Source organism: Streptomyces sp. NRRL F-5122, from assembly GCF_001507435.1.
Taxonomy (GTDB): domain Bacteria; phylum Actinomycetota; class Actinomycetes; order Streptomycetales; family Streptomycetaceae; genus Streptomyces; species Streptomyces lannensis.
In genome coordinates this window covers 57672-114483 of the sequence record NZ_LMWH01000243.1, presented here as the reverse complement: position 1 = coordinate 114483, position 56812 = coordinate 57672, and the positions used below count along the sequence as shown (strand labels likewise).

The window sequence follows — 56812 nt, the reverse complement described above, 5'->3', positions numbered from 1 at the left end:
CCGCGCTTTAGCCTTCGTAGCTCAGGGGATAGAGCACCGCTCTCCTAAAGCGGGTGTCGCAGGTTCGAATCCTGCCGGGGGCACAGAGAAAGGGCCAGCTCAGGAGGGTTTCCTCCCAGGCTGGCCCTTCATCGCGTTCGGGGTCGTGCCACACGCGTGCCACTACGGCTGTGTGGAGGCCGGATCCTCTAGTCCGAGACGGCCTCTCCCCCACCCTCACGGATCATCGCTCCGAGCCGATCAGCGATGGCCCGATCACGGTCGCTGGTCATGTGCTGGTAGATCAGCGCGGCGCGCGAGCTGCTGTGGCCCATGCGGGTCATCAGCTCACGGGTGCTGGCACCGGCAGTCGAGGCCAGCGTGTTGCCGGTGTGGCGGAGATCGTGAAAGTGGAGTTCCGACGTGACCCCCGCGGCCTTCCTGGCCGACACCCAGTCGTCACGGAAGTTGCTCCGCCGGAGCTGGCCGCCCTGCGGACCGACGAAGACATGCCCGTCGCGGCCAGACGCGGCGAACTGATCCAGGTGGCGTGTCACGTCGTCGAGCAGCTCGGCGGGGAACGAGACGGCACGAACGCCGGCGGCGGACTTCGGCGCTTTGTCGAAGAGACGGCCGTCCTGCAACTCGGTTTGAGACCGACGGACGCTGACGGTCAGCCTCTCCAAGTCGACGTCCCGACGGCGGAGGGCGGCCAGTTCGCCGAACCGCAGAGTGGTGAACGCGGCCAGGAGGACGAGCAGCCGGTAGCGCGGCGCGATGGAGTCGGCGACGGCGAAGACCTCGACAGCCGACAGGACCGGCCGCTCGGGCACGTCGTAGCGATCGGCGCCCTTGATACGGCACGGGTTGCGCCGGATCAGTTCGTCGTCCACGGCCGTGTTCATCAGGGCCCGCAGCAGTTGATACGCCTTGACCACCGTCGGCTCGCCGATGCCGGCCGCGAGGAGTTTCCCCCGCCAGCTACGCACACGAGCCGTCGTCACGTCCGCCATGGTCCCGGCACCGAAGGTGGGCAGGATGTGCAGCCGCATCACGGACTCAGACCGCTCACGGGTGCGATCGGCGAGCTTCCGGTCCCGCAGCCATGCCGTGGCGTACTCCGCGAAGTTGACCGCCCCGGCGTCCGGGTCCGACCACTGGCCGCGCGTGATGTCGGCCTCGATCTGGGCAAGGGCGACTTGGGCGTCGCTCTTGGTCGGATAAGTCTTCTCGGCCGGACGAAGTAGCCCCGTCTCGGGATCGCGGTAGCGGACCTGCCAGCGACCGGACTTGAGCTGTCGGACCGATCCGAAGCTTCTGCGCTGCCCCTTCTTGTTGGCCATCAGGCAACCCTCCGCAGCGAGCCTCGCCGGTGGCTGATCGGCTGCACTGTGTTGGCGTCGATGAACGCGCTCAGCTCACGCTCCGGGATGCGGACATGACGGCCGACCTTGACGAACGTGATGCGTCGCTCGGCGATCAGACGACGCGGGAAGCGTTCCGTGGTGCCGAGAAGTTCGGCCACCTGCGCCACAGTGAGGTAGCGGTCAGCCATGGGTGGGTTCTCCTTCCGTTCCGGGGGCGGGTTCGAGGGATGCGGCGAGCCAGGCTTCGGCGTCGGAGAGGCCGGTTCTGGCGAAGACCCAGTGCGCGAGTACGTACGTGGTCTCGGGGGCGGGTTCGTTCGGTGCTGCCTGTGCTCGTCGCCATTCGGCGCGGGCGTCGCGGAGCGCGCCGAGGGTGGTGGAGTAGCGGCGGGACTTGGTGGAGAAGTGGCCGCGGAAGCCGAGCATGTGGGCCCAGGCACGCAGGCGGAGGTGTTCGAGGTCCTTGCGTGCGCCGAGAGCCCAGGCGGTTCGGATCAGGCGGCGGGCATGCTCGCTGATGTCGAGCTGGGCAAGTTCGGCGACGAACTTCAGCGGGCGGTCGAGAGCTCCCGTGGCTGTCTCCGCGCCCTTGGTGGCGTACTTGGCGATGTAGGCGGCGACCGCGCGTTCGGTGAGCTCCTGGCCGTCGTTGAAGTCGGCCGAGCGGATGGTGCGGACGTCGAGTTGGCGGCCGAAGACGAACTTGTGGGCGCGTCCGTCGATGGTCGGGCCGTCGACGCGGACCTTGGCCGCGGCAGCGCCGATGGCGTCGGTCAGCAGCTCGGCGGTGGCCCAGGCCGGGGGCGGAGTCTCGCCGCCGCCGGGGCCGTCGATGCGTATGACCGCGTGGAAGTGGACCGCACCGCGCTTCTGGTACTCGGCGACCTTGGCGAAGGAGACGCGTGCATGGTCGCGGAGCTCCCGCTGTAACAGGCCGGCGCGCTTGCCGACCTCCCGGCGCAGGTAAGTCGAGAAGCGTCGCCAGAGCGGACCGGCGTGAGCGTTCCAGAGGACGGCGGCTTCGTAGTCGTAGGTGTCCGGGTTGAGCGGGGTGCCGAGGGCTTCGTCGTCCTGGTCGTGGTGGGTGCCGCAGCGGCAGGGGCGGCCGTCGGTGCAGCGGTTGTGGACGGGGCCGAAGCCGGGGGCGGTGAAGGTGGCGAAGACCCGGGGGTGGGTGGCGACGTGTTCCGGGGTGCCTTTGCCGCCGCGCAGTCCGGCGGTGATCAGTTGGAAGGTGTCGCGGCGGTAGACCTCGGAGCAGGCCGGGCAGCGGGTCGTGCGGCGGTTGTTGCAGCGGACGAGGAGTTGGCCGGCCGGGAGGTCGCCCGAGTTGAGCTGATGGAGGACTCGGCCGATCTCGCCGGTGGCGGTGTCGACGTCGTACTCGGTGCGGTGGCCGTCGAGGCGGATCGGGTGGGTGCAGCCGCCGAGGCTCGAGAGCTGACGGAGGATAGCGGGCAGGGTGCCGCCTGCGGCGAGGTTGCTGAGTTCCGGGAGTGGGGGCGGGGTGACGCTGGTGAAGATGGCGGTTCTCCTTCTGACGGGCACTTCGGGAGGAGTGGGCCGCCGGGGCGGCGGGTACGTGGCGGTGTCGCGCCGCCCCGGAGGTCTGGCCGCAGGTCAGCGGCGGTGGTGGTCGCGGAGCAGGGAGCGCAGGACCACGGCGGCGACGGCGACCGAGATGGCCGTGACGGCGACGGCGGCCAGGAGCGCGGTGAGGACGACTCCGCCGACGAGCACGGCCGCGACGGTCTTCTGGTCGATGGAGACCGATGGGAGCGAGCGCCGGGCCGGGGCGGGTGTCGGGTCTGTCGGGGTGTGGGTGTGTGCGGGCGGCGGGGTGGGGTTGTCCGGGTATTTGGCCAGGAACACGGCGAACTCCTTATCTACTCGTCTAGTCATGTGAGCCGTTTACGACGTCCACCCCGGATCGCGTGCCGGACTCGATGGCGGGGGCGAGGACGGTGCGCGAGAGCCAGAAGCCGAAGAGGGTGATCAGGACGACGATCCAGATGCGGACGCCGAGGAACTTGACCGCCGCCCAGGCGAAGAAGCCGAGGACGACGACGAGCGGAAGGCTGACGGTCACGGGGTACGGGGTCCTTTCAGCGGACGGGGCAGCGGTGGGTGCGGGCGGCCAGCTCGGCGGCGGCGCGGCTGTCGTAGTCGGCGGAGAAGTTGCAGCGCGGGGCGGTGCAGGCGGCGGTGTGCTTCTCGCGGCCGCGGTGGTCGTAGGCCGTGCCGACCTGCACGGGCCCGATGCGGGTGACGTTGCGGAAGCGGCGGTTGGCGGTCATCAGAGCTCCATTTAGAGGTGGGCGGCGATGGCTTCAGCCATGGGCGCCGGGACGCCGAGGCGGGCGCGCAGGGTGGTGACGTCCATGGGGGTGCCGGTTCGGGTGTGGTGTTCGGCGGCGACCTTGCGGGCGTGGTCGATGAGGGCGGCCGGGACCGGGACGGCCGGGCGGTCAGGCGGGGCCTCGATGGCGGGTTGGGCGGGCGACTCGGGTTCGGGGGCGGTTTCGGGCTCGTCCTCCTGGTCCTCGACGACCTTGACGTCGACGGCTGCCTTGGGTGCGGAGTGGGCGAGGAGCGTTCCGCCGAGGAAGGCGACGGCAGGCCAGCCCGCGACGAGGATGCGCAGCCAGGCCGGGACGTCGCCGAGGTCGAGCAGGCCGGCCGTGGCGACGTTCGCGCCGAGAGACGCGGCGAGCGCGATGACGAACCAGCACCAGGCCGCACCCTTGGCCGAGCCGGAGCGCAGTCGACGCCAGGCGGCGACGAGCAGCAGGTCGACGGAGACGGGATAGGCCCAGGCCTTCCAGCCGTCCTGTCCGGCCGCCACAGCGACGTCGTGGATGTGCGCGAAAGACAACGCGGCGGCGATGAGCGCCTGGACGAGTACCGCGTCAACCCGGGCCAGTTGGGCGCGCATGAGGGCGTCTCCTTCCGGGATCAGGCATGGGAGGGGTAGGGACGTGGCGCGAGACGGTCACGCCGGACGGGATGGAGGGAGGCTCAGTCAGTGAGGAGGTTCGGCTGGACTGCGGGCCCTGGCCGCTCGACGGAGGGCAGCGGGTCGGGCACGTAGGGCCGGAACGGCTTCAGCGCGGGGAGGTCCGGTACGAGGTGGGCCGTCTCCCGGCAGACGTCGGCAGTGTCGCCGAGGGAGAGATACGGGGTGCGGATGCGGGACCAGCCGCCGGACGTGTCACCCGCGACCGCCAGGCCGGGACGTTCAGCGGGGATGGCGCAGGCGGCGAGGACCGCTTCCGGCGCGATGTCGCCGAGGGCCATCTTCGCGGAGGCCTCATCGTTCACGCGGTGGCAGACCCGGCCGGTGAGCTGAGCCCGGAGCATGGTCGCGCCCTTGCCGAGTTCGGCACCGAAGCGCTGCCCGCACACCTCGAGGTAGATGCCGGCCGCGCGGCCGAGCTGGGCGAGGCGGATGAGCTGGGTGACCATCTCATCGCGCCGTTCCTCGTCCTTGCGGGTGGCGGTCAGGAAGAGTTCCGCCACCTCGTCAACGAACAGGACGACGGGCACAGGCCGTTCGCTCTCGGGCAGGCCCCAGATGTCGGAGGTGATCTCCTCGTCAGGGGTGCCGGGGGCAATGCCCTGCCGGGCTTTGATCAGGTCGTACCGGTCCTCCATCTCCTTGACCAGAACAGGCAACAGCTCTGCCGCTTCATCCGGATCGGTGGCCAGCGCTGAGAGGCGCAAGGCGAACGGGGACAGCTCGACCCCGCGCTTGCAGTCGACGCCGACGAGGGCGACGTCCTGCGGCGCAAGGCCCGAGACGAGATGACGCAGGTACATGGACTTGCCCGACAGCGTCGCGCCGAGGGTGAGTTGGTGGGGAACGGCCCGGTAGTCGCGGACGAAGGGCATGGCGTCCTCCCGCAACGCGACCGGCACCTTGAGGAAGCCGCCGTCGATCTTGCGCGGCATCCGCACCTTGCGCAGGACGTCGAAGCCGACCAGCCGCAGTTCGACGACACCGGGCTTGACGGTGGAGACGTACACGGCGTGGACGCCCCAGGCGTGCCGCAGCCGTTCGGCCGAGGCGGTGACGTCGGCGGGTTCCTGCCCCGGAGCGAGGCGGAGACGAAGCCGTAAGCCCGTCGAGGTGGGCCGGATGATGCCCCGCCGAGGAGGGGTGGGCCGCACCTCCCGCCGAGTGGTGGCCTTGACGGCGAGGATGCGCAGCCGGGACGGCGCGACGGTCAGGCCGCAGGCTTCCATGACCGAGGCGTACGAGCTGAGCAGTCGGACGGTGGATATCGGCCCGCCGACGGCGGACCAGTAGAGGCCGGGGTGGTTGGCCCGGGCGTAGGCGGCCCCACCGCCGAGCGCGGCGACAGGACCACCCACCTCCAGAAGCGTCGCGAGATCGGACATCAGGCCGAGGCCCCCATCACGGCCGGGAAGGCGGCCGGGGTGACAGCGGCGGCCCGGAAGGCGATGCCGTGACGCTGCTGGCCGTTGAACACGGACTCCCACGGCCGGGCAACGAGCCCCGGCAGCGCGACCGGCGCACCGAGGTTCAGCCCCTCGGAGACACCGCCCTCGGGGACGGTGACCTTGATGAGCGAGGACTCTCCGTCTTCGATGTAGACGACGCCGATGGTCATCAGCGCCTCACCGCTGACAGCGTCCTTGGCGATCTCACCGGTCTGGCGGTCACGGACCTTCGGCTCGGGAGCCTCGGTGAGGAGGATCGTCGCGGCGGAGGTCTCAACACGGATGGTGCGCACAGGCACGTTCCTATCTACTCGTCTATACAAGATGCGATCTGCGAACCCGATTCCTCGGGCTCACGACGATCACCTTGCCACACCACTTGCCCACTCGTCTATACGAGTAAGCGTGTTGGGGTGTACGAGTTCGAGAAGCGTGCCGGCCACTGTCAGACCCATCCGTCAGAATCCCGCCATGCTGATAGCGACAAACGCCAACGGCCTCGTGGTGAAGCGCCCCTCGAAGCCGGCCATCGGGACGATGCTCGCCAACTTGCAACGCGGCATGGAGCACATGGTGCTTGAGCGGCAGGAAGAGGACCTCGAGGGGGACTGGTACATCCAGGTCCTGTTCCGCGCCAACAACACCTACCAGCTGGAGTACCGGGACGGCGTCCCTGCCGAGCACTACCAGACGCAGACCGTCTCGCAGGAGAAGGTGCGGGAGGCGCTCATCGGCTGGGCGACCGGCAAGCCGGACTGGCGCGAGGGCTTCATGTGGAGCAACGTCGGCGACATGTTCACGCCGGAGGCCTAGCACCCCACCGACACCGGTCATGCGATCACGTCGCCGGGAGCTGGTACGCCAGGACGTACGCGTCAGCCGCCATGACCGTGTCGCAGACCTCGACGGGCCGCTTCTCCGTGTCGAAGGCGGTTCGGATCAGGTGAATGACCGGCACGCCGGCCGCCAGCCTCAGCGTGCGCACCTCGTCCGGCGAGGGCATCCGGGCCCGGATCTCCTCCTCGAAGTGGTCGAGGCGGTGGCCCAGCTCTTCGAGGCGGGCGTAGATGCCGCCGGGGCCGGGGTTGGGTTCGGCGATTTGCGTGCCGCGGGCGATGTCGAGCGGTAGGTAGGAGGTGGCGAACTCAACCGGCCGACCGTCAAGGAGGTAGCGGCGCCGACGTGCGAGGACCCGCCGCACGGACCCGAGCCGCGTGGAGATGTCATGGCTCGCCTTCTCCTCCTTGACCTCGAGGCTGTCGACCTGGGGGTGACTGCCGGCCGCGTCGGCTTCGACGATGAACGCGGACTTCCCCTGCTCGCGATGACGCCGGGCGAACCGGTCCGAGGCGAGACGCCGCACAGGCGGACGCGGCCGGACGAAGACGCCCCTGCCGTGCTCGGCGTGGACCAGGCCCTCCCCCTGGAGGATCGAGAAGGAGTTGCGGACCGTCATGCGAGAGACCCCGTAGTGGTCGACGAGCTCCGCTTCCGAAGGCAGCTTCTCGCCCTCCCGGAATCGCCCACGGTCGATGGCGTCACGCAGCTGGTCGGCGATCTGTCGGAAGACCGCACGATCACTCGTGGGATCGAGATCACCGAGCAGGCCCGAAGAAAGAGGGCTCACGTGTGTACTCCTTTAGGTATCTAGACGAGTGGGCGAGTGCTTGTTGCTACGGTGGAGAGCCTAGCCATCCGAGAGGGCCGAGGAACGTGAGCACAGAACGCCCGCACTCCGTGAGCGTGGCCGGGGTCGTCGTCGACGCCCAGGGCCGGGCCCTCCTGATCCAGCGCCGGGACAACGGTCACTGGGAACCGCCGGGCGGCATCCTCGAACGCGAGGAGACCGTCCCCGAAGCCCTTCAGCGCGAAGTCCTCGAAGAGACCGGCATCAAGATCGCGCTTCCCGCGACCCTCACCGGCGTCTACAAGAACATGACGGGCCTGATCGTCTCGCTGGTCTTCCGCTGTGAGGCGGCCGACGGCACGCCGACCACCGGCGACGAGACCCGCGCACTGCGCTGGGTGACCCGCGAAGAAGTCTCCGAACTTGCCGACGAGGCGTACGCGATCCGCGTCATAGACGCACTCGACGCGGCGTCCCCGCCGGCCATCCGCGCCCACGACGGCGTGAAACTCGTCTAGTCCGAACCCGCTGCACATGGCGGCCTACCAGCATGAAGGAACTTGTATGCACGAGTATACGAGTACTGCCCGGGTCTGGGGACTGTCTTGCCCAGGTTTCCCGGAAGAGGTCAGCCGGGCCCGCCGATGGACGCGCGACGTCCTGCGCGGCTCCCCTTTTGCCGAGGACGTCGAGCTGATCGTGAGCGAGCTCAGCGCGAACGCAATCCTCCACACGGCGAGCGGCCATGAGTCCGGCAGCTTCCACCTGGCCGTCGCCGTCTCGGCGCAGGTGGTCGCCGTATCGGTGACGGACGCCGGAGGCATGGGCACGGCCCCGAAGATCGAGCACCAGGACCAGGACGCCGAGCACGGCCGCGGACTCGGCATGGTCAGCGCGATCGCTCACCGGGTCGTCGTCCACAGCAGCGAGGCCGGCCACACCATCACGGCGGAGCTCTTCACCGACGCACGCCGAGGAGGGCACCCGTGCTGACGACGACCAGGCCCGGCTTCTGGTGCGAATGCTGGACGCAACGACTGGACGGGCGACGCCCGCCGGCCCTCTTCGGATCCTTCGACGCGTACTCGGCGGTCGAGGCGAACAACTGGGTGGCGACGATCCTGCGCACCATCTCACCAACACTCGACACAGCCGCTTCTCAGGAAGCGTGGACACGCCTCCAGGATGACCGCATCGACACGAGACGAGCCTTGTTGCGCCGGGAGCCCTGGACGGTGTCCATCACGCACGTCAGCACGCGCATCACATGGACAGTCCGTCCAGCACTCTTCCTGCCCCTCTCACACCGGCAGGGGCTCGACCTCCCAGCCTGTGCGCACGACTTCAAGCCCGCCGGCAACGGATGAACCTGCTTCAGAGAGTCAGTCCGGCACCCGCCCGATGGTGAACCCTTCACCATCCTGGAACTCGATCAGAACCCCGCGGTCCACGAGGTAGACCCAGCACTCAGGGCAGCATTCGAGTACCGCGTCGGCATGCGTCGCCAGCAGGCCAGCCTCCGAAGCGAGCGAGGGCACCGCGAGATTGCCCCAGAACACGACCGCCAACTCGTCCGGGCTTGCGAGACCGGAGAGAAGCCTCCGAAGCTCCCCACCGTCGAACGCCGGGGAGCGCTGTACCTCGGCACCCTGCCAGTCCAGCCGATACGACCCCACAGAACCGAACCGGTTCAAGCTCAGTGCTGCAAACGTCCTGTCCTCGTCGTACGACAGCACCACCGCCGCATCTCCAACGGATTGCAGCAGCACCGCGATCACGTCCGCTTGCGTCCCGTAGCCAGCCTCGGCACCCATGACACTCCCCACATCCACGACTGCCGACGACACACCAACCGCCGCCGACACAGCAGCGGCCCACGAGGCGAGTCATGCAAGATCAGGACCATCCAACCGACTGAGTTACAACTTTCTCTACTGGTTCAAGCACCCGTCGTCGCTTCGCTCCTCCGGGCGGGCGCGGGCGGCCGGCGGCGCCCGCGCTCATGTCTCCGCCCCGCTCGGCACCGCCGGCCGCCCGCTCCCGCCCAAGAGGCAGGCACACGGGCAGGAAGTCAGAACACGTCGTGGCTTCACCGGGCAGGTCCCCAGACTGCTCGACGCGCCGCAGGCTTACGGGGCCATGATCACTCGCCCCAAAGCAGCTCCAGCCCAAAGCAGCTCCGCCGACCTCAGTCGTTCATGGACAGCTCTCGGCGCATCAAGTCTCGGTAATCGTAGTGGCGCACCTGAAACTCCATGGCCTCGTCCATGGTCATGCCCTCCTTGGCGACATAGACCTCAGCGGCGACCGTCTGCGCCTTGTGCGCCTCATCCTTCAGGAAGGCCACCAGCTCACTCGCCGTGGCTTCCGGGTGCAACTCGAACCAGGTCGCGGCCAACTGGTGGCAGTACGTGTGCATCATGGCTTGGTTGTGCGCCATGAAATCTTGGGTGGCATTACGGCGAGTCATGAGCCAAGCATGTCGGGTTGGAACCAACCGTGTGGCTCTTTTGCCACGATGCGCCCGCCGGGCCGTCCTGGGGCCGTCGGACGGTGCTCAACGACGGCCCACGTTGACAACCACCGACGGCTAAGTCGCAGGTCGCAGCGTTGATCGATTGCACGGCCGCAGGTCAGGGACCCGTCCCTTCAACTCGGTCATTGAGACTCCACCGACCGCTTACGCCGGCCAATCCAGGCCTGATGAGCAGGCACTGACACTATGACGCAATCCGAATCAGGCGATCATCCGCCGACAAGCGAAGTACAACCTTCTCCTCCAAGAACTTCGGGGCATCGTTGTCGATCGCAATGATCTGCAACTTATCTCGGTAGCGTTCCGCCATTTCGGCAAGTAGACGAAATGCGTTATCTTCCCTTCGCGCATCCCACCCCTCACGACCGGTATTACTACTAATTCCATCAAGAACTAGGAGTCCCGCCATAGGGAGGCCTCGATCAATACAAACGGTATGAACGGCCAAAGAATAGGCGATATTTACGAGCACTTGCATCCCTTGACTGGAGATTTCGTCGAAGGAACGCCCGCCGACAATAGGAAGAAAGTTTCGCTTGTCGATCTTCACCCCAAGGCCGGCTCCGCCGATCTGAGGTGGCTCCAACTGAGCTAGGTATTCCTCGAATCGCTCTTCAAGAGCATCCAAATTGTCCTCAGCAACAGATGAGTTGTCGCGACCCGCTAGATCGGCAGTGATTGAATCTTTCAGATCTTGCAGACTTCGCGCATCATCCATGATGCTAGAACGACGAGCGAGAATCTCCAGGTATTCTTGAATGCGCGCCTGCTCCTCGACGTTTCGGGCACGCCGAGCGCTACGCTCACTAAGTTCGTCACCACGGCTACTGACGAACGCGCGTGTTCTGAAATCTAGCTCAGCTACCGCCGCCTCCAGCTCCGCTTGCCGCTGCGCCAGAGCCTGCTCAATGGCAGCAAGTTCTGCCTGACGAAATCCCTGCACCTCAGAAATTTCAGAAATTTGCGCCTGAACTCGTCCTTGCTCCTTGATCAGAGCGGCCCGCCGATCACTCTGGTCAGTCAAGGGCTGGGTACACAAGCGACAGTGATCGTGATCCTGCTCATGCGCTGATGGCAAGTCTTGTCCGCAGCGTGGACACACGATGAAATCAAAGTCCAACAGGTTATCTTCGGCCACGATGGCACGAGATAGCTTGACTACCTGTGAGTGAAGCTGGATCCTCAACTGCTCAAGGTCGCCTAGCTGTCGCTCGACGGCATCTTTTTCTTCCGTCAAGGTGCCACACGAGTCTTCAAGCCGAATTACGGTATCGCGCAAGCTCTCCGTACCCAAGCTTGTGTGGAGACCATTCGCAGTGTCGTAAGCCTCAGACTCCAGCTCAGCAGCTTCTTCCCTCAGCGTGGTCAGCCGCGCTTCCAACTCCCTGCGATCGCCGAGCATCGTTCCACGCATCAGCCTGTCAAATGCCGCGCTTTGTTGAGAAAGGAAGTTGATTCGACTCTCAACGTCCTTAAGCTCAGCTTGCAGCCGCGCCATTTCGGTGTCGTAGAGACCGAAGGCAATCTCGAAAACGTACCGGCGCTTGATGTTCCTGAAAGGGTCTCGATGACCGAATACCATGTTGTCGATCTCAGCACCCGGGACCATCGAGTAGTTCAACCAGTCGTTGATAGTAACCGGTACGTACTCACTGGATTCGGGGCGCGATCGTGACGTTGGAACATCAACGACGGGCAACCCGATCTGTTCAAGGAGCCATTGCGAGTAGGTCTTATCGGCCGTTCCATCGTTCTTTACGGCGGGAAGTCTATATGCGCTATTCGCGCCGACAATATCCACCTTCGCTGTCGGCGTGGTTACACGAGGTCGAGAAATGAGCCACTCGGCTGCGCCAGTATGGACCTGACCGGTAATAGCACTCACGTAGTTGACTTCAGGAGGCATGCTCTTCGGCAAGGCTCCCAGAAACCCGCGCATGAGTCGCAGCAGAGTTGATTTTCCTGTTGCGATCTCGCCCTGCACAATGCTGAGATCAGGATTGAAATTTACTTCTCTGCCTCCACCGACCAGCCTCACATAGTCGATCTGAAGCAAGTGGTTTTGCTTAGCCATTAAATACTTTCCCCCCAAGACGACCCGGTAATATCCGGAAACAGGGAATAGATGAGTTTCTTCAGCCTCTCGCCTGTGAGGTCGAAGTGACGTCTCAAGAGCAATGAGCGTTCTTGATACTCACTCCAAGACTCATCTTCTAGAAGTCGCTCGACTAAAGCTGCCCCTTGGGGAGTACTCCTGTAGCCGTGTCCACGCGAATTAACGGATACTACCTCGATCAGGCCCCGGCCGATGAGGCTCCCCAGCAGGGAATAATAGGCGGGATCCCAAGGGCCATACCGATAGCGGACCATCCGTTCATCGATCGGGACTTCCTCCTCGGTAGCCGTAGCAATAGTCTCTGGGTTAACACCCTTGCTCTGCAACGCTACGGCAAGTCGCTCAGGGTATCGCAGAAAAAAGTCCAGCTTAGCTAGCTTTGTGCGTCCTTCGAGATGTGCCTGCGTTCCCTTCTGCCGGCTGAACGTGTCGATCAGCAAGAGGAGTCGAGCGGCCCCCTCAGCGGAAGGACGGTACTTCTCTCTTTCCGCTGCAACGCGACGAGCGCGACGAGCCTCCAGGCCTACGGCACTCATGACGCTCTCCATGAGTATTCACACTCGTCTGATAGGCAGCAAAGGTATCCGAGTTGGCCGTGCCGGTCGGTAAAAAGATTGTCGACGTCAAGCTGCTTTAGCATCATTCGATCAAGCTTGAGATCGATGAACACCTGCTGTCCGGGTGTCGTGTGGTTAGCATGCCGCATCGCAACGGTTCTGCCGTGATCGAGTAGCTCCTCAGCAAGAGCGGCCAAAGATTCTTCGGCAGTGATCGAGGAAGCAAGAAGTTCGAGCCTTCGAGAATCTGCAGTTGACTGAAGAGCCGCTGCCTCGATCTGCACTTCCTGGCTCGCGCAAGCAAGCATGAGCTTTCTGCGCAGATTAGAAATCGGCTTTCCGGAGGTCAGAAGTGCGCTTAGGTGAGCATGACCAAGTACAGGGTCGTCAGGCAGTATATCGATCAGCTCAGCTTTGGTGAGGGTCTGACGTTCCAATGGGCTGGGCTCGTTCGCGGGAGCCAACCCCACAGCCCTCATGAATTCCTGCGCCTCGCGCGTAACAAGTGTGCCTTCTTGCGCATCCTCGGCTCTCTGCAAAATTGTCTCCAGAGCGCTTAGAACATGAACGACTCTGGTATTAGGCAAGGCCCTGGCCAATGCCGCAAGTACCATATTATCAATGTCTTGCTCATTGACTCGGTTGGGCAAGATTACCAGAGCGTCGAGGAATGCGGATATCTCGGCGTCGGAAATATCCTTCTTCTGATCCTTAGCTACCGCTTTAGCGAGCGCGACTACTTTCCTTTTATAATTACCCGATATGGAACTGGGACGGGCAAAGAATCCTGCTGTGGGCTCTTTAAGTGAGGCTGCACCTTCGAGCCAAAGCGAGTAACTATCTCGTACTTCCGATCCTTCGGAACGCCCATTGAAAGCGATCCGCGAGCGGATGAGCGAGTCGACGCCGCCACCGTCTTTGCAGACCTCATTGAATGTCCAGCTGGCTCTGCCGGGAATTCGAGTCTTGACCTGTCGGAACTCAAGCCTCTGCTCCCAGACTAGAACCAAGTCGTCAACGTGTTCGCAGACAACGGCTATAGGTCCATCCTGCTGCAAACATGAGATCCAGAGCAAGGCGGCAACTTTAGCTTGGTAACGGTATTTGCCGAAGGTGACGCTCCCACTCATATCGGGTGACACCGTCGAGCCGAGCGCTACGAGAGCTGGTTCGCTATTCTCAGCACTAAGAGCTTTCCGCGACGGGCTCTCGGCAGGATTGATCACGCGCCCCCTATTACCGTGTGCACTAGCCATGCAACGCAGAGGCACACCGTACGGCGGGCAACGTTCAGTGCGCCAGACATAGTCCAAAAGCGGCGAGGAGCTACGAGAGATGTTCCGTAAGCAGGGCCCGCCGGCCATCCGGGGATGACGCCCTCCCTGCGGCCGTCATCAGCCGGGAAGACATCGGCCCCTACCCGTAGCCGAGCGGCATGAAGACCACACGGGCGTTGAGGTCCGCCACGGTGGTGGGCGGCACTTGGCCGCCGGGTGCGTACTCGTCCACGGGCTCTTCCTCCTCGGGTGACGAGCAGCATGCGGCCCTATCCGAAGCCCGGGGATCAGCTGCGCGCGGTCGCCGGGGCGTCGCCGGGGGCCGGCGTGCTTTCGGCCGAGGTCTCGGCAACGGCGGCGCGGCGCTTACTCCGCTTGTCGTGGGCCACGGTCCCGGCGATGGTGGCGGCGGTGATGACGCTGCCGATGATGACGCCCCGCCCGGTGTAGAAACACTTCAACGCGAGGGGTCCGCCCCGTTTGCTGGCTTCCTTGGCCAGTTCCGCGTAATCCCACGCCATGGTTCTCCTCCGGCCCTCATGTTCGCTCGCTCGGGAACAGGTAGATGATCGCAGGGCAGCGCTATGAAGGTGCGCGGTTCGCGACTTCCGCCGCCAACGGGTACTGGGGGCTCCCCCGCCGCCGATGGTGCATCCGTACCGGGAGGCCGCCCGGGCCGCTCCCTGGCCGGTGATCTGGTCATGTCGGGCCTGAGAGTGCACTGCGGTAGTTCTCAACCACTCCGCGGCGAACGACATGACGAACGCGTCACCTCGGTCGGGCTCCGACCCGTGCACGTGCCGGCCGCCGTGGCTTGCTCTAGTCGACGGGATTGGCAGCATGGTGATGTCGGGGGGGGTACAGCGAGACACACGCGCGCCTGGTAGGTCGGCGCGCCCGCCGTCGTGGCTGACTGTCGTCGGCTGAGGGTCGTGCCACAACCGTGCCAGATGCAGGGGTCAGCTGCGGTCAACGCCGGTGTTTCGCAGTCCAGTAGCCGCCGCTGCGTCGGCTGGCGAAGCCGCAGCTCAGCCCGCAGATCACCCAGCCTCTCTCCTAAAGCGGGTGTCGCAGGTTCGAATCCTGCCGGGGGCACGCTTGACCTGCGGTTTTGCCGCGAAGTAGTTCGGCGTTCCCACTTCCCGGAGAAATGGGAACGCCGTGGGAACGAAATCTGACTGACCGTCAGGCCTGCTGCAGAGACGGGCGCGATGCCAGAAGTCAGCGCGAGCGCCGTGCACAAGCTGGAGTACCGCATGGTTCGCTGGCCAGGGTGATGTCGGGGCACGTTGCCAGTGTGGCGACGGTGACTGGCAAGTCGGCCGTAGTGGGCCGGGCCCCCGGGGGTCAGTGACGGCGGGGCCTTGGCACGCATTTCGCTCAGCAGTGCCGCAGAGCCGGAGGTCCCCCGACCACGACGATCCCGATCTGGCGGCAGACCCCACCCCCGACGCCGCCGGGCTGGGAGTGCTGCTGGAGGCCGGACGCGCGGCCAGTCCCGACACTGGGATAAGCCGCTGAACAGCCGCGACGTCCACATCGCCGTGTCTGTTTTCGCAGGTGGTACCCCGGCCCAGGGCGCGATGGATGCGCACGTCCACGATCGCGTCCGGGAGTCGCGGGCACCTTCTTCGAGCCACACCCCACCCCCAACCCGGGGGCACTTATTCAACCGGTCCAGGAGCGATCCGGCGTCGAAGGGGGCTGAGGGAAAGCGGGATACCAGTCGCTGGGCGCCCGGTTGCTGCTCGTGATCAGCGAGCATCCCTGCCGTTCGGACACGAGTAGGCCCTCAGGACTCCGATGGCTCAATTGCGTAGCAAATCGTTCGGGATGAGGACTCATCTCGAAGATGCAGGAGGAGTTTTCGTGTCCTCGTAGTGAGCACTCCCGCGGACACGCGAGCACCAACGGTGGCTCACTCGCTCACCGCGGCAGCCTTACAGGCCCCTGCATTGACATGATCTTGGCCAGCACAGACGGCAGTCGCATGGTGAAACCGGCTGGCTCACAATCGACTTGCCGTGCCGTCTGCCCGTGCTGCAACGATCACCCGCCGATCTATGAGGACCTGATACGCGATTGGGGTGACGTCGTCGCCGAAGCTCAACGCGCCGCGGAACACACGCACCACCAGGCAGCGCAATTGCTGCCCGGACGGGACGCGGGTCAGCAAGCCCGTCATTGGGACGGCGGCACCGGAGCCGCTGCGGCTGGTCAGCCGGAGTGGCGCGGGTCGCCGCCGTAGCAGTGAGCCCCGGCGCGGGTACGTCCGCATGTCCCCGTCCTCGCCCAAGGACCAACGCGGCCCAGGCGGGCCGACGGCACATCGAACCAGGAAGACCGGAAAACCGCAGATGGATTACTCTCCTCATGCCGTCGACACCTCACGGCGCCCTGGTGTGCCCCGGGTGCGACCCCTACGCCCCGGACATCGCCCCGCCCGCCGCCGACGGCCACAGCGGCTCGGCCCCGGCGACGACGAGCGTCGGACCGGCCACAACGGTCCACCGGGACCCTGCGGGCTCCGTCCGTGGCACGACAGACTTCCGGACGGCGAGGCGGAGTCCAGCACTGCCATGGCCGTGGCCGCACGTCGCCGCCGACGCCGAGCCCCTGCCGCCCGCGCGGACGGGGCGGCGCCGTCGTCGGCTGGCCCGCTGGAGGAAGAACAAGCGCCGGGCGGTGGTCGCGAGCGACGACCGGAAGCCCGGCCTTGGTCCTTCGCGCACGCCGTCGACGCCGTCCATCTCACCCTCCCCCAGCCCGTCCCCCAAGGCCGGCGTCCCGAAGGAGTCCGGGACGCCGCGCGTTCCCCTTCCCGACCGACCCTCACGCTGCCCGGCGGCGGTGTGTGTGCATGACGGTGCCCCGGTACTCGTCCGGGTGACGAGCACGGGCACCGTCATACGCGGCGGGCGTCAGCCCTGGGAGGCCCTGCGGCGCCGCAGCGCCAGGTAACCGCCCGCGGCCACGAGCGCCGCCGCAGCGCCCGTCAACAGGCCTACCGGCGCGCTGCTGCCGGTCTCGGCCAGATCGCCGCTGCCGCCCTGCGCGGACGGGGATGCGGCGGCCGACGCGGCGGCACCGCCCTCGCCGGACGAAGCACTCGGCGAGGCCGACGCACCTGCCGAGTCCGAAGACGAGGGCGACACGGAGGCGGACGGCGTCGTACCGCCACCACCGCCCTCGGAGCCCTTGCAGTCGGTCCAGAACACCTTGTGCTTGGCGGCGCCCTTCTCGCCGTCGAAGTTCCAGAACAGCTTGTAGTGCCCGTCGGGCAGCGACACGTCCGCCGTCCGGCCGTGACCCTGGCCATCCAGGGTGATGGCGCCGGCCTTGACGGTCTCGCCCTTGGTGTCGGCGGTCGGAGCCCAGGCCTCGATGTACCAGTCGACCTGCTGGACCGCGTCGAAGCCGAAGGCGTCGAGGTAGAACGTGCAGACGTGGGGCTCGTTGCGGCGCAGCTCCTCGCCTGTCTTGGCGTCGTGGATCTTCACTGTGCCGTTGTCACCGGGAGCGGTGGCGTGCGCGGCCGGCGCAAACAGCAGCACGGCCGAAGCGCCGGCGGTCAGCGCGCCGGCGCGGATGAGGGTACGCATGGGGTAGGCCCATCTTCGGGATACGAATGGGAAGATGTGGAGGGGGCGGCTCAGCATCCGGTCCGGCCTGACGATGGGTCAAGCACGAACAGGTAACGGACGGACCTATCGCCGACGCGGGAGCCATCCTCGGGACCCGGCGGGCGTCCCACCGCGTGTGGAGGGGCCATCTCGGCGCCTCTGACCCAACTGGGCATGCTGGCGGCTATGCCCGTCTAGCCGGCATCGCCGTCTTTCACCAGGACGATGATGTCTCCGGTGGGCGTTCCTGTGACCGGGTATCCCCGGGAGGTCATCAAAGCTGAGAGGGCAGCCTGCACGGCAAACCGCATGCCGTCCCGGGAACCGCCGCCAGGCTTGTCAGCAGCCAGCGCACTGAATCCGTCAGACGTCGCCCACGCGACCAGTACCCCGCAGGGGTGTCACTGACCTGGAGACCGGGCATCTGACAATCCCCTCCGCCAACCACCTCAAATCCCGCCTGGTTCAGAGCATGCAGGACCTGCGCGACAAGCTCATCCACCTCAGACGACTCATTCCTCGCCTGCCCGCTGCCGGGCCCTTCATGCTCACGCGTGCGGCGGACTTTGTGGACGATCTGTAACGCTCGCAAGATCAGCACCACACAGATGATGTGTTGCCCTCATGGCGGCGGGCCGTCACCCGTGCTACTTGAAACCCGCTTGCGCTGAAGGAAGTGACCCCCGGACGTGGGTCGGGCCGCCTGCCCTCCAGGGGGAGGTACGCGGGCGGCATCGTGCAGGGGTGGAGCCGTTTGCCCCCGGTTGCGCGCGACGGACTTGCCTTCCGGCCGCGTAGAGCAGACGACGGATTCACCCACGGAGGGGAATGCACAGTGACAGCGCGTGCACTCAAGGGGGCACTGAGGGGTGCCAGGGGTACAGCGATCGCGGCGGCGGCGATGGCCGTGCTGACCGCGTCGCAGGCGCCGAGGGCGGTCTCGGCCGAGGCCGCGGAGCCCGCGCGGAGGGCGGCACCCGCCGAGCAGGGCCTCGGCGTGTCCGGCGACACCCCCTACCGCACCGGTCTTCCCCCGCTGCGGACGCGGAAGAAGGGCTCGGCACAGGGGGTGACGGGCGGCGACGCCCTGCCCGCGAGCGTGTTCGCCGCGTACCGGCGTGCCGAGGAGGAGCTGGCGCGCAGCGCGCCACGCTGCCGGCTGCGCTGGCAGCTGCTGGCCGCGATCGGACAGGTGGAGTCCGGGCAGGCACGGGGCGGCCGGGTGACCCGGGACGGGACGACCGTGACGCCCATCCTCGGCCCGCGGCTGACCGGCGGCGCCTTCGCCGTCGTGGCAGACACCGATGGCGGTGCGTACGACGGGGACGCGGTGTACGACCGCGCGGTAGGCCCGATGCAGTTCATCCCGTCCACCTGGGCCCGCTGGGGAGCAGACGGCAACGGCGACGGACTGAGGGACCCGAACAACGTCTACGATGCGGCGCTCGCCGCCGCCCGCTACCTGTGCGCGGGCGGCCGGGACCTGTCGAACCCCGCCGACCTGGACCGGGCGATCCTGGGCTACAACCACTCCGACGCCTATCTGCGCACCGTCAAGGCGTGGTACGCGTACTACCTGACCGGACACCGCGTGGTGCCGGACGCATCCGACGGTTCCCGGTCGGACCGGCCGAAGCCCGCCCGCCCGAAGAGGCCGAAGCCGTCGGACGACCGGGAGCCGGGCCCTGGTCCTTCGCACACGCCGTCGCCCCCGCCCACCTCGCCCTCCCCCAGCCCGTCCCCCAAGGCCGGCGTCCCGAAGGAGTCCAGGCCGCCACTGGTTCCCGTCCCCGAACCGACCCTCACGTTGCCCGACTTCGGTGTGCTGCCGGACGCGGGACCGCTGACCACCGGCAACGGCGGGAACACGATGGACGTCTCCCCCTCCACAAATGCCACTACCCGGCGGTAATGTCGCCACCCGCCGGAAGCACAGGACCGGCGGGTGAGTGCGAAGGGGCCCTCATGGCGACGGACATGCCTGCGGACACAGCGGCCGACGACGAGCGTTGGCAGCGCATGTGGAGCCATCGCGAGCAGCTGCTCAAGGTGGCCCGGCGGCGATCCATGAGCCGGGAGGACGCCGAGGACGCCGTTCACGAGGCGATGCTGCGGGCCGCGGAGCGCCCGGACCTCGACGACGAGCGGCTCGGCGCCTGGCTGACGACGGTGACGATGCGGCTGTGCGTCGACCGGCACCGGCAGGTCAACCGCGAGGCCGAGGTGGGCAGCCGCCGCACACTCGTCGCGCCGGGCCCGGTATCCGTCGAGGAGGCGGTGTGCGACCGGGCCGAGGCGAAGTGGCTCGCCGTGCGCAGCGGTGAGCTGCCCGCCCGGCAGGCGGAGGCGCTGCGGCTGAAGTCGGAGGACCTGGACGTCGGCCAGGTCGCCGTGCGCATGGGGCTGAGCTACCGGACCGTCGAGTCCCTGCTGGCCCGCGCCCGGCGAACGCTGCGCGCCTCGCTGGCCGGGACGCTCGGGCTCGTGCTGTTCCTGCTGGGACGTGGCCGCCCGCGCGCGGGCGGCAAGGCGCACACGGTGGCCGTGGCCTCGACGGCGGCGACGCTGGTGGTGACGGGCTTCGCGCTGCCGTACGCGCTGGACGGCGGCGGGAAGGGCCCGGCGCCCCGGCCGGCGGTGTCCACCGGTGCCGGGGCGATCCGGCCGGACAGCACGGCCCGGGCGTGGGTCCGGGGGACACCCGAAGCCGCACGCAAGCCGACGGGCCGAGCGCACCAGCCGGCCGCGTCCACTGCCGGCGGGGCGTCGGCGAAGATGTCCGTGCCACCCCCGCCGGCCGTCCTGCCCGCCTCGCTTCCGAGCCTGTCGGCTCCCGCGGTACCGCGGGTTCCGGACCTGCCGGTTGTGTCGGCCGTCCCCGCGCCGCCGTCGGTCCCGCCGGTCCCGGCCCCTGACGCCGTACCGTCCGCCCCGCTCTCCGTACCCACCCCGAGTACGCCTCGCGTGAAGCTGCCGTAGGGCCCGCGAACCCGTCCGAAAAAAATCCGGGTCCGCCGCGACGGACGCCCCGCCCCTCCCCGTAGAGCAGTCGTCGGAGCTACTCACGGGCGAGGGCACGGGCGAAGGGCGGGACCGGATGGGTGTCGAGATCTGTGTGGAAGGGCTGACCAAGTCCTTCGGTCACCAGGTCATCTGGCAGGACGTGTCACTGACGCTGCCCGCCGGGGAGGTCTCGGTCATGCTCGGCCCCTCCGGGACGGGCAAGTCGGTGTTCCTCAAGACGCTCGTCGGCCTGCTCAAGCCGGACCGCGGCTCGGTCACGGTGGCCGGGCGGGACATCACCAAGCTGCGTGAGCACGATCTGTACGAGGTGCGGAAGTTGTTCGGCGTGCTGTTCCAGGACGGCGCGCTGTTCGGCTCGATGAACCTGTACGACAACATCGCCTTCCCCCTGCGCGAGCACACCCGCAAGTCGGAGAGCGAGATCCGGCGGATCGTGCTCGAGAAGATGGACATGGTCGGGCTGCTCGGCGCCGAGGCCAAGCTGCCCGGCGAGATCTCCGGTGGTATGCGCAAACGCGCCGGGCTCGCCCGGGCGCTGGTCCTGGACCCGGAGATCATCCTCTTCGACGAGCCGGACTCCGGCCTCGACCCGGTGCGTGTGGCCTACCTCAACCAGCTCATCGTCGACCTCAACGCGCAGATCGACGCGACCTTCCTCATCGTCACCCACGACATCGCCTCCGCCCGCCAGGTCCCCGACAACATCGGGCTGCTGTTCCGGCGCGAGCTGGTGATGTTCGGGCCTCGTGAACAGCTGCTGACCAGCGACGAGCCGGTCGTCCGCCAGTTCCTGAACGGCCGGATGCAGGGGCCGATCGGCATGGCGGAGGAGAAGGACGCGGCCCAGGTCGAACAGGAACTCGCCCAGATCCGGGAACCCACCAGGACTCCCGGCAGCAGGCCCCTGACCCCCCGCCTGCTGCCGGGCCCCGGCATCACCCGACCGCCCCGCTGGGAGGCGATCGCGACACGGGAGGCCGAGCTTCAGCGGAAGGAGGTGACCGGCGCATGAGCCTGTCCCCCACCGGTGCACTACGGCACTCTGGCAACCTGTTCGCGATGGCCCTGGACGTCGTCCGGACCCTGCCCCGACGGCCTTTCCAGGTAAGGGAGTTCATCCAGCAGGCGTGGTTCGTCGCGAGTGTCACGATCCTGCCCACCGCCCTCGTGTCCATCCCCTTCGGCGCGGTCATCGCGCTCCAGATCGGCAGCCTGACCCGGCAGCTCGGCGCCCAGTCCTTCTCCGGGGCCGCGTCCGTGCTCGCGGTGCTGCGCGAGGCCTCGCCGATCGTCACGGCCCTGCTGATCGCGGGCGCGGGAGGCACGGCGATCTGCGCGGACCTCGGGGCGCGCAAGATCCGGGACGAGATCGACGCGATGCAGGTGCTCGGCATCGACCCGATCCACCGGCTGGTGGTGCCGCGCGTGCTGGCCTCGATGGTGGTGGCCGTGCTGCTCAACGGTCTGGTGTCGGTCGTCGGCGTCGCGGGCGGCTACTTCTTCAACGTCATCCTGCAGAACGGCACGCCCGGCGCCTACCTGGCCTCCTTCACCACCCTCGCCCAGCTGGACGACCTGTGGGCGGCCGAGCTGAAGGCGCTGGTGTTCGGGGCGATCGCCGCGATCGTCGCCTCCTACAAGGGGCTGACCGCGCAGGGCGGGCCGAAGGGCGTGGGCGACGCGGTCAACCAGTCGGTTGTGATCACCTTCATGTTGCTGTTCGTGACCAACTTCGTGATGACCGCGGTGTACTTCCAGGTCGTCCCGCAGAGGGGTTAGCCAATGCGACTTCTCAGCCGTCCACTGGGCGCTCTTGAAGAGCTCGGATCCCAGCTCTCCTTCTACGGGCGCTCACTGGCCTGGACGGGCCGCACCGTGCGCCGCTACAAGAAGGAGATCCTGCGGCTGCTCGCCGAGGTGAGCTTCGGCCGAGGCGCCCTCGCCGTCGTCGGCGGCACGGTCGGCGTGATCGCCTTCCTCTCCTTCTTCACCGGTACCGAGGTCGGCCTCCAGGGCTACGCGGCCCTCAACCAGCTCGGCACCTCCAACTTCGTCGCGTTCCTGTCGGCGTACTTCAACACCCGGGAGATCGCCCCGCTGGTGGCCGGACTCGCCCTGTCCGCGACAGTCGGCGCCGGGTTCACCGCGCAGCTCGGTGCGATGCGGATCAGCGAGGAGACCGACGCGCTGGAAGTGATGGGCGTCCCGTCGCTGCCGTTCCTGGTGACGACGCGGATGATCGCCGGCTTCGTCGCGGTGATCCCGCTGTACGTGATCGGGCTTTTGTCCTCGTACCTCGCCGCCCGGACCATCACGACCGGTTACTACGGGCAGTCGACGGGCACGTACGACCACTACTTCCACCAGTACCTGCCACCGGTCGACGTCTTCTGGTCCTTCGGCAAGGTGATCGTCTTCGCCGTCCTGATCATCCTGGTGCACTGCTACTACGGCTACCACGCGAGCGGCGGCCCGGCGGGCGTCGGCGTCGCGGTCGGCCGTGCGGTGCGGACCTCGATCGTCGCCATCAACGTCCTGGACTTCTTCCTGAGCCTCGCGATCTGGGGCGCCACCACAACCGTACGAATCGCGGGGTGAGGCCGATGAGAGCACTGAGGCTCAGGTTGTACGGCGTCGCGTTCATCGCCGTGCTCGCGCTGCTGCTGTCGCTCGCCGTGGCCGTCTACGAGCAGGCGTTCACGCCGGTCGTGCGCATCACGCTGCAGGCCGACACGCTCGGCAACCAGCTCGAGCCGCGCGCCGACGTCAAGCTGCGCGGGCTGCTGGTCGGCGAGGTTCGGGCGACGCACGCGGACGGGACGAAGGCCACGCTCGACATCGCGCTCAAGCCGCAGTACGTGTCGTACATCCCCTCGGACGTGCAGGCGCGGCTGCTGCCCAAGACGCTGTTCGGCGAGAAGTACGTCGACCTCGTCGCTCCCGCCGGCGCCGCGCATGCGTCGGCCCGGCCCATCCGTGCGGGCGACGTCATCACCCAAGACCGCACGAAGGTCGGCATCGAGGTACAGCAGCTGATGAACGACCTGCTGCCGCTGCTGCGCACGGTACGGCCGGGTGAACTCAACGCCACACTCTCGGCGTTCGCCACCGCGCTGGAGGGCCGCGGCGACCGCATCGGCGACAACCTCACCCGGGTCGAGGGCTATCTGCGCCGCCTCAACCCGCACATGCCCTCCCTCGAGGAGGACATCACGCGGTTCGCGGACGTCGCCGAGGTGTACGGCGACGCCGCGCCCGACTTGATGCGGATCCTGCGCAACACGGTCACCACCAGCCGAACGATCGTCGAGAAGAGGGGCCGGCTGGCCTCGGCTCTGCGCGCGACCGCCTCCGTGGCAGGCACGGCGAACGACTTCCTGTCCGAGAACGGCGACCGGCTTATCACCCTGGGCCGGGTCTCCCGCCCCACGCTCGAGCTGTTCGCCCGCTACTCCCCGGAGTACCCGTGCCTGTTCCAGGGCCTGGTCCGGCAGGAGAAGGCCTCGGAGGACGCGTTCCGGGGCGGCGAGATGCGGATCACCCTCGAGGTCGTCCGGCCGCAGGGGGCGTACCGGCCCGGTGAGGAGCCGGTGTACGGCGAGCGGTCCGGCCCGAACTGCCGCGGCCTGCCGCACCCGCAGGTGCCCGGGCCGAAGCCCCATCTCGACGACGGTACGTCGGCCGGAGGTTCCGGCGGCGCACTCCCCGGAGGTGTCGACGTGTCCGCCACCCGGGCCGAGCAGCGGGCCGTCGGCTCGCTCGTGGCCCCCGTCATGGGCGTCCCCGCGGACCGGGTGCCGCCCGTGGCGACCCTGTTGTTCGGACCGCTCGCGCGCGGAACGGCGGTGAGTGTCGCATGAGCAGGTCAGGAGCCCGGCAGACCGCCGCCCCGCTGATCAGGTTCAGCCTCTTCGCGCTGGTCACGATCGCGGCGACGGCGCTGCTCGCCGCCACCATCGCCAACGTCTCCTTCACCCCCAAGGACACCTACCACGCGGTGTTCACCGACGTCACCGGGCTGGAGACCGGCGACGACATCCGGGTGGCCGGAGTGCGGGTAGGAGAGGTCGAGGGCATCCGGATCAAGGACCGGACCCTGGCGGAGGTCACGTTCACCGTCAGCGCGGACCGGCCCCTGCTCGCCGGGACCCACGCGGTCGTCCGCTACCGCAACCTGGTCGGCCAGCGGTACATCGCGCTCACCGAGGGCACAGGCGACGTCACCGCCCGGCTGCGGCCGGGCGGCACCATCCCGCTGTCCCGGACCCAGCCGGCCCTGGACCTCAACGCCCTGCTGAACGGCTTCAAGCCGCTGTTCGCGGCGCTCAGCCCGAGCGACGTCAACCAGCTCGCCACCGAGATCGTCCAGACCCTCCAGGGCGAGGGCGGCACGGTGAACAGCCTGCTCGCGCACACGGCCTCGCTCACCAGCACCCTCGCCGACCGCGACAAGCTGATCGGATCGGTGATCGACAATCTCAACACCGTCCTGGAGACGCTCGACAAGCGCGGGTCCCGCTTCTCCGGGCTGCTCACGCAACTGCGCCGGGTGGTCTCGGGGCTGTCCGCCGACCGCAAGCCCATCGGGGAGTCGCTGGTGAGCATCGGCGACCTCACGGACGTCACGTCGGGGCTGCTGAAGGACGCGCGTCCACCGCTGAAGGACGACATCGCCGGGCTCGGCGATCTCACCGGAACGCTGAACAAGAACGAGAACACCGTGGAGGGCGTCCTGAAGCGGCTGCCGAACAAGCTCGAGAAGCTGACGGGGACCGCCTCGTACGGCTCGTGGTTCAACTTCTACCTCTGCGACTTCGACGGCCGGATCGTGCTGCCGAAGACCAAGCGGGTGATCACTCCGGAGCTCCACGTGGCACGGGCGAGGTGTGGCGGATGAGCATGCGCATCAGGCGGCGCACCGTCCGCCGACCCGAGCCGCTGGTGAGGGTCCGAGTCCTGCCGCCCAAGCTGCCGAAACTCCCCAGGCTCCTGCCGAAGCGCAAACCACGCCCCGAACCCCTCGTGAAGGTACGCGTCCTGCCGCCCAAGCTGCCCAGGATCCGGCTCAAGCGACCGCGCCTGAAGCCCTTCCGCGAGCGCAACCCGGTCGTCGTCGGCGCCGTCGGCCTCACCGTCCTCGCGCTGCTCACCGTTGCCGCCTTCAACGCCGACAGCCTGCCGCTGATCGGCGGCGGCGACACCTACAGCGCGGCCTTCTCCGAGGCCGGCGGGCTCAAGCCGGGCGACGAGGTACGGATCGCCGGGGTCAAGGTCGGCAAGGTCGAGCGCGTCGACCTGGACGGCGACCACGTCAAGGTGACCTTCAAGGTAAAGGACCGCCCGGCGTTCGGCACCGACACGGGCGCGGCGATCCGGGTCAAGACGATCCTCGGCGCGAAGTACCTGGCCCTGTACCCGAAGGGGCCCGGCCAGTTGAAGCCCGGCAGCGAGATCCCGCTCCGGCGGACCGTGTCGGCGTACGACGTCGTCCAGGCCTTCAGCGACCTGACGACCACCACCGAGGAGGTCGACACGGACCGGCTCGCGAAGGCACTGGACACGATCTCCGTCACCTTCCAGGACTCCCCCGCGGAGGTGCGGGCGTCGATCAAGGGGCTGTCGCGGATCTCTCGGACAGTCGCCGCCCGTGACAAGGCGCTGCGCGGGCTCCTCGACCATGCCAACGGAGTCACCGATGTGCTGGCCGGTCACACGAAGGACTTCTCCGCGCTGGTGAAGGACGGTGACGCCCTGTTCAAGGAGATCGGCAAGCGGCGCGCGGCGATCCACAAGCTGCTCAAGAGCTCCGCGCTGCTGGGCATCGAGCTGTCCGGCCTGGTCGACGACAACAGCAAGGAGATCGGGCCCGCGCTGAAGAACCTCGACACCTTCGTGACGATGCTCGAACGCAACCAGGCGAGCCTCGACCGCAGCGTCCGGCTGCTCGCCCCCTACGTACGGCTCTTCACCAACACCCTCGGCAACGGCCGCTGGTTCGACTCCTACATCCAGAACCTGGTCGCCGCCCCGGTCACGCCGCGGACGGGAGGCACCCGATGACCCGCAGACTCCTGGCCCTGTTCACCGCGCTCGCGATTCTCGTCGGCCTGGCCGCCGTCCTCTGGCCGGGCCCCGGCCCCGTCCACGTCACGGCGTACTTCCCGCGCACCGTCGGCATCTACCCCGGCTCCGACGTCCGCGTCCTCGGCGTCCGCATCGGCGAGGTCGGGAAGATCACGCCGGAGGGCGGCCGGGTACGGGTCGAGCTGGAGTACGACCGGGGCCGCAAGGTCCCCGCCGGCGCACAGGCCGCCATCGTCAACTCCTCTGTCGTCAGCGACCGTTACGTGCAGCTGCTGCCGGTGTACCGCAAGGGCGCCGTGCTGCGGGACGGAGACGTCATCCCCGAGTCCCGTACGGCCGTCCCCGTCGAGCTGGACCGGATCTTCGACAGCCTGCACACCACCGCCGACGCGCTCGGCCCGAACGGCGCCAACAAGAAGGGCTCGCTGTCCCGGTTGCTCGGGGTGAGCGCGGACAACCTCCAGGGGCAGGGCGAGAACCTCAACCAGACGGTGGAGGACCTGTCCCAGGCGGTCACCACGCTGTCCGACGGGCGCGGCGACCTGTTCGGGACCGTGCGGAACCTTCAGGTGTTCACGACCGCGCTGGCGGCGGACGACACCAGCGTGCGGTCGTTCAACACCGACCTCGCCGACGTGGCCGGGCAGCTCGCCGGGGAGCGCAAGGATCTCGCGGCCGCGCTGAAGTACCTGGCCGCCGCACTCGGCGACGTGTCCGGCTTCGTGAAGGGCAACAGGAAGGCGCTGGCCTCGGACGTGAAGGGCCTGGCCAAGGTCACCAAGGTCCTCGTCACCCAACGGGACGCTCTGGAGGAGCTGTTGACCGTCGCCCCCACGGGCCTGTCGAACCTGCAGAACGCCTACAACCCCGCCGCCGGCACTCTCGACACCCGCAACAACGCACAAGCCCCGCAGGATCCGTCATCCCTTCTCTGCTCGATCCTGAAGACTACCGGCGACGACCACGACAACTGTGCCGGGCTGAAGAGGCTCTTCGACTCCCTGCCCAAGGTTCCGTCGGCCCCGGCGTCGACGGGGACGGTCGACAAGACCCTCGGCGGAATTCTGGGGGCACCGGCATGAGCGTGCGGCGCAAGGGGCGGGTGGCCGCCTGGACGGCGGTCGGCTCGCTGCTGCTGACCGGCTGCGAGTTCAACGGCTGGTACGACGTCCCGCTCCCCGGCGGCGCCGCCTCGGACGGTCACGCCTACCACGTCACCGTCGAGTTCCGGGACGTCCTGGACCTGGTGCCGCAGTCGGCGGTCAAGGTCAACAACGTCACCGTCGGCGCGGTCGAGAAGGTGGAACTGGACGGCTGGCACGCCCGCGTGCGGCTCAGGATTGCCGACTCGGTGAAGCTGCCCGGCAACGCGGTCGCCGATCTGAGGCAGACCAGCATGCTCGGCGAGAAATACGTCGCCTTGTCCGCGCCGGCCGGCACGCGGCCCGTCGGACGGCTCCACGACGGCGACCGCATCCCGCTGTCCCGCAGCGGCCGCAACCCTGAGGTCGAGGAGGTGCTGTCGGCCCTGTCCGCGCTGCTCAACGGCGGTGGGGTGGCCCAGCTGAAGACGATCACGGTCGAGTTGAACAAGGCCCTCAGCGGCCGCGAGGACCGGGTCAGGTCCCTGCTGAAGCAGCTCGACACGTTCCTCGGCGGCCTCGACGACCAGCGGGCGGAGATCGTGCGCGCGTTGAAGGGCGTCGACCGGCTCGCAAAGCGGCTGAAGAAGGAGAAGAAGACGATCGCCCTGGCCGTCGACACCATGCCGCCCGCCCTGAAGGCCGTCGCCGACCAGCGCAAGGACCTGACAAAGATGCTCACCGCCCTGTCCAGGCTCGGCAAGACCGGCACCAAGGTGGTGAACGCCTCCCACGACGACACCGTCGCCAACCTGAAGAAGCTCCAGCCCATCCTGCATGAGCTGAACAAGGCCGGCGACGACCTGCCCAACTCCCTCGAAATCCTGACCACTTACCCGTTCCCGCGCAACGCGACGGACGTCGTCAAGGGCGACTATGTCAACCTGAAGATCACCGCCGACCTCGACCTGGCGGACCTCTACGGCAACGTCACCGGCCGACCTGGCAAGGGCGGGAAGTCCCCGGCCCCCGGGACACCGCGTCTTCCCGGCGTCCCCACACCCGCCCCCCTCCCGTCCACCCCGTCCGTGCCGGGCACCCCTTCCGTGCCCTCCGTACCCTCCGCGCCCGCCGTGCCCTCGACTCCCTCCGACGGCAGCACCCTGCTGTGCCCGCCGGTGTGCACCGCTGCCTACGGCACCGGGGGCGGCTCGCGTCGCCTCCCGCCAGGGGTCGATCCCGGCCTCGCCGAGCTGATGCTGAAGGGGATGCTGCCGTGATCACACGTACGGTCAGGGCCCAGCTGCTCGCCTTCGCGACCGTCACCGCCCTCGGGGTGTCGTACGTCGGCGCCCGCTACACGGGTCTGGTGGACGACGTCCTGCACCGCGGGTACACCGTGCGTGCCGACTTCGCCGAGTCCGGGGGCGTCTTCCCCGGCGCCGAGGTCACCTACCGGGGGGTTCCGGTGGGCCGCGTGGGCGATCTGCGGCTGACCGGGTCCGGGGTCTCGGTGGCGCTGAAGATCGAGGACGGCGCCCCGAAGATCCCGGCCGACACGCTCGCGGTGATCGCGAACCGTTCGGCGGTGGGCGAGCAGTACGTCGACCTCCAGCCACGGCGGTCGGACGGGCCGTACCTCATGGACGGCAGCCCGATCCCGCGCAGCCGCACCCGGACCCCGCTTCCGGTCACCGACCTGGTCCTCAGCCTCGACCGGCTGGTCAACTCGGTCGGCAAGGACGATCTGCGGGTCACCGTCGACGAGCTGGGCAAGGCGTTCGCCGGCACCGGACCGAACCTGAGCCGGCTGGTCGACTCCGGCGACGCGCTGCTGGAGTCGGCATCCGAGTCGCTCCCCCAGACGGTCTCGCTGATCGAGGACTCGCGGAAGGTGCTCAAGACGCAGGCCGACCAGGGCTCGGCCATCAAGTCGTTCTCCCGCGATCTTGCCACGCTCACCGAACAGTTGAAGTCGAGCGACGGTGATCTGCGCCGACTGATCGGCACCACCGCGCCCGCCGCGCAGGAGATCGACTCCCTGCTGAAATCCACGCGGCCGCACGTGCCGGTCCTGCTGACCAACCTCATCAGCGGCGGCCAGATCACCGTGGCCCGGCTGCCCGGCGTCGAACAGGCCCTGGTCACGCTTCCGCTCAATGTCGCGGGCAGCTACACGGTCATTCCCGGCGACGGCACCACCCACTTCGGACTGACCGTGAACGCCGACGCCCCTCCCGCGTGCACCCAGGGCTACGGCACCCAGCGGCGCGACCCCGCCGACACCGGCACGCGCCCGGCGAACACCGACGCGCGCTGCACGCTGCCGCGCGGCAGCAAGACCTCGGTGCGCGGAGCGCAGAACGCGCCCGGTGCGACGACCGGTCGGTACAGCGCCGGCCAGGCCGCGTTCGTGGCCCCCTACGACCCGGAGACCGGCACCGTGACCGGCCCGGACGGAACGCCCGTCGAGATCGGCTCGACGGGCGGGGAACAGACCGTGTTCGGAAAGGAGTCGTGGCAATGGCTGCTCGTGGGACCGATGGTGTGAGAGGCGGACGCATGAGGTTGCTGTCGGCGGGGTTCGTCGCCGCGACCGTGCTGACGACCGTGCTGTGTGTCTGGCTGGGCCTGAAGCTGTCCGACCAGCACGCGTCGGAGCAGCGCCGTCAGGACATCCTGGCGGCGGCTCGCCAGTCGGCGCTGAGCTTCACCTCGCTCGACTACCGGCACTACGACCGGGACAGCGGCAATGTGCTGAGGGGCGCCACCGGCGAGTTCAAGAAGGAGTTCGCCGCACAGACCGCACAACTGACGAAGCTGGTCGCGCAGAACAAGTCGGTGTCCGAGGGGCAGGTCCTGGAAGCGGGCATCGTGCGGTCCGACGCGCGCACGGCCCGGGTCCTGGTCGTCGCCGACAGCAAGGTGACCAACACCGCCGCGCCCGAGGGCCAGGCGCGCACCTACCGGCTCCAGCTCGACCTCACGCGCGTGGCCGGCCGCTGGCTGACCTCCGACGTCGCGTTCGTGGGCTGACCCACCCCTGAGGCCATCGATGAGAAGAGACACCATGGCAAACCCGACCTCCCGCACCCGCGGCACCGGCTCACCGAGCCGCCGCACCATGACCGCGGCCGCCCGCGCGGCAGCCAAGCGCGCCGGGCGGCCCGCGCGCCCCGAGCACGGTGCCCGCGAGGAGGAGCGGACGCCCTCCGGGCGCACCCTGCTCGTCGAGCCCCCGGCGAACGGCTGGGAGGACCCGCCCGAGCCCGAGTCGCCCGAGTCGTTCGAGGGGGATCCGGAGGACGGTGCGCTCCCGCGCAGGACCGGACGGCGCGTGCTCACCGCGGTGCTGGGCGCCGTCCTCGTGGCGGCCCTGGCCGCGGCCGCCGTACTCGGGTGGCAGTACCGGCAGGAGGGGCAGGCGGAGCAGGCCCGCGACGAGGCCCTCGCGGCCGCGCGGAAGGCGTCGCCGGTCGTGCTGTCGTACGACTACCGGCACCTTGACCGGGACTTCTCCCGGGCCCGCGCCCTGCTGACCGGGCACTTCCGCGACCAGTACGGCAGGACCACCAAGGCGGTGGTCGCGCCGACCGCGACGAAGTACCACGGCGTGGTGAAGGCGACCGTGGCCACCCCCGCCGACGGCGGCGCCCCGGCTGCCTCCGTCGTGTCGGCCGCACCGGACCGGGCCGTCGTCCTGCTCTTCGTCAACCAGGTCACCCGGAGCACCCAGGTCCCGCAGCCCCGGCTGGACCTGAACCGGGTGCGCATGACGCTCACCCGCACCTCCGACGGCTGGAAGGTGAGCGGCGTCGACGCCCTCTGACCCCTCCGACTCCTCTGAACAGGCCTCCGCAAGCGCCATACGGTCTGCGGGGGCACCGCAGGCACCACCCTCTCCGCCGCACACCACCACCCTTCGTCCGACTCGCGAAAGTCGAGGTACCTGTGGCCCTCCTCTCCGCACTCCGTCGCCACCACCCCCCGCGGTCGCTGGGGCGCCTCACCGTCGGGCTTCTGGCGCTCGTCGCCGGAACCCTGCCGAGCGCGGTCGCCGACGCCGCCACCCCGCCCTCCGGATCGGTCAGCGACACCGCGCCCTCGACCACCTGGAGCGCCGGCCCCTTCGCCGTCCCCAACGTCTCCGGCACCGCCGGGGCGGTGAGCTGCGGGACCGCGCAACCCTGCGACGACTACGCCCTGAAGGTGTCGGTGCCCGCGGGCTACGACGCCGGTCACAGCCTGCGCATCGACGTCCGATGGCCGGATTCCGCCGCCGACTTCGACCTGTACGTCCTCGACGCGACCGGCAGAGAGGTGGCCGCCTCGGCCTCGTCCAGCGACCCCGAGACCGTGCTGCTCCCGGCGGTGTCGGCGTCGTACACCGTGCGCGTGGTGCCCTACGCGCCGCTGGGCGACAGCTTCACCGGCACCGCGAGCCTGATCACCCCACCGGCCGATCCGCCGCCGAGCACGGCCACACCGCCTGCGTACGCAAACTCCTCGGCACCCGACGGCATCACGGATGCGCACAACGCCGGTGAACCCTCGATCGGCGTCGACCGGGCGAGCGGCGCCGCGATGTTCCAGGCGAACACGTCGACGCTCAAGGTCACCTACGACGGCTCCGGCGCCGCCACCTGGCAGGACAAGAGCGCGAACGCGGCCGACGGCTGCCCCCAGGGCAGCACCACCAGCCTCGACCCGATCCTCTTCACCGACCCGGCCACCCACCGCACCTTCGAATCGCAGCTCGCCGGCAAGGCCTCGCTGACCTGCTACACCGACGACGACGGCGAGACGTGGACGCCGACGGGCGGCTCGGGCATCAACTCCGGCGTGGACCACCAGACCATCGGCGGCGGCCCCTTCGTCGCAGGCGGACCGGGCGCCCTCACCTCGTACCCGAACGCCGTCTACTACTGCTCCCAGGACATCGCCGACGCCTCCTGCGCGGTCAGCCGGGACGGCGGACTGACGTACGGGCCCGCCGTTGCTATGTACTCGCTGCTGGACTGCGGCGGCCTGCACGGGCATGTGAAGGTCGCCCCGGACGGCACGGTGTACGTGCCCAACAAGGGCTGCGGCGGCCACCAGGCCGTGGCCGTCTCCGAGGACGACGGACTGACCTGGACCGTCCGCCACAACCCGTCCAGCACCCCCGGTGACTCGGACCCGAGCGTGGGCGTCGGGGCCGGCGGGACCGTCTACCTGGGCTACCAGAACAGCGACGGCACGCCCCGCATCGCCGTCAGCAATGACAAGGGCAGGTCCTGGCTGTACGACCAGAACGTCGGCGCCACCCTCGGCATCAAGAACGCCGTCTTCCCGGCCGTGACCGCGGGCGACGACGACCGCGCCGCCTTCGCCTTCCTCGGCACCACCACGGGCGGCAACTACCAGGACCCGGCCTTCCAGGGCGTGTGGCACCTGTACGTGGCCACCACCTACGACGGCGGCCAGTCCTGGGTCACCGCCGACGCCACCCCCACCGACCCCGTCCAGAAGGGGTCGATCTGCACGGGCGGCACCACTTGCGGCAAAGACCGCAACCTCCTGGACTTCATCGACGTCACCACCGACGCCCAGGGCCACGTGCTCGCCGCCTACGCCGACGGCTGCACCGGCACCTGCGCGACAGGAGGCGCGCAGAACTACGACGCGCTGGCCTCCATAGCCCGCCAGACCTCCGGCAACACGCTGTACGGCGCGTACGACGCTGTGGTCCGCGGCAAGCACTAGAAGCCCGCAGGATGCCACTAGTGTCCTGAGTCTTAGAAAGGCTGCATTTCTAGGGTTCGGGGTTCGGTAGGCGGTTGAGGTAGCCGGCGAGGCGTTCGAATATCTGGTCGGGGGTCTTGGTCCAGGTGAACGGCTTGGGGTCTTCGTTCCAGTGGGTGATCCAGTCGCGGATGTCTTTCTTGAGTGCCTGGACGTTCTTGTGGACGCCGCGCCGGATCTGCTTGCGTGACAGGGGAGGCGAACGAAGTGTGTTCTGCCGCGCTCATGAGCTAATCTCCGGGGCCGCTGGGCCCTTGTCGCCCCCCAAGGATCTGCGGTGCTCACCTCTTCGCACACCGCAGCTGGTCTCGGCGGACTCCCTCACCCTCGTTCCCACAGGTTGGAGGGGAACCCTCATGGGAACGTCATGGGAACGGAAGGCCGAGTAAAGGCGGGGAAGGATCGGACAGGGACGGAAGGACTCGGCTCGCTGACCAGCAGGAACGGCGAATCCCGCGGAAGAACACCACAGAGAGGGCCGACAATAGTGTCTCTCCTAAAGCGGGTGTCGCAGGTTCGAATCCTGCCGGGGGCACAGCAGGCAGGGCCGGCTCACGAGGGGTTGCCTCCCGAGTCGGCCCCCTCAGTCCCAGGCCTCTCCCTGTCCTCGCGGAGCGCGGCCCCCAGTCGACCAGCGATCGCACGGTCAAAGTCTCCGTCATGTACTGACGGATCTACGCTGTGAGCTGCTGCGACTCAGCGGAGTTGCTCTGTTGCGTGACTGCTCAGGGGCGCGCTCCTTAGCCTTGGAGCGTGTCCCGAATAGTCACCTGGCGGTTACCGGGTCGGTGACTGTAAGGGTGACCGGTCCGCCGGGCATCAGCTGGCTGCCGCTGCCGGGCAGCCCGTAGCTCACGGTCTTGTAACCCTGGTCCTGGAGCCGGAAACCAATGGTGTAGGTGCCGGGCGCGGTGCCTTGCGGCAGCGTGAAGTACTCGTCCAAAGGACCTGAGAAGGTGGTGGGCACACCACCGAACTGAATCGAGTCGGCGTGCCCGGAGGCATCGACCAGGTACAGGTCGAGGCCGTTCACCCCGGCGGTGGAGGCAGACAGGTTGATCGTCAGCTTGATCCATGTCTGGGTGTCGTTGGCCGCGACCGTACGAGGGGTGACTGTGACACCATCCACCGTGGGCAACACGTCGTCAGGGATGTTGGTCAGTGTCGCATCGATGTCCGGGGCGCCCAGCGACGAGCCGTAGACGGCCTGGTTGCCGTGACCGTCGGTGATGATCAAACCGGTGAGCTGACAGCTGAACTGGCCCGGCAGCCCGCGTACCGGCACGGTGACTGTGCCGTCCGCCTGCACGGTCGGGACGGTGGATAGCTGCTGGCACTCGTTGGCGTTGTTTCCCCAGTTCGTCAGCTGTACGGAGCTGACCCCGCCCACGGCGCCGGAAGGCCGTAGCGAGAACTGTGCGGTGGGGACGGGCGAGTGCCAGCTGTCGATTTGGCTCGGGGTGAACGCGAAGCCGGTCGCCGACAGCACGCTGTCAGAGGTCACGTGCACTGCGGCTTCGGACAGCCCGGTGTAGGCGTGGGTGACCCCGGCGTTGCTGGTCAGGTCCGCCTCGGTGACCTTCCAGTCGCCCTCCGGCAAGCCTGCTGGCAGCGACACGGTCACGGTGCAGTCGAGCACCTGGCGTTGCATCCAGCCGATGTTGCCGCAGCCCTGGTAGCCCTCGCTCCAGTCCCAGCCGATGGCGAACGATCCGCGGGCCGTGCGACCGCCCGGACCGGTGACCACGACCGCTCCGCCGTACACGCCGGACTTGGCCTCTTGGCTGTCGAGCTGGTACCGCAGCGTGGCACCTTGCCCCGAGGATTCGTAGACGGTGGCCTGCATCCCCTGCGCGAGGGCGATCTGGTCGAGGCTCGGGTAGCCCTGGTCCGCGGTGGTCCGGGCGGTGAAAGTACGTGGGAAGGCAGATAGTTGGGGCGCGGTCCAGTCGATCGAGTCGCCGGCGCCATCACCACCCTGGATCTCCGAGACCGCCCAGGTCGTCTTCGTCCCGACTCCGTACTGCGGGACGGGGACAGTCCACGTATACGTGGTCGAGGCAGGGGTTGCGCCGGGCTCGATGGTGACGTCACCGAACGGTGAACCTTGGGAGTCGAAGCCCGCCGCGAGTTCGGTGCCGATGTAGGCGCCGGTCTTCGGATTCGTCCGGCGTATGTGGATGTCGCCCCCGAAGCCGGATGCGTTCGGATTGGACGAGGTCATCGTCCAGTTCAGCTCGATGGTGGCCGACCCGGTGGTGGCATCGACCGACTTGGCGCTGAACGACAGAGCCGAAACACTCATCGCCGACGCGGCGCCCGGCGCCGCCACGTGGTGCTGTGCCGCAGCGGTCCCCGGGGCTGCGCTCAGTATGCAGGCGACCCCGGCGGCGGCCATCGACGCCAGCAGGCGTCTGAGTCTGATCAATCTCTTCTCCTGTTCGGATGGTGATGTGTGAGGTCACTAGACACCAACTGCGCTGTCCCGACAACGCAGTTATCGGCACGCGACGGCAAGGATCGGCGGCTGGGTACCGACCCGGTCCCCACGTTGCCCGTGACCCTGATCGCTGAAGATCAGCGCAGGCCGAGCGACGGTACCGGGGTGAAAGGGGCGCGCCGTGCGTGAATGCGGGTCCATGGTGGCGCGCGTAAGACACTCCCGTCCCCGTACACCAGGTGAGAACGACGGCGTTGAGCGTTCCGCTGACATCCAACGCCGACGTCAACGACCAGAGACGGCGACGACGATCGGCAGTCACGCGTGGCATCGGGGCGCAGGGTGAATCTCGACCGCACGGGGAAGAGATCGAACTCCTAAAGCGGGTGTCGCAGGTTCGAGTCCTGCCGGGGGCACACGATGAAGGGCCAGTTCAGAGGCTTGATCCCCTCGAACTGGCCCTTCGCTGTGATCACGGCCGTGCCACTCCCCCGCCACAAAGGCCACTAAGAGTCCACATCACCCCGGGCTTCGCGGATCATCGAGCCGAGGCGATCGGCGATCTCTCGGTCGCGGCCGTTGACCATGCTGATAGATCAGGGCGGCACGGGGTGTGCTGTGGCCCATCCGGGTCATCAGCTCACGCAGGCTCGCACCTGATGCGGCGAGGGTGTTGCCGGTGTATCAATCGAGACTTCGCCACCGAGCCGACTGGCCGTGAGTACCTCGATCACCTCACCACACTGAGTCGTGCAAGTTGGTGCCGCATCAGCCAAGGTTCGCCCTGTTGTCGGCCGACGGTGCCGGCTCGCGCTGAGCGGCGGCCTATTCGGCGTCGAGCTGGTGGTCGGCCCAGACGTAGCTTTCGGGCAGCAAGTCGGTGATGAAGACGGTTCGGACGCGGTCGCCTTCGCCAACAATGACCTAGAGAGTGGGGAAGTAGTCGAAGAGGACCTGACGGCACCGGCCGCACGGCGGAACAACTCCCCGGTCGCGGTCGCCCACGGCGACGATGGTGTCCAGCTCGTAGGCGCCCTGGGCGGCTGCCGCGCCGATGAGAACCAGCTCGGCGCAGGGGCCTCCGGTGAAGTGGTAGGCGTTCACCGCAGTGACGATCCGCCAAGTCCACAGACTGTCCGACTCGCCGGAAGCTTACGGCCCATCATCACTCGCCCCATGGCAGCTCCCGCCCAAAGTCGCGACGCCGACCGCGTTGCGTGCTAACACGCCCCAGATGCCGGGCGCGGGCGGGTTCGAGGTGTACCCCAACCCGCGCTACTAGGCTGCCACCGGCCATCTGGCAGCCGCCAGGGCGTTGTGAAGGCTGGAACAAGAGCAGACAGCCGATGGGTTCGTCGACGGAAGCGATCAGAAGAGTCGAGCAGAAGCTCGGCATCAGCCTCCCCCGGGACTACAAGGACCTCGTTGCCGACGACCCGGAGACCACTGGCCGTTGGTCATCCACCGGCGATTACCTCATGCTCGACCCATTGGATGATCTGACGAGGCAGCCGAGCTGGCGAGCCGCCTTCCGGGCGCTGTGATCACCGGAGGCGACGGGAGCCGTGAGCTGCTCGTGTATGACGTCCGTAACCAGCCCCCACCTCCGCTCCTGGTGGACGGCTGGGTTGAGTCTTGGACAGACGGAATCCTGCAAGCTGAATCACTGACGGCACTCTTGGGGCAGTTTTACCAGCAGGGGTGGGGCTGGGACTGGGGAGAGCTCATGTGTGCCCCCCAGGCCCGTGCCACTCTCGTGCCAAGCGTCGGTTGGATGCGGCGGCACCCATCAATCTTGATTGAACTCCTGGCCGCCCTGGAAAACGGACCGGGATGCGATGAGTTTCAGCACGGTCCCGAGTCTTCAGGTACATCCACCTCCCGCGCGAATTTGGAGGCATCTTGAAGCTCTTGCTTACGTCAGGCGGCGTCACGAACCCAAGCATCCACTCGGCGCTCGTGCAGCTTCTCGGCAAGCCGATCGCCGAGTGCCACGCCCTCTGCGTCCCGACAGCACAGTGGGGTCACCCGATGTGCGGCCCAACATCGGTGCGGGGCCTCGTAGCCGCCGAGCCCACGTGGCAGCACCTGACCGGCCTGGGTTGGGCATCGCTCGGTGTGCTCGAGCTCACCGCACTGCCCACCATCGGCGCGGAACGATGGGTCCCCTGGATCCGGGAGGCCGACGTGCTGTTGGTCGACGGCGGCGACGCGACGTACCTCTGCCACTGGATGCGGGAGTCCGGGCTGGTCGATCTGCTGCCTTCGCTGCCCGACACGGTCTGGGCGGGAGTGAGCGCCGGAAGCATGGTGATGACGCCCCGGATCGGACCGTACTTCGTCGAATGGCCGTCCGCGTCGGACGACCGCACTCTGGGAGTCGTCGACTTCTCGATCTTCCCGCACCTGAACGCTTTCCCGACGAACACCCTGGCCGACGCAGAGCGATGGGCCGCCGACATCGGCGTCCCGGCCTACGCCATCGACGAACAGACGGCCATCAAAGTCGTCGACGACTCCATCGAGGTGGTCTCCGAAGGGCAATGGACGAAGTTCGGGTCATAGCCGCCCCGGATTCGTGACGTCGCGTCGTTCCCCGAAACCCATAACGCGCCGCGACCTCAACCACCGTGGCTCCCGCGGCCACACCATGACCGCGTGATACCGCCGCTCGACCACGCTCAGCTCCACTAACACCGACCTCGCCCCGCCTCCCCGACAGCAGTCGCAGACAGCAAAGCCGAGGACGGAAGCATCAAGCATCAAGCGACGTCAACGCGTTAAGCATCAATCGAAGTAGGACGCCAGGGGGGACGTGACCGGGATCGAACTTTCCCTAATTGGGCGCGGCTTCGTTCATCGTCATCCGGTGCTCAGAACTGCCGAGGAGAAAGACGGGTACCGCGAGGAGCGTGACCAGGACGACCGCCGTCACTGACAGGATTCGGACGGCGAGACTTCGTACACCAATGAGTACAGCGGCCGCCAAAGCCGCCGGCGCCAACGCGCTGAAGAGCACAGGGTGATGGCAGACTCGCGCCACCAGGAGCAATCCACCGGACCGACTGGACCACGAACCCACCATCTCGGCCACCGCAAGGGCCGTGCCCCGACAGGTCACTGACTATGAGCGTCGGCTGCGGCGTGAGGCTCATGCCCGGAACGCGGCGGCGAAGCGACCCTTACAGCAGCGAAGTACAGCAACCGTGGACGACCGTTGCCCATCCCAGGCGACTGGGTAATCGCTCCGTGGACCTCTGTGACCTCGGCGCTGACAGATCGCGGTTCGCAGGCGGAAGCGCCGCCCACTCCATTCAAGGCTGGGCGTCCACAGGTCAGGCCAGTGATCGCCCAACCTCGCTCCTGAAGCGGGTGTCGCAGGTTCGAATCCTTCCGGGGCACCAGCCAAAAGGCTACTGACCGATCGTGGTCCGGGGCTTTTGACGGCAGTCGCCTCTCGGGCGGAGGGCAGACGTCCCCTGAGCAGCCGGTCCATGTGGCTGATGCCTTCGCGCTGGGTGTCGTGCACGACGTGCGCGGTACACAGCCATCGTGATGCTGATCTGGCTGTGCCCAGGATATCCATGATGACCCGCGGCACGACGCCGGCGGCCGTCAGGCGTGGTCCCGATACGCAAGCGGGGCCGAAGACCGCGAGAAACGGTCTTCGGCCCCAAAAGACGGGGCAATAGCCCTTGCTCCGGCGGGCGGCGCGGTGCGCCGCCCGCCCTTGCGTCACCGGCCGGGCGGCTCAGCGGTGGTGGTGGGACCTGTCCCAGACGTGGCGCGGGGCCAGGAACCAGAGCCAGTGCCCAAAGCGGTCGCGGTTGTGGCTGCGGTAGTAGTACCTGCCGTGGTCCCAACGACCGTAGCGGCGCAAATCACGGTCGTGGCCGTATCGGTCGCCGCCATGCGAAGCGGCGCTGTGCGAGAAACGGCCGCGGTTGTCAAAGCCCTGGCCGTGTCCGTCGGCGAGGGCCGGCATGGCAGCCGCCCCGATGAGGGCCGCCGACGCCACACAGGTGGCCATCAGACGGACCGTGGTACGAGCAACAGACATGAAGCTTCCCCTTCACATGAGTGCACACCCACCCTGGTGGGAGTCAGCGTGCTATCCGGGTCTCGGCGCGGTGCCGAGGACCGCAACTGTGACGCGCTCTCGCCGCGGGACCGCAACGAACCAAGCCGTGTTACAGAACAGTGACATTTCCACAACTATCCGCCGCGGTTGTTATCAATGAGGACGAAATACCATATGTTGAATGACATCTACCCATGAACAGGCCCCTGACCAGCACACTTTCCGCCGACGATCCGTCATGCCTTCGTGCCGCACCTGCACTTCGGGTCACTCGAACGGCGCAATAGCTTCTGCAACAAACCGGGTGCCGCCATTCGGGGGATCGAGCATGCCCTACCTACCCCCGCAGAGGCGCGATCACGAGCAGGTGGCGGTGGGCCAAACCGACTGCGGTCCAGGTGGGATGCACAGCTGCCACGCCGACTGCAGGGGACCGGGCCGAACCCGTAACGCCTCTATGAGCAGCGCACATGACAGACCTCACCACCGGTCGTCACTTCGCTCCCTCGAGCGGCCGCACGGGGCATGAAGTCAGAACACGCCGTGGCTGCGGCGGCCCGGGCCACGACTTCAGCCGGCCGCTTTGGCGCGAGCCTCGAAGATCGTGACTCCACATCGGGCACTCACGAGCGGATGTTCCGGTTCTGAGCGATTCGCAACACATGGTCTTCTCGGACATGGCGGCGAACCAGGCGTCAACTACACGGGTCCTTCACCGGGGGCACGACGCCCATGCAATGATCACGCATGGCGGCCGTCGAGTCGCACACTTGTCGCATGGGGGGGACTTGCTGTGGGGGTCATCGGCTGGGCTCTGTTGGTGCTCTTTTGGCTCGTGACCTTGGCTCCCGGCACTGCCGCAATCTGCGCCGGATGGGTGCCCCCATGGTTCAGGAAGACGGTTTCATCGCCGCGTCTCGGGGGCTGCGCGGATATTTGCATGGGCATCGGGGGCACACTCACCGTGGGTCCCGTGCATCACCACCTGGGATCGAAGCCGATGACGGCATTCGCCACGATCGTGGGATTCTGCTTCGTCTTCGGTGCCCTAGGTCTCTACCGACGGTCCTATCGACACGAGCCGTCGAAATCAGCGGAATACCAACACACAGCAACCTCAGCCGCTGTTGTACTGCAGCGCGATACAGCAGCCATCTCGCCCACAACCGACCCCGAACGGCCGCAGATACCCAACTGACACGCTTGGCGGACTACAGCGGCCGTCGCCCCCATGGTTCGCGACCGGTCCGGGTGGTGAAGACGTACTCCGACTCCCGCCGGATCCCTACTCCTTGGCACGAGTAGTTGCCTGCCGTATCCGGTGTCGGCGCAGGGACGGGCGCGATACAGAGACCGGGAAGCGGAACGGCGCGACGGCGGCGGCTCCTGGGGGCGTCGTTGCGGACGCCGCGGCGGCGTTGGAGCGGCTAGGGCAACTCGCGGTACACCAATGCCTTGGCGAACGGCTCCCCGCTGGAGCGGGCGTGCGCCATGCGTTCACGGACCTCCCTGAGAGTCCGAGGTCGGTATCCGGGGCCACCGCAACAGCTCTTGTGGAAACGGACACCCGCGTTCAACAGCACAGCGAGCACCCGCCAGCCGGCGGTGTCCCGACGACGCGGCACGGCGAAGGGGGAGCCGACATGGATAAGCGGTTCGGCACAACGCGGGCACACCCGTTCGTGGTCGCCGACGTACGGTTGCTTGTACGAGGCCCGGCACGGCAGGCAGACGTACGAGGTCTTTGCATGCGCCATGCGTTCAGACTACGGACGGGGCCGGCCAGGCTCCACAGGATTCCGTGCAGGGACGGGCGTGCCACATCCGTACCGGCCGCGAGCGTGCCGAGCGGGGAAGTCCGGGGAACGACGCCATGCCCTTGCGTGCCACGGCAGTTGATACTCCACCGACCCTGTGGCCCTGTCCGGGAGGAACTCATGGCAGAACCGATCCACCCGTAATCAGGCCGGACGACCTCAGCGATCTTTGTGCCCGTAGTTCGCATCGAGGGGGGTCACCGTGCCCGCTGTTTCCCGTTTCGGGGCCGCGAACCAGGCAGAAGTGGATAGCCAAGTCAGCGGTCAGCGGTCAGCGGTCAGCGCAGTCATAGGAGCCGTCCGCCTCCCGCGCGATGGAGTCGTGACTCCAACACTTCAGCATCGGTGCAAGCGTGTACGCCCGCCAACAGGCCGCGACGAGCAGTAGATCGCACACCACGCCGACGAGCAGCCGCACGCGCCGAGACGCCCACAAGGTGACTGCCAGGGCTCCGAGGAGCGAGGCAACGCTGAGAACCAGCGGAAACAGCGCGAAGCTGCTGAGGTTGTCCCGCCATCCCCCGAATGCATCCGGAGAGTTGATCTCCACCGTGGCCACGAAACTGAACAGGGGCAGCAACCCGCCGAGCGGCACCAACAAGTGAGGTCAACACGTTCCACGAGAGTCGTGCCGCTTCCGTGCCAGAACAGGCGGGGGCCCACGGGGAAACGAGGTGTACGGGGTGCGAGCCACCGGACTCCGTCCAGGGGCAGGGAATCCGCAGGTCACACCTGAAAGGGCCCAACCTCGCCCCAGAAGCTGTGGTTCCCCATCGTTTTGATGCCCAGAGCAGCCACGTACGCCTCGTCGTCCCCCGCGAGCAGTTGCATCAACGGATGCCGTTATTCGCCGGCCTCGATGGAGGACAGGGGGATGCGCAGGACGCGGTGGAGCCGGGCGGAGGTCTCCATGTCGAGGCCCAGGCCGGCGTAGCGCAGGGATCCGCTGTGCCGACCGATGAGGTCCAGGTCCTGGAGCTGTCGGTGCAACTCGGCGGTGAGAACCCCGTCCTGGTCGTCGGCGTAGTTGTCACCCGTGTTCAAGCGCTCGTCCACAGCCTCGACGGCGCGGCTGCTCACCACCGAGGCCGGATCACCCGTCGCGAACAGATAGGCGGCAGCGGCGTAGAGCACTGCGGCCGCAGCCGGCTCGTCAGCGTCTCCGGGACCGTCCTGACCGTCGTTGTGGCAGTACTCGCTCAGGAGGTACTCGCCCATACCGTGCTTGATCTCTCCGAACGCCGTTGTGTTGCCCAACGCGGCTTCCCACAGCGCATTGAGCATCGGCCGAAGGCTGAGGGCGTACTCCGCCTGCTCATCGGCCGGCAGAGCCTCCTGGGCCCGCATCAGTCGCTCCGCCACGCCCACGGCGAACAGCTGGCGCTCATCCGCGGATGCATTGTCCAACCGGCTTACGACCTCGGCTTGCAGCTCCTGCCAAGTCGCCATACGTGCCCACCTCAGCCATGACTCCGATCACCTGGCCATGACCCTAGCCGCGTGTCGGATCCTGTGGGTAACCACGGGGAGCACCGGGCCTCAAATCGACGGCAGCGAGAAGGCGCTATCGATCGTGGCAGCCCATCTCGCGAAGATCGAAGGGGCGGTTGACCGAACCCGCGCCTCACATGCGGGGCAGCCGTTCACGGTGGTGCATCAGGCACTCGTCGAAGCGCTGCAGGACGAGGGCGCCCAACGTGTCGTGCCCCAGGTCGTCGAGGAGCTCGCGCGCCAGATCCCCGGTGCAGCGGCTGGGCCCTGAAGGGCAGCAGGTTGAGTACCCGACTGGGTCACCGCACCGACGTACACCCGTGCGCAAGCGCGGACTCTTATGGGCCCGCCAGGGCAGGTGGAGACCACGCCGGTCCAACGCAGAGCCCTCGCCTGAGTCACTTGGGGACGAAGAGCAGTCGTGCCGCATCCGTGGCAGATCGGCCGAAGATTCACCCCCTGAGCATCGTGGCAAACGCCGCGCACGGCGGTGGTGTCGCCTACTCGCCTGCGCGTGCCACCAGCAGCGGCTGGAAGAAGCCCGTCTCCTGCGGCATCCGCCACTCGGGGTCCGCGAACCCCGCGTCGGTGGCGAAGCCCGCCAGTCGGTCACGGCCCAGCGCCCAGTAGACGGTCCGGCGGACCTTGACGTGCCATTCACCTTCGGCCGGCAGCAGTTGGAAGTGCTCCAAGTCGTAGTGCTCGCCGTCCTCGTGCCAGTGCCAGAGCTGGAAGGTGACGGTCCGTTCTCCTCCGGCCGCCGGCCGGTGGACCTGGGGGGGCGTTGAATCGGGGCGGTCGCGCAGCAGGTCGTCGTAGGGGCGCGTGCTGAGCAGCAGCAGGCCCGCGGGGCGCAGCACGCGGCGCATCTCCGCCAGGGCGGCGTGCACGTCCTGCTCCGTCAGCAGATGGGGCAGCGAGTTGTCGGCACAGACGACGGTGTCGAACCGGGCGTCGGGAAACGGCAGGCGTCGCATGTCGGCGACGGCCGTACGCAATGACACCTTCCGCCGGGCGGCTTCACGGGCAGCGCGGGCGGCGGCGCGGGCGCTGAGGTCCGTCCCGGTGACACGGTGCCCGCGCAGCGCCAGGCCGATGGCCTGCGTGCCGATGCCGCACGAGCAGTCGAGCACCGCCGCGTGGTCCCGGCCCATCAGGCCGTCCAGGACCTCTCCTTGGCGACGAATGCTCGCGTCCCAGTTCGCGTAGATCAGGTGGTAGTCGTCGGCCAGCTCGTCGTAAAAATTCGCCGCCGAGGTCTCGGGCATGGCCCGAGGCTACCGCGCCCGGCACCCGAGGCGGAGCCCCGGACCGATCACGGTCCGGGGCCCATGACGCAGTTCCGCCGACCTCGCGCCGGCTAGACGCGGTCCTGGAAGACGCAGTTCCACACGTACGTGGCCGCGACGCTGCCGTCGGCGCGCACCGCCTCCAGCGTGTAGAAGTGCGTGGCCCCCCGCGCGGCCGTGGTGTCCGTGTAGGCACGGGTTTCCGCGGGCAGCAGTCCGGCGTGCAGCGGCTCGTACGCCTTCGTGACCGCGTTCCACCGTCCGACCCGGTAGCCCGCGACGGTGTCGCACACAGCCGTCTTCTCGCACCGCCAGCCGATGGACGGCCCGTCCTGCTCGGGGCCGATCAAACTGCCGTGGCCCAGGCTGCCGAGGTCCCAGTCCCGGACGACCGTCACGGACGGCCGGACGTCCAGCTCGGTGGCCTCGACGACCGTGACCTTCGGGTCGCTCGGGGACAGCGCATTGCCCCAGCGGTCCCTGGCGACGACCGCGTACACGTACGTCTCGCCGTCCGGCAGGTCGCCGCAGAGGACGGCAAGCGGGTCGCTCGTACCCTCCCAGCAGGAGGCGGTGCCGAGCCACTTGACCGTGCCGTCCGCCTGCCGGGTGCCGTTCCGGACCACATAGCGCTCGACGTCGTCCTCGGTCGAGGCCGCCCAGCTCACCAGCACGCCGTCGGCACGTGGGGTGGCCTTCACGCCCCCCACCGGACCGGGCGCGACGCGGTCGCCGGTGCGGACGACGAGCGGGGCGGACAGCGCCGACTCGTTGCCGGCCGGGTCCACCGCCGCGACCGCGTACGTCACATATGTGCCCGCGGGCATGTCCCGGTCGTGGCATTTGCCGCCGGTGCTGGTCTCGTCGCTCCACTCCGCGCAGGTCACGCCGGTGAGCGCGGCCGGGTCCAGGGTCTTGCCCGGCGAGCGGTAGACGCGGTAGGACCCGCCGTTGTCGAAGTCCTCATAGAAGCCGTCGGGCTGGTCCCAGTACACCTCGGTGTCGCCGACGTTGACGACGGAGCCGAGAGAGGTCGGGGACTTCGCCGGCGGTGTCCGGTCGACTCCGTCGCCGGTGACGGCGGCGTACGCCGACGGGTTGCCGGACACGTCGAGGGCGCGGACCCGGTAGTACCGGAGGGTGTTCACGGGCGCTTCGGTGCGGTACGACGTCGTGGTCGTCGTACCCAGCAGTGTGAACGGGCCGGTGGCCGCGGACGCGGCGTACACCTCGTACTTCGCGGCGTCGGCGGGCCCCTGCCAGGCCAGGGTGGCCCACCAGTTGTCGCCGGCGACCGTGAGACCGGTGGGCGTCGCCGGCCCCGTGCGGTCCACGCTCACGGTGGTGGCGTCGAGACTGCCGGCGGACTCGCGGCCCGCCTTGTCGACGGCGCGGACCTCGTAGAGGAAGGTCTGGCCCGTGGCGGGCGTCGCGTCCACGAAGGAGGGCGAGGTGAGCGGCGACGAACCGCTGACCTTCGCCCACTGGGTGGCGCTCAGCCGGCGGTACACGCGGTAACCGGCGAGGTCCATCTCCTTGTTCGCGGCCCAGCGCAGGGTGGTCTTCCTCGTGTCCCGGTTGTACGCGGCGGTGAAGCCGGTCGGGGCAAGCGGTTTGACCCTGTCGACTCCGGCCTCGGTGCGCGGGGCGTACGTGAAACCGGCGTTGGCGGTGCCGGTCCAGGCGACGTAGTCGACGCGCAGCGTGTGCTTGCCGGACGGGACGGTCAGGTCGACGGTCTTGCGGGCGGTGGTGGAGACGTTCTTCCACAGGTCGATCTTCCGCACGCCGTCGACGTAGACGCGCATGCCGTCCTGTGTGGCTGCGGAGAGCCGGAAGGGCCCGCCGGAGCCGAAGTCCCGGGTGAGGGACCAGCGGACGGAGAAGTTGTCTTTGGGGAGCGTGACGCCGGGCGGGTCGCCGTAGCCGTAGTTCTCGGCGATGGCGGAGTCGCAGGCGGTCAGCTTCGGCGTGCCGCTGAAGGTGGAATTGCCGAAGTACTGAGCCTTCCAGACGGGAGAGGTGCAGCTGACGGCCGCGGAGGCAGGAGCGGCGGTGATCAGGCCGCCGACGGCGGCGACGGCGGCCGTCGCGGCCAGCGCGGTCAGCCGGGTACGAGTCATCACAGAGGGTGGGGCCCCTTTCGGACCTTTGAAAAACCTGTGAACAGGTGGCTCCTGTGTGACCCATGAGACGGGGGCAGGGTTGCCCCGTCTCTTACGGCTGTTCGGCACTCGTCGGCCGTACCGGTGAACAGCGCGTGTCCTTCGAGGGATCGGCCGACGCCGGCGCAGCCCCCATGGCCGTACAGCAGCGAAGTCAACGGCCGGGACTACAGCGGTCGGCAGACGATCTCCCCGGCCGGCCCCGCCCTCGGTGCGCACTCGATCACTACCTCTGGGACGGCGCGGGCCCGGCCTGCGATGTGCCGTCGGCTCGAGATCACCGACACGGCTCAGCACCTGTGACACGTACCGCAGCCCTCCTCTGGACGGCTTCAGCACCGGGGTCCGTTGCGCACCCAGCGATGTCTCGGCGGAAGGGCGGCCCCCGGAGGGACGAACCGGTATCCGTTCGACGACAGAGGGGAGATGACGGGGCGGCTCGTGATCTCCTCGAACCAGGCGGCGGCGATCCGGCCCAGATGTTCCGGAGATCCGGTGGCAAAGGGCGGCGCGACATCCCGGGTCGGTTCCGGAGACCGATAGTTCTGGCTGTGCCGTTCGCTGCAGAAGAGCCGGTCGCCGATGACGGTCGCGCCCAGCGTCATGAAGATCAGGCCCTGCTCCCCCACACGCCTGTCGATCAACCCCGGCGCGGACGAGGCTACGCCGACGGCCGGCGAAGCAGATCACCCATGGCCGGCCTCGGAACGCACCGGTGCGGTGGCCCTCCGTTCGCCTCAACTCCCCCGGCGCCCAGGCCGGAAGACGCTCGACATCGAGGACGCGGGCTCTGGACCCCATGAGGCATTCGTGATCGGGTTGCGCGCATGACTTCCTTGATCCGCCACGTCACCGTCGACTGCACCGACCCCTATGCCCTTGCGGGCTTTTGGGCCCAGGCCCTGGACGGCTCGCTCGCCGATGACGACTTTCCGGGAGATCCGGAAGCCTCGGTCACGGCTGCGGCAGCCGCCTTGCTGTTCGTGCGGGTCGACGACCGCAAGACCGTGAAGAACCGCGTCCATCTTGATCTCCAGCCCCAGGACCGCAGCCGGGACGAGGAGGTCGAGCGACTGCTCTCGCTCGGCGCCACGCTTCAGGGGGACCACCGTCGGCCCGACGGAACCGGGTGGGTGACTCTGTACGACCCGGAGGGCAACGAGTTCTGCGTGGAACGCAGCGCGGCGGAGCGGCTGAAGGGGTAATGCCCATCGGGGCCCGCACGCTTTCGCGGTGTTCCCCGACTTCCTGATGCCCACGGCCGAACGACTCAGGAGTTCCTTCGGTCCTGCCGACCGGCGGCACGGCAGCGGGAGATCGTCCCCGGTGCCGTGTGCCGGAGCCAGCAGGCGTCGACCTCACGGCCGTCGCGCAGGGTGTGGCGCGGGGGCCCGTCGTCCGCGACGAAGCCTGCGCCCGCCAGCGCACGCGCGCTCGCGGTGTTGGCCGGCTCGTGGCCCGCCCGCACCGTCCGAAGCCCCAGATGGGTGTGGGCGAGGGACGCGACGGCCCCGAACAGCTCCACACCGAGCCCCAGGCCACGCGCGTGCGGTGCCAGCCATCCACCGATCAGCCCGGTGTCGGGGTCCAGCTCCGCGAACCCGGCGTATCTGCCGTCGTCCACGCGCACACCGATCAGCGCCACCGCCTGGTCGGGGACGGGTTCGACGAGATGGCGCAGCAGGCGCTGGACGGCCGGGTACGTACGGAGGGAGTCGGTGTCGCCGGGGCGCAGTTGCACATAGACCTCGCGGACCTTCGGGTCGGTCATGATGTGCTTGTCCCATCCGAGCCACCGCTGGGCCTCCGGGTCCGAGCCGGCGGCCAGGGCGGCGGCGAGGTCCAGCCACGTCTCCAGGCTGTAGAACAGGAGACGGCCCGTGCGCAGGGTGTGCCGCCGGTGCCCGCAAACGCCGGGGAGCGGAAGTCCGGGCGCGTCCCGCCCGCGACGAAGCCGTGACCAGACCATGTGCCCCCCCTGGAGAACCCCGTGGCCGCTCAGGCCGGGCCGATGCCGGCCGGAGTCTAGCCACGCCGGCGCTCGGCCCGTGGAAGAGGCGGTGGCCGGTCGGGGTCGGCGAGGTGTCCCGCCGACCTCGGGGAAGTCCGACCGGGGCCGTGTCCCGGACGAGCCTCCGGTGCGCGCCGGCCATCCGCCGTCTGCCCCCTGCGTGGTGCACCGGCCGTCCCGCACGGGAGGCCCGGCGGGTGACCGCGTGCGGCGGCTCTCCGGCCCCCCTTGCGGTTGATCCGCCGAGCGACGGCTCCCGGACGCCCGCCGGGCCCTCTACGGCGCCTGGTCCGGCCGTACCGTGATGTGATCGGGCTCCAGCTCCAGCAGGACGCGGTCGCGGATCTCCAGGGCCTGGGTGAAGTCGCCCGGGAGCTGGAGGCGTCCCGCACGGTCCACGGTGGCGTACTCGCGCGCCGTGGTCATGGTGCGCCCCTGGTCGTCGGTGGTGGTGCGGCGCAGTACCTCCGAGGCGGTGCGTCCGTCGCGGATGGCGACGGTGCGGTGGACCGCGGAGGCGACGGCGGTGTCATGGGTGACCAGGACGACCGTGGTGCCGAGTTCCTCGTTGACGGTGTGGAAGGTGGCGAAGACCTGCTCGGCGGTGGCGGAGTCGAGCTGGCCCGTGGGCTCGTCGGCCAGGACCAGGGCCGGGTGGTTGGCCAGTGCGACGGCGATGGCGGTGCGCTGCTGCTCGCCGCCCGACATCTGGTGCGGACGCCGGTCGCGGCAGTGGGCCACGCCGGTCATCTCCAGGAGCTCGGCGGTGCGGGCGGCGCGCTGCCGCCTGCCCTTGACGATGCCGCTGAGGCGCATGGGCAGGGCCACGTTCTGCGCGGCCGTGAGGTAGGGCAGCAGGTTGCGCGCTGTCTGCTGCCAGACGAAGCCCACCACTTCGCGCCGGTAGCGCAGCCGGGACCGGCTGTCCATGGCGAGCAGATCGAAGCCCGCGACCGAGGCGCCGCCCGCGGTGGGGACGTCCAGGCCCGCCAGGATGTTCAGGAGCGTGGACTTGCCGCTGCCCGAAGCGCCCACCAGGGCCATGAGTTCGCCCTTCGCGACCAGCAGGTCCAGTCCCTGCAGGGCCTGCACCTCGCCGCCCTGGCCGGCGAAGATGCGCACGAGGCGGTCGCACGCGATCAGCGCGTCGTGGCCGTGGGCGGGTCGCTGTCGCTGCTGCTCGACGCGCCGCTCCAGATCGGCGAGCGTGAGCGCGTCCGGCGCCGCGGAGGTCTGTTCCGTCATGCCTGGTCACCCATCCTCAGGTTCGTGCCTTCGCCGCCTCGTCCGGTCAGCCATGCCTGGGCCACCAGTACGGCGCACGCCACGGCCAGCAGCCCCGCCGAGGGCAGGACGAGCGCGAGCGGGTCGGTGTCCAGCACCACCGTCGGTACGTCGGCCGTCTGCGGCCTGCTGGTGAAGGCCAGAGCGGTCAGGTCCACCCCGGGCCGGAGCAGCGGGACCACGGCGAGCCCGGTGAGCATGCCACCGAGCGCGCCCAGCAGGATCTGCGGCAGCATGTCGAGCACGGCGAGCCACTGGCGCTGGCGGCCCTGCATGCCCATGGTGCGCAGCCGGGCGAGCGTGGTGCTGCGCTGTGGTGAGCTCTGCAGCAGGGAGAGCAGCAGAGCCAGGGCGCAGTAGCCGCCGCCTGCCGCGACCACCGCCAAGTAGACGTGCTGGGTACCGGACTGCAGAGCGGTGCTCTTCAGCGCCGCCCGCTCCTCCGACCGCACCAGGACGGTCAGCCGGGCCGACGCCTGGTGAGCGGTGGCGCGCAGGGAATGGCCGTCGATGTGGTCACCGGTCATGTAGAGCGCCGTGGGGTTCAGGGAGCCCGCGTCCAGCCAGTCGGGATGGGCCCTCGCCAGGGCCTTCGACGACACGATGACGAAGTTCCGGCCGGCGGTCGCCGCCGCGGCTGCCTTCCTCGTCGCCACGGCCCGCACCTCGAAGGAGCCGGCGGACGCCCGCACGATGTTCGGGCCGCTCCCGAACTGCCCCGCCAGCTGCGGGGACACGACGGCGGCGAACGCGCCGGCACGGCCGTTGTCGAGCGCTCCCGCGGGGAAGCCGTCGTCCACGCCCGTCGCCGCGGCGAGCCGCGCATAGGTTTTGGGGTCCACCATGAACAGGTCGTAAACGGTCCTGCGGGAATCCGTGCGAAGACCGGCTTCGATGCGGACGGGCGCCACGTCGTGCACGCCGTCGAGGCGGCGGACGCGTTCCGCAAGACCGGCCGGCAGGGCGGCCGGTGCCTCGATGCTGGCGTCCGCGCCGACGGCCGCGAGGGCCGCCCGGTCCCGGCCGGCGGTCACGCCGGAGAGGACCGCACCGCCGAACGAGGTGACGGTGAGCGCGACCAGGACGGCGAGCAGCGGCAGAGTGGCCGTGGCGGGGGCGCGGCCGGCGCGCGCCACGCCCAGGGGGAGGACCGCACCCCGCAGGCGGGCCGCGGGCCGGGCGAGCAGCCGGAGCGGCAGCGGATACAGCCGGAGCAGCGCCACGGCCGCGACCACCGCCACGAGGACCGGGGCGGCCGCGGTGAGCAGGTCGAGGCCGCCGTCCGCCGTACCGCGGCGGCGCAGCGCCAGCACGGCGCCGGTCACGACGAGGACGACGGTCAGCTCGGCGACGGTGCGGCGCCGCGAGGGACGGGCGCGCACCAGGTCCTCCGGCTCGCCCGGCCGCACCGTGCGGACGGCGAACAGGGCGCGTACGGGCAGCGCCAGTGACGCGACGGCCGCGACCGCACCCGCCGCGGCCACGGCGGCGGCGGAGCGCTGCGTGGGAATCAGCAGCAGGGCGAGCACCAGTCCGACGGCCGCGGCCGGTACCGCCGTCAGGACGCTCTCACCGAGCAGACGCACCGCGAGGCCGCGCAGACCCGCTCCCCGGGCGCGCAGCAGCACCAGCTCCGTTCGCCGCCGGGCGGCGGCCAGTTCACCGGCCATCAGCAGCACGATGACGGCGACCGTGCCGACGCCGACCGCCGCGACCATGACCAGCGGCGCGGTGGCGGCACGTTCTTGTCCGAACGGCTCGACGAGGGTGGCCAGCCCCTCCTCCTCCACGGTGATCCCGCGCAGCCCGGTCCGCTGCTGGAGCTGTGCGGCCTGCGGGCCGCTGGTGAGCGCGGCGATACGGTCCACCAGGTCCGAGGCGGAGCGCGCGGTCAGGGCGCCGGTGTCGGCGGGGTGGCGCCAGTACGCGGTGGCGCCTTCCCGCAGGCCGAGCAGGGCCCCCGCCGCTCTGTCGTCGATCAGGGCGGTGAAGTGCCAGTAGTACTTGGGGTCCGAGCGGTCCTGTCCGGGGACCGTGGACAGCGTCGGCGCCTTCAGGTCCGGCTCTTCGTTCCAGTAGGCGGCCTCGCCGTGGAGCGGCCGGACGACACCGGTGATCCGCATCACGAGCCCCGCTTCACCGCCCCCGGCCAGATGGACCACGGAACCCGTGCGCAGATGCATGACGCGCGCCGTGCGCTCGGTGACGGCCGCCTCGACGGTGCCGGTGCCCGAGCCGGGCCGGGGCAGTCGTCCGTCCACGACGTGGGTGAAGCGGTCGAGGTCCGGCTGGGCGACGACGGTTGCCTCCGGGTCGGTGTGCGCGGTCGGCCGGGGCAGGTACGCGTCCGTGGCGGGCGCGGCCTGAGCCGTCCGTACGCCGTATACGGTCTGCCGCCGGTCCAGAGCGAGGGGCGGGTGGACGAAGCTCTGGAACACCGTTTCGGTCGAGGCCAGGGAACGGGGGGTGACGAGGGACCGGGCGTTGTAGGGGAAGGACAGCCACGACACGTCCAGCGTCGCCGTCACGCTGCGATCGGCGACACGCGCCTGCGCCACCGTGTCGCGCAGGGCCGTGTCCTCGTGAACGTCGATCGCGCGGGGCAGCGCCGCCGCGAGGAACGCGGTGACCAGAACCAGTAGTGACAGGGCCAGCGCGGCGCCGGGTGCCGCGCGCAGACGGGTGCGTATCCAGGGCGTGTCGGCCGAGGGGACGGTGCCGTCCTCGGCGGACGTGCGCCGGGGACTCGGAAGAGCGGTCATGTCATTCACCTCCCTGGCGGCGCAGGGCCTGAGCCGGTTCGCCCGATCGCAGCGCCGTCAGTACGACCACGAGCAGCGGTACCGCCGTCACCGCGATCAGCATCCGCACCACGGGGCCCGCGGGCAGTTCGACGCGGAGGGCCGGGAGCGGACGCTCCGCCTGCGCCGTGAGGACGATCAGCGGCACCACGAGGCGCGTGAGCAGTACGCCGAGGCCCGCACCGACGGCGACCGCGACGACCAGGAGGAGCCCCTGTTCGGCGGCGGCCCCGCGTGCCAGCGAGCGCCGGGAGGCGCCCAGAGCCCTCAGCACCGCGTGTTCGTCCGCGCGTTCCCGGTACGCGCCGACCGCCGCCACCGCGCAGCCCACGGCGGCCAGCACCGCCGCGGCGACCACCGCCGCCGGGAGTCCGGCCTGCGGGCCCGCACCGAGCGGGTCGGCCTTGAGCCGTTCCCGCTCCTCGTCCCGGACCAGCACCGAGGCCGCATCGGCACGCCCCCGCAGCGCCGTCGCGACACGGGAGACGGCGCCGTGGTCCGCGGCCAGCCACCACTCGCCGGGCTGCACCGCCACCCCGCCGCGGTCCGCCAGGGCCCGGTTCACGGCGCGCAGGTCGAGCAGCAGTGCACCGCCGTTATCGGTGGCAGGCGGCACGACGGTGGGCAGGGCACTGACGACTGCGGTGACACGGACCCTCAACGTCGTGTTGCCCAGGCTGACGTCGGCCGTCTGACCCACATGTGTTCCCGTGGCGCGCAGGAAGGCATCCGTGGCGAGCGCGGCCGGCAGGGGGACGGCGGCCGTGTCGGCCCGCAGGTCCAGCTCCCCGCTCGTGAGTTCGACGGGGTCGTCCGGCGACGCCTGCCCGGTGCCGTATCTGATGGACAGCGGGGCCGCGGCGGTGGAGGGTGCCGCCGTCGCCCGAGGCCGCTGGGGGGCGCCGTCGGAGTCGCCCGTGGCGGAGGTCAGCACCCGGGCACCCCAGGCTGCGCCGGCGGGCACCGGGACGGCGTGCGTGCGTCCGTCGGCCAGGACGGCGCTGAGCCCGGTGACCGTCAGCCGGTGCTCCTCGCCGCGTTCCGGCAGGCGGTAGGCGGCTTTGATGCCGGTCAGCCGGAGCGGCGCGGCGGGTGCCGCGCCCTCGGCCCGGTCCGAATCGGCGGCGAAGTCCGCCGTCAGCACGTGCGGACGGCCGTCCGGGGGCAGTGTGCCCAAGGGGAATGAGTACGGGACGCCGTACCGGTCCGTGACGGTGGCGACGAGGTCGGGTGCGACGGTGCTCCGGGAGGACCCGCCGGCCGGGCCGAGCACCTCCAGGCGCGCGGTGATCCTCAGCCGGCCGGTGTTCTCCGGCAGCTCGAAGCCCGCGGTACTGCCCTGCGCCTGCGCACCGGAGTGGAGGGGCCCGAGCAGTCGGCTCGGTGAGCGGTCCGTCAGGTCGTCACGCCAGTCGACCACCCCGGCCGCGGCCGCGGTGTCCATGGCCAGCACGGTGGCGTTGCGGTCGCGGGGCAGCGAGACCTCGGTGCGGACTGCGGGGGTGGCGGCCGCGATGCCGGGAATGGCGTCGTAGACGCCGCCCTGGGCGAAGGGCGGGGTGGACGAACCGACCACCCGGAGGTCCGCCCCGACCGCGAAGTCGGCTTGGTCGCGCTGGGACCGCGCCCAACTGGAGTACTCGCCGGTCGCGAACATCCCCATCGCCACGGAGAGCACCACCAGCAGCACGGGGCCCGCTCCCCGTCCGGGCCGGCGGGACAGCTGCCAGCCGGTGAGCGCCGCCGTCAGTCCGCGGGTGCCTGCGGCCCGCCGCTCGCCGAGCCGGGCCGCGAACGGCAGCAGGCGCAGGGCCAGTACGGCACCTGCGCACAGGCAGAGCGCCGGGGCGGCGACCAGCACCGGATCGACACCGAGGGCGCCGCCGGTGTCGACCGTCAGGACTCCCGAGCCCGAAGCACGGCGGGACAGCTGCCAGTAGGCCAGTACCGCGACGACGACGAGCGCCACATCGGCCCCGGCCTTCACGATCCCGGGCAGCGCGTCCCGGCGCCGACCGGTGTTCCGCTCGTCGACGTACGTGCCGGAGCGGCGCAGCGCCGGGCCCACGACGGCGAGCGCGCAGACCAGCGCGGTGATCGCGGCCACGGACCACGTCCCGGCCGGTGAGGCGTCGAGCCGCACCTGCGCACGGGCCAGCGGGCCATGGCCGGCCAGCAACCGCAGCAGCGGGCCCGCGAGCAGCGGGGCCACCACGACCGCGGGCAGCGCGAGCAGCAGGGCCTCGACCGCCGCGAGCCCCGCCACCCGGGAGCGGGCGGCGCCACGGGCCCGCAGCTGCGCGATCTCACCGGCCCGTTCCCCGGCGAGCAGGCCGGCCACCAGGAGCAGCGCGAAGGCCGCCAGGAGCACCACCTGCAGCGTGCTGATCAGCACCGTGGAGCGGCTCACCAGGAGCGTGCGGCGCAGATCCGTCAGCAGATCCGGCAACTCGCTGCGGGCTCTCACGGATCCGCCCGTCGCCCGGTCCAGGTCGTGCAGCGTCTGCTGCACGCTGTGCGCCAGACGGTCCATGCGCGCCGTGCTCATGGCGGAGAAGTCGGCGCGGGCCTGCCAGTACATACGGTCCGGCGGAACGCTCCCGGAGGTGAAGGCGCCGGGGTCCGCGAGCATCGGGCCGTAGGTGGTGAACGACAGCGTCCGCACCCCCCGGCCGCCCAGCGGGTCGAGCCGCCAGTACAGCGCGGTGCGGTCGACCGGCCGGTACAGGCCCGTCACCAGCACGTGCAGGGGCCGGCCGCCGCGGCGGTCGCTGAGCGTGACGCGGTCCCCGGCGTGCAGACCCAGCGCACGGGCGGCCTGTTCGGGCAGGGCGACGGGCACCGGGCCCCGGGGCCCGGGCGGGCCGGGCCGGGCTCCGCCGGTCATCGTCACCTGCGCGGGGTCGAGGGTGGCCAGCAGCGTCAGATCGGGGTCGGCGTCATGCGAGGTGCCGGCGGCGCGCGGCAGGCCGTAGGAAGCGGACTGGACGCTGGCGGCCACCCGTACCGGCATGCCGTCGAAGGCGGCGGGAACGGTCCTGCGCACGGCCGCGTCCAGCTTGGCGCGGTCGGCGGGGGTGACATCCGCGTCGGCCTCGACCAGGGTGCGCGCCGCCCCCTGGTCCTGAAGGGCACGCCGCAGTCCGACATCCCCGACCGCTCCGCTGAACGCCGCGAGCGAGGCGATCACGCACGTGGTGAGCACCACGCAGAGCAGCGCAGCACCCAGCAGCAGCCAGTGCGCGCGTGCGCGCAGCAACACGAACCCCGTCAAGACTCACCCCGCCACCGTCCCGCGCACCTGCCCAGAGGCACGCGGCCGGCTCCGCCCCCGGCGAAGCCTGTTCCGTTCTCCCCTTGTCCCTGTGGTCATGAGAACACGGGCCACAACGTACCTGGACACCAGGGGCCTGTCAGGTGATCCACGGGCGAGATTATGCTGACCGGCATGAGCGAACGGGTGCTGGACAAGGCGGACGGCCCGGCGGGGGGCGACCCGGCATCGGCGGACGGCGACATGGTGACGGTTCACCAGGTCACGCGGACCTACGGCCGCGGGGAGACGGCGGTGCACGCCCTGCGCGAGGTGTCGTTCGGTGTGCCGCGCGGAGAGCTCGTCGCACTCAAGGGCCGCTCCGGTTCCGGCAAGACCACCCTGCTCAACGTGGTCGGCGGGCTCGACCGCCCGGACTCCGGCAGTGTCCGCGTCGCCGGGACCGAACTGGTGGGCCTCGGCGAGAAGGAACTGCTCGACCTGCGCCGCGACCACATCGGCTTCGTCTTCCAGTCCTTCGGCCTGCTGCCCGTCCTCACCGCGGCCGAGAACGTCGGTGTCCCGCTGCGCCTGCGCAAGACCGAGCGCCGCGAACGCGAGGACCGCGTCGCCCTGCTGCTCAGCCTGGTCGGCCTCGAG

52 protein-coding genes, 2 tRNA genes and 3 pseudogenes (1 of these 57 running past the window's edge) are annotated in these 56812 nt (G+C 69.0%); 25 read left to right on the top strand and 32 right to left on the bottom strand.

Features of this window, described 5'->3' with window-relative positions; translation table 11 throughout:
* Positions 1 to 10: 10 nt before the first annotated feature.
* Positions 11 to 83: transfer RNA gene (locus tag ADL25_RS28100), tRNA-Arg, on the top strand.
* A 105-nt stretch (positions 84 to 188) separates the two neighbouring features.
* Here the strand turns inward: ADL25_RS28100 and ADL25_RS28095 are convergent.
* The 9 genes from ADL25_RS28095 to ADL25_RS28055 all read right to left on the bottom strand — a co-directional run bounded on the left by ADL25_RS28095 (position 189) and on the right by ADL25_RS28055 (position 6103).
* Positions 189 to 1322, bottom strand: coding sequence for a tyrosine-type recombinase/integrase (locus ADL25_RS28095; protein ID WP_059130632.1), 1134 nt, complete (start codon positions 1320 to 1322; stop codon positions 189 to 191).
* The gene (locus tag ADL25_RS28090; RefSeq protein WP_059130631.1) at positions 1322 to 1534 is read right to left on the bottom strand and encodes an excisionase family DNA-binding protein; all 213 of its coding nucleotides are present in this window, start codon (positions 1532 to 1534) and stop codon (positions 1322 to 1324) included. Before ADL25_RS28090 ends, ADL25_RS28095 begins: the two co-directional genes overlap by 1 nt.
* Positions 1527 to 2807 carry a replication initiator gene (locus ADL25_RS28085; RefSeq protein ID WP_059130815.1) on the bottom strand — a complete coding sequence of 427 codons (1281 nt, stop codon included), beginning with the start codon at positions 2805 to 2807 and terminating at the stop codon, positions 1527 to 1529. The genes ADL25_RS28090 and ADL25_RS28085 overlap by 8 nt, the downstream gene beginning before the upstream one ends.
* Positions 2808 to 2966: 159 nt before the next feature.
* Entirely contained in the window at positions 2967 to 3218 is a 252-nt protein-coding gene (locus ADL25_RS28080) for a hypothetical protein (RefSeq protein ID WP_059130630.1), read from the bottom strand.
* 22 nt (positions 3219 to 3240) lie between these two features.
* Positions 3241 to 3435, bottom strand: coding sequence for a hypothetical protein (locus tag ADL25_RS28075; RefSeq protein ID WP_059130629.1), 195 nt, complete (start codon positions 3433 to 3435; stop codon positions 3241 to 3243).
* Between the two features lie 16 nt (positions 3436 to 3451).
* Positions 3452 to 3643 (bottom strand): mobile element transfer protein, encoded by a 192-nt coding sequence (locus tag ADL25_RS28070; protein WP_010985414.1) that lies wholly within the window; start codon positions 3641 to 3643, stop codon positions 3452 to 3454.
* A gap of 11 nt (positions 3644 to 3654) precedes the next feature.
* The gene (locus ADL25_RS28065) at positions 3655 to 4281 is read right to left on the bottom strand and encodes a DUF2637 domain-containing protein (protein ID WP_059130628.1); all 627 of its coding nucleotides are present in this window, start codon (positions 4279 to 4281) and stop codon (positions 3655 to 3657) included.
* Between the two features lie 83 nt (positions 4282 to 4364).
* Complete coding sequence (locus ADL25_RS28060) at positions 4365 to 5747, bottom strand: FtsK/SpoIIIE domain-containing protein (protein WP_059130627.1); 1383 nt, start codon at positions 5745 to 5747, stop codon at positions 4365 to 4367.
* Positions 5747 to 6103: a hypothetical protein gene (locus ADL25_RS28055; RefSeq protein ID WP_059130626.1), complete on the bottom strand. Its 357-nt coding sequence runs from the start codon at positions 6101 to 6103 to the stop codon at positions 5747 to 5749. The genes ADL25_RS28060 and ADL25_RS28055 overlap by 1 nt, the downstream gene beginning before the upstream one ends.
* 178 nt (positions 6104 to 6281) lie before the next feature.
* Here ADL25_RS28055 and ADL25_RS28050 point away from each other — a divergent pair, with 178 nt between their 5' ends.
* The gene (locus tag ADL25_RS28050) at positions 6282 to 6623 is read left to right on the top strand and encodes a hypothetical protein (protein WP_234381067.1); all 342 of its coding nucleotides are present in this window, start codon (positions 6282 to 6284) and stop codon (positions 6621 to 6623) included.
* A gap of 25 nt (positions 6624 to 6648) precedes the next feature.
* On the opposite strand, the gene ADL25_RS28045 is transcribed toward ADL25_RS28050, so the two are convergent.
* Complete coding sequence (locus tag ADL25_RS28045) at positions 6649 to 7437, bottom strand: GntR family transcriptional regulator (RefSeq protein ID WP_059130625.1); 789 nt, start codon at positions 7435 to 7437, stop codon at positions 6649 to 6651.
* 110 nt (positions 7438 to 7547) lie between these two features.
* On the opposite strand from ADL25_RS28045, the gene ADL25_RS28040 reads away from it, so the two are divergent.
* The 3 genes from ADL25_RS28040 to ADL25_RS28030 are packed head-to-tail and all read left to right on the top strand — an operon-like array spanning position 7548 to position 8804.
* Complete coding sequence (locus ADL25_RS28040; RefSeq protein ID WP_059130624.1) at positions 7548 to 7955, top strand: NUDIX hydrolase; 408 nt, start codon at positions 7548 to 7550, stop codon at positions 7953 to 7955.
* Positions 7956 to 8001: 46 nt separating this feature from the next.
* On the top strand, positions 8002 to 8430 hold the full coding sequence (locus ADL25_RS28035) for an ATP-binding protein (RefSeq protein ID WP_059130623.1): 429 nt from the start codon (positions 8002 to 8004) through the stop codon (positions 8428 to 8430).
* Positions 8424 to 8804 (top strand): hypothetical protein, encoded by a 381-nt coding sequence (locus ADL25_RS28030; protein ID WP_059130622.1) that lies wholly within the window; start codon positions 8424 to 8426, stop codon positions 8802 to 8804. The genes ADL25_RS28035 and ADL25_RS28030 overlap by 7 nt, the downstream gene beginning before the upstream one ends.
* A 15-nt stretch (positions 8805 to 8819) precedes the next feature.
* On the opposite strand, the gene ADL25_RS28025 is transcribed toward ADL25_RS28030, so the two are convergent.
* The 5 genes from ADL25_RS28025 to ADL25_RS28015 form a co-directional block, all read right to left on the bottom strand.
* A complete protein-coding gene (locus ADL25_RS28025; RefSeq protein ID WP_059130621.1) occupies positions 8820 to 9251 on the bottom strand; it encodes a hypothetical protein in 432 nt (143 codons plus the stop codon).
* Between the two features lie 374 nt (positions 9252 to 9625).
* Positions 9626 to 9907 (bottom strand): hypothetical protein, encoded by a 282-nt coding sequence (locus ADL25_RS28020; protein ID WP_159045026.1) that lies wholly within the window; start codon positions 9905 to 9907, stop codon positions 9626 to 9628.
* A gap of 250 nt (positions 9908 to 10157) precedes the next feature.
* Positions 10158 to 12047: a hypothetical protein gene (locus tag ADL25_RS49190; RefSeq protein WP_159045025.1), complete on the bottom strand. Its 1890-nt coding sequence runs from the start codon at positions 12045 to 12047 to the stop codon at positions 10158 to 10160.
* Between the two features lie 574 nt (positions 12048 to 12621).
* Positions 12622 to 13872 (bottom strand): dsDNA nuclease domain-containing protein, encoded by a 1251-nt coding sequence (locus tag ADL25_RS46575; RefSeq protein ID WP_159045024.1) that lies wholly within the window; start codon positions 13870 to 13872, stop codon positions 12622 to 12624.
* Between the two features lie 338 nt (positions 13873 to 14210).
* Positions 14211 to 14444 carry a hypothetical protein gene (locus ADL25_RS28015; protein ID WP_059130619.1) on the bottom strand — a complete coding sequence of 78 codons (234 nt, stop codon included), beginning with the start codon at positions 14442 to 14444 and terminating at the stop codon, positions 14211 to 14213.
* 499 nt (positions 14445 to 14943) lie between these two features.
* Here ADL25_RS28015 and ADL25_RS49185 point away from each other — a divergent pair.
* Positions 14944 to 15018: transfer RNA gene (locus ADL25_RS49185), tRNA-Arg, on the top strand.
* Positions 15019 to 15931: 913 nt separating this feature from the next.
* Here the strand turns inward: ADL25_RS49185 and ADL25_RS49180 are convergent.
* Both ADL25_RS49180 and ADL25_RS28005 read right to left on the bottom strand, forming a co-directional pair.
* Positions 15932 to 16099, bottom strand: a complete 168-nt coding sequence (locus tag ADL25_RS49180; RefSeq protein ID WP_159045023.1) for a hypothetical protein — start codon at positions 16097 to 16099, stop codon at positions 15932 to 15934.
* A 745-nt stretch (positions 16100 to 16844) separates the two neighbouring features.
* Complete coding sequence (locus tag ADL25_RS28005) at positions 16845 to 17525, bottom strand: LPXTG cell wall anchor domain-containing protein (RefSeq protein WP_059130617.1); 681 nt, start codon at positions 17523 to 17525, stop codon at positions 16845 to 16847.
* A gap of 856 nt (positions 17526 to 18381) precedes the next feature.
* On the opposite strand from ADL25_RS28005, the gene ADL25_RS28000 reads away from it, so the two are divergent.
* From ADL25_RS28000 to ADL25_RS27935, 14 genes are all read left to right on the top strand, one after another.
* A complete protein-coding gene (locus ADL25_RS28000) occupies positions 18382 to 19458 on the top strand; it encodes a lytic transglycosylase domain-containing protein (RefSeq protein WP_420711371.1) in 1077 nt (358 codons plus the stop codon).
* Positions 19459 to 19523: 65 nt separating this feature from the next.
* Positions 19524 to 20525: an RNA polymerase sigma factor gene (locus ADL25_RS27995; RefSeq protein WP_420711370.1), complete on the top strand. Its 1002-nt coding sequence runs from the start codon at positions 19524 to 19526 to the stop codon at positions 20523 to 20525.
* A 118-nt stretch (positions 20526 to 20643) separates the two neighbouring features.
* Positions 20644 to 21582: an ABC transporter ATP-binding protein gene (locus tag ADL25_RS27990; protein WP_059130614.1), complete on the top strand. Its 939-nt coding sequence runs from the start codon at positions 20644 to 20646 to the stop codon at positions 21580 to 21582.
* Positions 21579 to 22349, top strand: coding sequence for an MlaE family ABC transporter permease (locus ADL25_RS27985; RefSeq protein ID WP_059130613.1), 771 nt, complete (start codon positions 21579 to 21581; stop codon positions 22347 to 22349). Before ADL25_RS27990 ends, ADL25_RS27985 begins: the two co-directional genes overlap by 4 nt.
* Positions 22350 to 22352: 3 nt before the next feature.
* On the top strand, positions 22353 to 23168 hold the full coding sequence (locus ADL25_RS27980; RefSeq protein WP_059130612.1) for an MlaE family ABC transporter permease: 816 nt from the start codon (positions 22353 to 22355) through the stop codon (positions 23166 to 23168).
* Between the two features lie 5 nt (positions 23169 to 23173).
* Positions 23174 to 24430 carry an MCE family protein gene (locus tag ADL25_RS27975; protein WP_059130611.1) on the top strand — a complete coding sequence of 419 codons (1257 nt, stop codon included), beginning with the start codon at positions 23174 to 23176 and terminating at the stop codon, positions 24428 to 24430.
* Positions 24427 to 25467, top strand: a complete 1041-nt coding sequence (locus ADL25_RS27970; protein WP_059130610.1) for an MCE family protein — start codon at positions 24427 to 24429, stop codon at positions 25465 to 25467. Before ADL25_RS27975 ends, ADL25_RS27970 begins: the two co-directional genes overlap by 4 nt.
* Entirely contained in the window at positions 25464 to 26630 is a 1167-nt protein-coding gene (locus ADL25_RS27965) for an MCE family protein (RefSeq protein WP_420711369.1), read from the top strand. Before ADL25_RS27970 ends, ADL25_RS27965 begins: the two co-directional genes overlap by 4 nt.
* Positions 26627 to 27736 (top strand): MCE family protein, encoded by a 1110-nt coding sequence (locus tag ADL25_RS27960; protein ID WP_199839219.1) that lies wholly within the window; start codon positions 26627 to 26629, stop codon positions 27734 to 27736. The genes ADL25_RS27965 and ADL25_RS27960 overlap by 4 nt, the downstream gene beginning before the upstream one ends.
* Positions 27733 to 29016: an MCE family protein gene (locus ADL25_RS27955; protein ID WP_059130609.1), complete on the top strand. Its 1284-nt coding sequence runs from the start codon at positions 27733 to 27735 to the stop codon at positions 29014 to 29016. The genes ADL25_RS27960 and ADL25_RS27955 overlap by 4 nt, the downstream gene beginning before the upstream one ends.
* Positions 29013 to 30287 (top strand): MCE family protein, encoded by a 1275-nt coding sequence (locus ADL25_RS27950; RefSeq protein ID WP_059130608.1) that lies wholly within the window; start codon positions 29013 to 29015, stop codon positions 30285 to 30287. Before ADL25_RS27955 ends, ADL25_RS27950 begins: the two co-directional genes overlap by 4 nt.
* An 11-nt stretch (positions 30288 to 30298) precedes the next feature.
* Positions 30299 to 30772 (top strand): hypothetical protein, encoded by a 474-nt coding sequence (locus ADL25_RS27945; protein WP_107116724.1) that lies wholly within the window; start codon positions 30299 to 30301, stop codon positions 30770 to 30772.
* Positions 30773 to 30806: 34 nt separating this feature from the next.
* On the top strand, positions 30807 to 31565 hold the full coding sequence (locus ADL25_RS27940; protein WP_059130606.1) for a hypothetical protein: 759 nt from the start codon (positions 30807 to 30809) through the stop codon (positions 31563 to 31565).
* 122 nt (positions 31566 to 31687) lie between these two features.
* Positions 31688 to 33481, top strand: coding sequence for a sialidase family protein (locus ADL25_RS27935; protein WP_059130605.1), 1794 nt, complete (start codon positions 31688 to 31690; stop codon positions 33479 to 33481).
* Between the two features lie 805 nt (positions 33482 to 34286).
* Here ADL25_RS27935 and ADL25_RS27930 read toward each other — a convergent pair.
* The 3 genes and pseudogenes from ADL25_RS27930 to ADL25_RS27925 form a co-directional block, all read right to left on the bottom strand.
* A complete protein-coding gene (locus ADL25_RS27930; RefSeq protein WP_059130604.1) occupies positions 34287 to 35948 on the bottom strand; it encodes a hypothetical protein in 1662 nt (553 codons plus the stop codon).
* Positions 35949 to 36466: 518 nt separating this feature from the next.
* Positions 36467 to 36644 (bottom strand): annotated as a pseudogene (locus ADL25_RS52265) (integrase); the annotation flags it as partial.
* Positions 36645 to 36785: 141 nt separating this feature from the next.
* Positions 36786 to 37079 (bottom strand): annotated as a pseudogene (locus ADL25_RS27925) (cytidine deaminase family protein); the annotation flags it as partial.
* 227 nt (positions 37080 to 37306) lie between these two features.
* Here ADL25_RS27925 and ADL25_RS27920 point away from each other — a divergent pair.
* Positions 37307 to 37504, top strand: coding sequence for an SMI1/KNR4 family protein (locus tag ADL25_RS27920; protein ID WP_059130603.1), 198 nt, complete (start codon positions 37307 to 37309; stop codon positions 37502 to 37504).
* A gap of 358 nt (positions 37505 to 37862) precedes the next feature.
* A complete protein-coding gene (locus ADL25_RS27915) occupies positions 37863 to 38525 on the top strand; it encodes a Type 1 glutamine amidotransferase-like domain-containing protein (protein WP_059130602.1) in 663 nt (220 codons plus the stop codon).
* Between the two features lie 901 nt (positions 38526 to 39426).
* Here ADL25_RS27915 and ADL25_RS52260 read toward each other — a convergent pair.
* The 5 genes and pseudogenes from ADL25_RS52260 to ADL25_RS27895 form a co-directional block, all read right to left on the bottom strand.
* Positions 39427 to 39579: pseudogene (locus ADL25_RS52260) on the bottom strand (site-specific integrase); the annotation flags it as partial.
* 132 nt (positions 39580 to 39711) lie between these two features.
* Positions 39712 to 40020: a hypothetical protein gene (locus ADL25_RS27905; RefSeq protein WP_147317966.1), complete on the bottom strand. Its 309-nt coding sequence runs from the start codon at positions 40018 to 40020 to the stop codon at positions 39712 to 39714.
* A 1448-nt stretch (positions 40021 to 41468) separates the two neighbouring features.
* A complete protein-coding gene (locus ADL25_RS46555; RefSeq protein ID WP_079050614.1) occupies positions 41469 to 41798 on the bottom strand; it encodes a deoxyxylulose-5-phosphate synthase in 330 nt (109 codons plus the stop codon).
* A gap of 331 nt (positions 41799 to 42129) precedes the next feature.
* Positions 42130 to 42456, bottom strand: a complete 327-nt coding sequence (locus ADL25_RS27900; protein ID WP_234381066.1) for a hypothetical protein — start codon at positions 42454 to 42456, stop codon at positions 42130 to 42132.
* 245 nt (positions 42457 to 42701) lie between these two features.
* Entirely contained in the window at positions 42702 to 43307 is a 606-nt protein-coding gene (locus ADL25_RS27895) for a hypothetical protein (protein WP_115975616.1), read from the bottom strand.
* Between the two features lie 124 nt (positions 43308 to 43431).
* Here ADL25_RS27895 and ADL25_RS27890 point away from each other — a divergent pair, with 124 nt between their 5' ends.
* Positions 43432 to 43620 carry a hypothetical protein gene (locus tag ADL25_RS27890; protein WP_147317970.1) on the top strand — a complete coding sequence of 63 codons (189 nt, stop codon included), beginning with the start codon at positions 43432 to 43434 and terminating at the stop codon, positions 43618 to 43620.
* A 229-nt stretch (positions 43621 to 43849) separates the two neighbouring features.
* Here the strand turns inward: ADL25_RS27890 and ADL25_RS27885 are convergent, their stop codons facing one another.
* From ADL25_RS27885 to ADL25_RS49175, 3 genes are all read right to left on the bottom strand, one after another.
* On the bottom strand, positions 43850 to 44617 hold the full coding sequence (locus ADL25_RS27885; RefSeq protein WP_059130596.1) for a class I SAM-dependent methyltransferase: 768 nt from the start codon (positions 44615 to 44617) through the stop codon (positions 43850 to 43852).
* Positions 44618 to 44709: 92 nt separating this feature from the next.
* Entirely contained in the window at positions 44710 to 46761 is a 2052-nt protein-coding gene (locus tag ADL25_RS27880) for a PA14 domain-containing protein (RefSeq protein ID WP_059130595.1), read from the bottom strand.
* Positions 46762 to 47135: 374 nt separating this feature from the next.
* Positions 47136 to 47432, bottom strand: a complete 297-nt coding sequence (locus ADL25_RS49175) for a hypothetical protein (RefSeq protein ID WP_059130594.1) — start codon at positions 47430 to 47432, stop codon at positions 47136 to 47138.
* Between the two features lie 198 nt (positions 47433 to 47630).
* Here ADL25_RS49175 and ADL25_RS27870 point away from each other — a divergent pair, with 198 nt between their 5' ends.
* Positions 47631 to 48008 carry a VOC family protein gene (locus ADL25_RS27870; RefSeq protein WP_059130593.1) on the top strand — a complete coding sequence of 126 codons (378 nt, stop codon included), beginning with the start codon at positions 47631 to 47633 and terminating at the stop codon, positions 48006 to 48008.
* 65 nt (positions 48009 to 48073) lie between these two features.
* Here ADL25_RS27870 and ADL25_RS27865 read toward each other — a convergent pair whose 3' ends face one another.
* From ADL25_RS27865 to ADL25_RS27850, 4 genes are all read right to left on the bottom strand, one after another.
* Positions 48074 to 48772, bottom strand: coding sequence for a GNAT family N-acetyltransferase (locus ADL25_RS27865; RefSeq protein ID WP_059130592.1), 699 nt, complete (start codon positions 48770 to 48772; stop codon positions 48074 to 48076).
* A 318-nt stretch (positions 48773 to 49090) separates the two neighbouring features.
* On the bottom strand, positions 49091 to 50059 hold the full coding sequence (locus ADL25_RS27860) for an ATP-binding cassette domain-containing protein (protein WP_059130591.1): 969 nt from the start codon (positions 50057 to 50059) through the stop codon (positions 49091 to 49093).
* Complete coding sequence (locus ADL25_RS27855) at positions 50056 to 52860, bottom strand: hypothetical protein (protein ID WP_059130590.1); 2805 nt, start codon at positions 52858 to 52860, stop codon at positions 50056 to 50058. Before ADL25_RS27855 ends, ADL25_RS27860 begins: the two co-directional genes overlap by 4 nt.
* Before the next feature lies 1 nt (position 52861).
* Positions 52862 to 56173, bottom strand: coding sequence for an ABC transporter permease (locus tag ADL25_RS27850; protein WP_059130589.1), 3312 nt, complete (start codon positions 56171 to 56173; stop codon positions 52862 to 52864).
* 243 nt (positions 56174 to 56416) lie between these two features.
* Between ADL25_RS27850 and ADL25_RS27845 the strand changes: the two genes are divergently transcribed.
* Positions 56417 to 56812, top strand: the 5' portion of a protein-coding gene (locus ADL25_RS27845; RefSeq protein ID WP_234381074.1) for an ABC transporter ATP-binding protein. 276 nt of this gene lie beyond the right edge of the window; the window shows 396 of its 672 coding nt (coding positions 1–396); it begins with the start codon at positions 56417 to 56419; its stop codon lies off the right edge, out of view.

Bases quoted from the DNA above. Each gene is read 5' to 3' on its own strand.
- ADL25_RS28095 (WP_059130632.1), bottom strand. From the start codon at position 1,322: ATGGCCAACAAGAAGGGGCAGCGCAGAAGCTTCGGATCGGTCCGACAG.
- ADL25_RS28090 (WP_059130631.1), bottom strand. From the start codon at position 1,534: ATGGCTGACCGCTACCTCACTGTGGCGCAGGTGGCCGAACTTCTCGGC.
- ADL25_RS28070 (WP_010985414.1), bottom strand. From the start codon at position 3,643: ATGACCGCCAACCGCCGCTTCCGCAACGTCACCCGCATCGGGCCCGTG.
- ADL25_RS28065 (WP_059130628.1), bottom strand. From the start codon at position 4,281: ATGCGCGCCCAACTGGCCCGGGTTGACGCGGTACTCGTCCAGGCGCTC.
- ADL25_RS28060 (WP_059130627.1), bottom strand. From the start codon at position 5,747: ATGTCCGATCTCGCGACGCTTCTGGAGGTGGGTGGTCCTGTCGCCGCG.
- ADL25_RS28050 (WP_234381067.1), top strand. From the start codon at position 6,282: ATGCTGATAGCGACAAACGCCAACGGCCTCGTGGTGAAGCGCCCCTCG.
- ADL25_RS28035 (WP_059130623.1), top strand. From the start codon at position 8,002: ATGCACGAGTATACGAGTACTGCCCGGGTCTGGGGACTGTCTTGCCCA.
- ADL25_RS28025 (WP_059130621.1), bottom strand. From the start codon at position 9,251: ATGGGTGCCGAGGCTGGCTACGGGACGCAAGCGGACGTGATCGCGGTG.
- ADL25_RS28020 (WP_159045026.1), bottom strand. From the start codon at position 9,907: ATGACTCGCCGTAATGCCACCCAAGATTTCATGGCGCACAACCAAGCC.
- ADL25_RS49190 (WP_159045025.1), bottom strand. From the start codon at position 12,047: ATGGCTAAGCAAAACCACTTGCTTCAGATCGACTATGTGAGGCTGGTC.
- ADL25_RS28015 (WP_059130619.1), bottom strand. From the start codon at position 14,444: ATGGCGTGGGATTACGCGGAACTGGCCAAGGAAGCCAGCAAACGGGGC.
- ADL25_RS28005 (WP_059130617.1), bottom strand. From the start codon at position 17,525: ATGCGTACCCTCATCCGCGCCGGCGCGCTGACCGCCGGCGCTTCGGCC.
- ADL25_RS27995 (WP_420711370.1), top strand. From the start codon at position 19,524: ATGCCTGCGGACACAGCGGCCGACGACGAGCGTTGGCAGCGCATGTGG.
- ADL25_RS27990 (WP_059130614.1), top strand. From the start codon at position 20,644: ATGGGTGTCGAGATCTGTGTGGAAGGGCTGACCAAGTCCTTCGGTCAC.
- ADL25_RS27985 (WP_059130613.1), top strand. From the start codon at position 21,579: ATGAGCCTGTCCCCCACCGGTGCACTACGGCACTCTGGCAACCTGTTC.
- ADL25_RS27980 (WP_059130612.1), top strand. From the start codon at position 22,353: ATGCGACTTCTCAGCCGTCCACTGGGCGCTCTTGAAGAGCTCGGATCC.
- ADL25_RS27975 (WP_059130611.1), top strand. From the start codon at position 23,174: ATGAGAGCACTGAGGCTCAGGTTGTACGGCGTCGCGTTCATCGCCGTG.
- ADL25_RS27970 (WP_059130610.1), top strand. From the start codon at position 24,427: ATGAGCAGGTCAGGAGCCCGGCAGACCGCCGCCCCGCTGATCAGGTTC.
- ADL25_RS27965 (WP_420711369.1), top strand. From the start codon at position 25,464: ATGAGCATGCGCATCAGGCGGCGCACCGTCCGCCGACCCGAGCCGCTG.
- ADL25_RS27960 (WP_199839219.1), top strand. From the start codon at position 26,627: ATGACCCGCAGACTCCTGGCCCTGTTCACCGCGCTCGCGATTCTCGTC.
- ADL25_RS27955 (WP_059130609.1), top strand. From the start codon at position 27,733: ATGAGCGTGCGGCGCAAGGGGCGGGTGGCCGCCTGGACGGCGGTCGGC.
- ADL25_RS27945 (WP_107116724.1), top strand. From the start codon at position 30,299: ATGAGGTTGCTGTCGGCGGGGTTCGTCGCCGCGACCGTGCTGACGACC.
- ADL25_RS27940 (WP_059130606.1), top strand. From the start codon at position 30,807: ATGGCAAACCCGACCTCCCGCACCCGCGGCACCGGCTCACCGAGCCGC.
- ADL25_RS27920 (WP_059130603.1), top strand. From the start codon at position 37,307: ATGGGTTCGTCGACGGAAGCGATCAGAAGAGTCGAGCAGAAGCTCGGC.
- ADL25_RS27905 (WP_147317966.1), bottom strand. From the start codon at position 40,020: ATGTCTGTTGCTCGTACCACGGTCCGTCTGATGGCCACCTGTGTGGCG.
- ADL25_RS46555 (WP_079050614.1), bottom strand. From the start codon at position 41,798: ATGGCGCATGCAAAGACCTCGTACGTCTGCCTGCCGTGCCGGGCCTCG.
- ADL25_RS27895 (WP_115975616.1), bottom strand. From the start codon at position 43,307: ATGGCGACTTGGCAGGAGCTGCAAGCCGAGGTCGTAAGCCGGTTGGAC.
- ADL25_RS27885 (WP_059130596.1), bottom strand. From the start codon at position 44,617: ATGCCCGAGACCTCGGCGGCGAATTTTTACGACGAGCTGGCCGACGAC.
- ADL25_RS27880 (WP_059130595.1), bottom strand. From the start codon at position 46,761: ATGACTCGTACCCGGCTGACCGCGCTGGCCGCGACGGCCGCCGTCGCC.
- ADL25_RS27870 (WP_059130593.1), top strand. From the start codon at position 47,631: ATGACTTCCTTGATCCGCCACGTCACCGTCGACTGCACCGACCCCTAT.
- ADL25_RS27865 (WP_059130592.1), bottom strand. From the start codon at position 48,772: ATGGTCTGGTCACGGCTTCGTCGCGGGCGGGACGCGCCCGGACTTCCG.
- ADL25_RS27860 (WP_059130591.1), bottom strand. From the start codon at position 50,059: ATGACGGAACAGACCTCCGCGGCGCCGGACGCGCTCACGCTCGCCGAT.
- ADL25_RS27855 (WP_059130590.1), bottom strand. From the start codon at position 52,860: ATGACCGCTCTTCCGAGTCCCCGGCGCACGTCCGCCGAGGACGGCACC.